The organism is Bacillus cereus group sp. BfR-BA-01316, from assembly GCF_022664195.1.
Lineage (GTDB): Bacteria > Bacillota > Bacilli > Bacillales > Bacillaceae_G > Bacillus_A.
The window spans coordinates 1-57,671 of the sequence record NZ_JAKUGX010000013.1; the positions used below are offsets into that span (position 1 = coordinate 1).

Genomic DNA, 57,671 nt, shown 5'->3' on the forward strand with positions numbered 1-57,671 from the left:
CTTGACCATCCTATATGTGATGGTCTTATTTTTTTGTTCTTTCTATCTTTTATTTGAAACTCCCTCTCTCTTTCACTCCATGTTCACATTTAGGTCACATCCACCTTTTATAGTATACGTATCGGAGCTATTCCTCCCTAATTTATAAGACATTCCCCAGTGTCTTTGAATAGCTTCCATCCCTAATTAAATTGACATAAATTGTCCCCTTCCCTAGGCCATCATGTGATGGTCTTATTTTTTTGTTCTTTCTATCTTTTATTTAAAACTCCCTCGCTCTTTCACTCTATGTTCACATCTATCTTTTATAGTATATGTATCGGAGCTATTCCTCCCTAATTTATAAGACATTCCCCAGTGTCTTTGAATAGCTTCCATCCCTAATTAAATTGACATAAATTGTCCCCTTCCCTAGGCCATCATGTGATGGTCTATTTTATTTTCCAAATACATAATTTAACTCTCTTCGCTTATTTCAGCAAAATCGGTCTATCTATATTCAAACAGATATTTTTATACAAAATATTCAGAAAATATTGTCAAAATAGGTATTTTTTCGGTACAATTAACTTAGAAAGTACTTTTACAAAAACAAGGGGGGCTTTTATTGAAACAAACAAAAGCAATCTTAATTGCATTATTTCTCGGCCTAGTAGTTGGACTCACTTTAAATTTAGCTGCTCCATCCATTTTCGAGCCACTAAATCAATATGTGTTCAATCCACTTGGTCAATTGTTTATTCGACTCATTAAAATGCTAGTTGTTCCTGTTGTATTCATTTCTATCGTACTTGGGGCTGCTGGTCTTGGAGATCCGAAACAGCTTGGAAGAATCGGCTTAAAATCAATTTCATTCTTTCTCGTAACAACAGCAGTTGCCATCTCCATTGCGGTTACATTCGCACTTATTATAAAACCAGGGGCTGGCGGTAATTTTAAAACAGAAGGGCTTAAGTATGAAGGTGCAAAAACTGAAACATCTTTCGTCGATACATTGCTGAATATTGTACCGGATAATCCAGCAAAAGCGATGGCTGACGGAAACATGTTACAAATTATTGCCTTTGCCGTATTGATCGGACTCGGTATAGCTGTTTTAGGAAAACGAGTTCAAGGTATCCATTCATTACTTGAACAGGGCAACGAATTAATGATGTATCTTGTTAATCTCGTTATGAAATTAGCTCCAATCGGAACATTTGGGTTGCTCGCTTCATCCGTTGGTAAAATGGGTCTTGCAGGTGTCGCTGCGATGTTCAAGTATATGATTGTCGTTATGTTGGTACTCATTATTCACGGTGTCTTCGTATACGGCGGCTTATTAAAGGTATTAGCCAAAGAAAGTATTATTCGTTTCTTTAAAAATTTCGGGCCGGTAATGGCAATTGGATTTAGTACATCTAGCTCTAATGCGTCCCTTCCATTTGCCATGAAAACCGCCCAAGAAAAACTCGGAGTTCCAAAAGCGATAAGCTCTTTTGTACAACCACTAGGTGCAACGATTAATATGGATGGTACTGCCATTATGCAAGGTGTAGCAACTGTATTTATCGCTCAAGTATACGGCGTTGAACTTACATTACCGCAATTAGCTATGGTCGTATTAACTGCTGTACTAGCTAGTATTGGCACTGCTGGTGTACCAGGTGTTGGACTTGTAATGCTTACGATGGTTTTAAATCAAGTAAATCTACCAGTAGAGGGTATTGCTTTAATTATTGGTATTGACCGCATTCTAGACATGTCTAGAACAGCTGTAAATATTTCTGGCGATGCAATTTGCGCAATGATTGTTTCAAAATCAGAAGAAAAATATAATACGGATCAATCTGCAGCATCCTAAATCAAAAAGGAGTGAAATGATTCACTCCTTTTTTGACTTGCTTCCTTTTTTCGAACGATATTCTTTTCCTTTGTTATCATTACCTGTTTCAAATTCAGCACTAAACTCCTGCTGAAATTGCCCTGATTTTGGTGAACCTTGATTTCCACTTCCTTGACTACCATTACGATTCGTCATATTTCTCCCTCCTTCCTTTATTAGTAGTATGGCGCTCTATCTTTTTTCATACACATTTTATTTTTCATCATCTATTACACACAGAAGAAGACCTTCCGTATATGAGGAAGGTCTTCTTTGTTATTAAGTAAGCGTTTTCTTATTTATAACTACTTAAATAAGTTTTTTAGAAATAGATATCATTACATTCATTTCGTCTTCTGAAAGTGCGGAGAATCTTTCTTGTAAATATTTCTTTTTCTCACCTTCCATTTTCGCAACTAAATCTTTCCCTTGTTCTGTAATCTCTAAATATACAACACGGCGATCTGATGTAGAACGTGAACGGGTTACAAAGCCTTTATTAATTAGTTTTTCTGTGACAGCTGTAATATGGCTATTCGATACATTTAACTCATTAGCTACACGTGATACCATTTCTTTATTCGTGCGATTCAATATTCTAAGGACAATGAACTCATTCCACGGTATGTAACCACCAAATATTTTTCCAATATCATTACGCAACGTGCGAAACATTGCAAAAACATTTGTCGATAGTTCTTCCATTAATTGTTCTCGATTTTGAGACAAATTTGACAGCCCCTTTTATTTAATTTAGTTAAATAAAAACCTTATTAATAATTCTACATGAAATCTTACTTTTTGTCACCTTATTTTCCCATAATTCGTAGTTTTTTAAAATATATTTCATGATACAATGAAATTGATTTCCCAGAAAAAGGAGTGCTTTTAATGAATGATGAGGACAAGTTCTCTAATTTCAGCCTAAAAGATAAAACAATTATCATTAGTATTATTGCTCTTTTTCTCATTATATTTTTTGCATTTATATTTTTTGTATATGTAGGAATCTTTCAAATTACAGGTATAGAATACTCATCACGAACTGCTTTACTACTCTTTTTTTTATTTATCCTCCTCTTAGATGGCATTACATACTTTATCTTAATCTTCTTTAAAGTACTGTTATATCCAATGACGACAAATATGCCAAATTGGCTCTCACTTGCACTTTTCTCACTCATTGAAATTACGCTAGATTGGTTCGTCATTCATACTGCCGATGATTGGATAGAAAGCGTGCAAATGTCCAACATAGCTGAATTATGTGTCGTACTATTCTTGTTCGTCTTAAATAAATTATTAAGCGATAAGAAAGAGTAAGAATACAAGCTTTTCTATATAAAAATTGGTACAATGAAAGCAAATCATACTAAAGAGGTGTTAATTATGAATTTAAAACAATGGGCTGATAAAGGCATGTCCTTTGATACATATGTAAATGAAATGCAAGTAAACCAATATGAGCTATTACACATCTACAATAACTTTTTAATTCCAAATGAATTACTTCCCGTTCTAGAAGAACGTCAAAATGATGGCTGGCGTGTTATCGTATTAACAGCTGACTGGTGCGGCGACGCTCTTTTATGTGTACCTGTTATGAAACGAATTTCTGAAGTTGCAAACATTGATATGAGATTATTAATTCGTGACGAAAACTTAGAATTAATGGATCAATACTTAACAAATGGAACAGCACGTGCAATTCCAATCTTTATTTTCATTGATAAAGACGGAAATGAACAAGCCGTCTTTGGACCACGCGCTCCAAAGGTACAAGAATTAGTAACTTCCATGCGCGCTACATTGCCTGAAAAAGAAGATCCAACATTCGAGGAAAAACAAAAAGAAATGTATGCTAATTTCCGTGCTACATTAGCTGATGATACTTCTCTTTGGGAACATGTAATGGAAAGCATGATTGAAAAAGTAGTAAAATAAAAAACCTGCCGAGTTCGGCAGGTTTTTTATTACATAATGAAGAAATAGAATACCGCAGCTAAAATGAAACGGTAATAAGCGAACGGTGTTAGTTTTACACGACCTAATAATTTTAAGAATGAAACAATTGCAAGCATCGCAACAACGAATGCTGTAATAAATCCAGTTGCAAATAACGGTATATCTGCTGCACTTAATATATCCCAGCTTTTAATTAAATCTAAACCACTTGCAGCTACCATCATTGGTACTGCTAAAATAAACGTATATTCAGCTGCCGCTGTATGCGAAACGCGAGCTAATAAACCACCACTTATTGTAGACCCAGAACGAGAAAATCCTGGCCAAAGTGCTAAACATTGGAACATTCCGATTGTAAATGCTTGCTTATATGTGATTTCATCTAACGTTCTTGCTGTACTTGGTTTTGAAAACTTCTCAGCAACAATCATTAAAATACCACCAGCTACTAAGCTAATAACAACCGGTCCTGGACCGAATAAAACTTCTTTAATTGCACTATGGAATAATACACCGAGTATGCCGGCAGGAATCATCCCGATAATAATATGTAATAAATTTAACGATGGTCCATCAGTTACTTTCCCTATTCCAACTAATGACCATAGACGTTTCCAAAATATAACAACAACTGCTAAAATCGATCCCAATTGGATTACAACTTCAAAAACTTTCGCTCTATCGTCTTCAAATCCAATTAAGTGTCCTGTTAAAATCATATGTCCTGTTGATGATACTGGTAAAAACTCTGTTAACCCTTCAACAGCACCCATGATTAAACCAATTAACCAATCAGCCACAAGTAGTGCCTCCTTAATAACGAATATGTAATTTTTTCACACCTTATCATAATACCTTATCCCTTTTCAAAGCGCATCCTTTTTTATTGATTTCATTTATTGTATACGCGTATTTCTTTTCTATTTTTTGATTAAATTGTATGATAGTAAGAGTTTGTTTTTTACGTTGAAAGGGGATTTTATGAAAGAAACTACTTCATTCTCACAAAAGTTAAAGCAATTTTTATTACTCTTTTTCCCGATTTTTGTAACGCAAATGTCATTATTTGCGATGAGTTTTTTTGATACGACAATGTCAGGGCACGCGAGTCCTATTGATTTAGCGGGTGTTGCTATCGGAACAAGTATATGGCTTCCCGTTAGTACCGGCTTAACCGGAATTTTAATGGCTACTACTCCTATTATTGCACAGCTCGTTGGATCAAAGAAAAAGGAGGACGTTCCCCACATTGTCATACAAGCAGTATATTTAGCAATTTGTGCTAGTTTTGTTGTTATCCTTATCGGATTCTTCGCTGTTTCACCTATTTTAAATGGCATGCAATTAGAAGAACCCGTGGAACATATTGCAGCACAATTTTTAAGTATTATCGCGATTGGAATTATCCCTTTATTTACTTACACCGTCTTACGTGGATTTATTGATGCATTAGGAAAAACTCGAACAACGATGATTATTACATTACTATCATTACCAATTAACGTAGTATTAAATTACTTATTAATTTTTGGTCACTTTGGCTTTCCAAAACTCGGTGGTGTTGGTGCGGCAATCGCTTCTGCAGCAACATATTGGTGTATTTTAATTATTACCGTCATTATTATTCGTACGAAAGAGCCCTTCGCTTCTTTCAATATCTTTAAACAGTTATACCGCCCTTCCTTTACGAGCTGGAAGGAATTCCTGAAACTTGGCGTCCCTATCGGATTTGCTATCTTTTTTGAGACGAGTATTTTCGCTGCGGTAACACTTATGATGAGTAATTTTAGTACGACAACAATAGCAGCACATCAAGCAGCTATGAACTTTGCTTCCTTGTTATATATGACTCCTTTAAGTTTAGCAATGGCAATGACGATAGCAGTTGGATTTGAAGTTGGAGCAAAACGATACAATAATGCGAAACAATATGGATTTATCGGAATTGGATTAGCTCTTGCTTTCGCTCTTTTATATTCAATCCTTCTTTATTTCTTTGATGACGAAATTGCTTCTATTTATACGACAAATGCAAATGTCCATCATTTAGCAAAAGAATTTCTTATATTCGCGATTTTATTTCAAATTTCAGATGCGATTGCAACTCCCGTTCAAGGAGCACTACGTGGCTATAAAGATGTAAATGTTGCCTTAATTATGACATTAATCGCTTATTGGGTAATAGGCCTACCTCTTGGATACATATTAGCAACTTATACTGACTGGGCAGCGAAAGGTTATTGGATCGGTCTTATTATCGGTCTAGCATTTGGAGCAATCTTCCTGCTTATCCGTCTCTTTCAAGTACAAAGAAAATATACAACGCAAAACAGCCGCTAATGATATAACGGCTGTTTTCTTCATGCATATTTTTTCTTGTAACGTGTAACATAATGAAAAAGAAAGGTGGATACATATGGACGAAAAACAAAAGAAACAATCATTCGATGAAGAATTCGCCCCTGAAATTTCACCTGGATATCGGCAAGATGTACATAAGCCACCTAAATATAAAAACACTTCTTTTTTAATGGGCATTACCATTTTCGCAGCCGTATTACTCGTACTCATCATTTTCGTTTATTTTTAATGGAAGGTGGTCTATTATATGAAGAAACAAGAATCTAATCGTTCAAAAAGAACTGTTAAAACAGAAAAAGGATATGCAGGAGATTCTGTTCATACACTGAAACAAGTTGAGCAAGGAAACTTATACATTGCTCAAAAAGAACTTGGGCAACAAAATGAAAATCTTTAAAGTCCCTCTTCTCCTTGAGGGATTTTTCATTGTACGTACTGTTTTTGATCTAACACCCTAAATATACTATTAACCTTTACAATTTTCATGTCATAATTTAATTTAATTTCACTCCTCTTACCATTTTCAGTACCAGCAACGTACACTACAGCATGATAGCGAAAACTCTCATCCGTCACTTCACGTATCTCCTCGTTTGTAAATTTATACTCTAAATCTCGAAAACGATTTAGATAATAATTTTTCATTAATTGTTCATACCCTTTATTTACAAATAGCTCTTCGCTTTTTTGCTTTACATCATTTTTATTATTAAACTCAAACACTGATAGCTGCGCTGTCACAAAACATTCTCCTACCTTTTTCATTTCTTTATGAGTTAAAGTTTCTATACTCTTGTTCTTTGTTTTCTGATTTAACTCGTACTGATCTATCGGTTTAAAGGTAGCAAAAGCCGTTTCTTTATATGACCCGAACAAATAAAAAACGATAAATAACGAAATGATTAATATTCTTTTCTTCGTAATACACACCACACCCACCACCTTCATAATGATAGTCATATCTTAACGTATAGAAAGAAAATTCTGATATCATAGAGTGGAATATCCTAACTTTAACTTAGAAACGAGGAACGACTATGGACTCTTACAAACAATATATAAAAGAAGCTCTACCAGATCTTTCTATACATTCATATATGCAAAATGAAGAAGGGTGGGATAATATAACGGTTATTATAAATGACGAACTACTATTTCGTTTCCCGCGAAAACTTGAATATGCACAGCGAATTCCGTTAGAAAAAGAATTGTGCATACTTCTCTCTCATTCGCTACTAGAAATCGAGATTCCAAAGTATCACCTATTATATAAAAATGATGCTATTCCGCTTTGTAGTTACTATACTCTCATTCATGGTGAACCATTAAAACCAGAAATAGTTACTACGCTAGAGAAAAAAGAAATAAAAGCACTTATTACACAATTAGCGACTTTCCTTGCGGCTCTACATAGTATTCCTCTACAACGTGTTACAACGTTAGGATTCCCTATCGAAAAAACTCTCACTTACTGGAAAGAGCTACAAACAAAATTAAATCAGTATGTTACTAGCAATCTTAATTCATCCGAGAAATCAGCGTTAAATCGTTTATTCAAAAATTTCTTTGCGTGTATAGCTACATCCACTTTTCAAAATACAATTATTCACGCTGACTTTACACATCATCACATTATATTTGACAACCAAAACAAAACCATTTCAGGGGTTATCGATTTTGGAGATGCCCAAATTGGCGATCCCGCTTTTGACTTTGCTGGGCTATATTATGATTTCGGACGTGAATTTACTACATCTGTATACGAACAATACAGTACACTTAGTTCTCATCATGATCCATTACTCATTCACCGCATCACTACCTTTTATCAATACAGCCCTTTACTACACAATATTATTTATAACTTTGAAACAAAGAATGCGCTTGAATTCATAGCTGGTACAAAACAGCTAAAGGTGATATTACAGGAATGAGATTACATTCTCTCCTTATATTCTCTCTCCTCATACATCATTAACTTTTTATCCATTTCAACAATAACTTTATACAATTGAAACGCCTGTAAAATTTGCAGTTGAATTCCAAAAGGAGCATTTTGTTCTTTTAACCATTGAAATACTTTCGTTTCATCTTTCATTGATTATTCCTCCCCTTATAAAGTGAAACTTTAATCAGCCCTCACCAATAGGGCGTTTACGGACAGCCCGACTCCCAAATAGCGGGATTAAAATCTGCTACAAATATACCGTAAATGATGAAAAGCTTTTCATGTCAATAATAAAAAGGATGCAACATTGCATCCTTTAATGTACGATATTTTTCTTCTGCAGCGTTTTCTCTTTTGCCTCTTCCACTTGGCATTCAGTACGAAAGGCACAGCTCATGCACTCAGAACGAAAATTACGCTCTGTGTAGTGCTCAGGTTGTTGCAGCATTTCTTTCATTCTAAATAAATCATCCATTCCAGTTATAATATCTTCCTGTTTTGGAATGTACTCATACTTAGTTCCTTCTATTAAATTAATCACTTCGATTTTTCCTGGAAGAATGCCGAAAGCTTTATAACTAAACACAGTCATTAACTTCTGACAAAGAGCTAGCATTTCTTCATTTGCATCAATAACATACTTTTTAATTGTAAATGATTCTGTACTCCACTCACCAACTTCAAATGTCAATGAAATATGAACACCTAACTCTTCCATATACGTTTGAAACTTCTCATATAAAAATAACGGCGGCGCCTGACTCTCATCTCTTTCAACAAACTGTAATAAGTGATCTGTTAGCTTCGCTAAAACAATATAACACTCCGCCTTTGAAGCAAACATATTAACCCTTACTTTTTTCCAATACTTTTCTAAAAGTATTAAAAGCAAAATTTTTGTTTGTTGCCCGGCAGGTACCGTGTAATATTCATTAATAATTTGATTTACAATCATTTGTGCTATTTGTTGCCATTCAAATGAAGATGGTTCTCTTCTTTTTATATGACGGAAATAAAATTTGTGTGGACAACGCATAAAATCATACAAATGGTAATCTGTCATCGTTTTGATTGCGATTTTTTCATGCAATTGCTCTTCATCTCCCTTCTGCCATTAAGAAAGGTGTTTTACGAATTCAGCTCCAAACTGTAAACATTTTTCTACATCTTCATCTTCTGGCGTTAATTCTACTTTCAATCCTTCTAACACAACTCCTGCCCCACGCTCTTGTAGCTTTTCTATTAAAATATCAACCGCTACCCCGTATTTCGGATAAGCAGAATCACAAGAGCCGAATGCTGCTGCTTTTTTATCCGTTAAATCAATAGAATCCATTGCATCATAAAAATCTAAGAAATCATCAGGAAGGTCACCATCTCCCCATGTGTAAGCGCCTAAAATAATACCATCATACTGTTCTAATATAGAAGCTTCTGGTGAATCCATAATATCAATGACTTCAATTTCATTTCCTGTTTCACGAATTGCACCTGCAATATGATCGGCCATTTCCTCTGTATTTCCACTCATACTTGCATAAATCATTACTAACTTACTCAACTGAATCTCTCCCTTTACTATGTATCGCTTTTTCTGTTTTAGTTGTGTTCTTCTCACCTACATATTCGGAACGAATTACATTTTGTTGCCATTCAATATGCTTATCTATATCTTTACTTTTATCTTTTAATCCCCTTCGTAGAAGGTGAAATGTTTTTCTCATTAATATTCCTCATTTATTTCATTGATAATAATAATCAATTTCAACTATACACTTAGATTAATTGAAATTGATTATCAAAGTCAATAACTATTTTTTAAAAAATAGTTAAAATGTACAAGCTTGTCCGTTAGCTATTCATATACTATAAATGAGCATAGTTCTTTCTCAGCCCTCTCTGACGGAAGAAATAGAAGCAACTGCGATAGAGCGCAGTTGCCTTTTTTTATTCCTTATGGATTTCTAGTAATCTTATAGTCGTCTCTAAAAACAATTCTACTCCATAAATTAGGGCTGATTCATCTACATCAAATTTGGGATGATGATGCGGATAACAAGTATTTTCCTTTTGATTCCCTGTTCCTAATTTAATGAAACAACCAGGTGCTTTTCTTAAATACGCTGAAAAATCTTCTCCTCCCATAGAAGGTTCAAGATGAACAATACGCTGATTTCCGAACAATTTTATCGCACTTTTTTCTACTATTTTCGTAATGTACTCATTATTAACAACTGGATCATATCCGTAACGATACGTATATGTATAATCCCCTCCATGCGCTTCTGTAATTCCTTTCACAATTTGCTCAATTTTCTCTTTTGCTTCCTCTCTTAATGTTTGATTAAAAGATCGAACAGTTCCCATTAAAGCTGCTTTGTTTGGAATGATATTATCGGCCATCCCCCCATGAAATTGTGTAACTGACACTACTCTATGCATAAAAGCACTTGTATTTCTTGATACGATATGTTGTAAATTTGTAATAATTTGTGCTCCGATAGCGATAGGATCTATCGTTTCTTCTGGTCGTGCTGCATGACCGCCCTTTCCTAAAATTTCAATTGTAAATACGTCTGGTGCTGCCATCATAGGGCCATATACAATCCCTACCTTCCCACTTTCTAATCCAGACATAACATGCAAACCTATTACATAATCGACGCCGTCCATAACACCGGCCTCCACCATTTCTTGTCCGCCACCGGGATACACTTCCTCTGCGTGTTGAAAGAACAGACGGATTTCGCCTGCAAAATCTTCCTTCATATTTGCTATCGTCTCTGCTGTACTTAATAAAATAGCTACATGTGCATCGTGCCCGCATGCGTGCATTACACCTTTATTAACCGATCCATATGGCTTTAGTGTCTCTTCTTGAATTGGTAATGCGTCTATATCCGCTCGAACAGCAACTACTTTTCCTTTTTTCACGCTCCTTTTAATTGCTAGTACACTATGCTTAGTCGGTCTTGTTACTTCAAAATAAGAAAATGAACATAATGTATCGTATATAAATTGCGAAGTTTCTTTTTCATGAAATGATAATTCTGGATATTTATGGAGATACCGTCTCCATTTAATGATATTTTCTTCTGAAATAAAACTCCTCCACTCTCTTTTCATAATAATTACCTCCTTTTAAAAGGCTCTATACCTTGACAATGTACTAAGTACCCAGTGATTATTAGCCCACTCCAATTCAGGAATAACAAAACAAATATTATATTTTTACGTCTTCTCACAATCCACTTTTATGTATTCACACAATCCACTTTCTATTTACATGTCAAACCCATTACAAATTCATGCTGAATGTAATATAATTGCTAAGTTAGGGATTTTCTTTTTTAGTATTTAGTGCTAATATCAGAAAAGAGCCTTCTGTCTTATTTTTACCTAAAATGTGGAATTTTGTTTTTTTCACAATAATGTAGGACATGATACCTACAAAGAGCTATTATTTCATTAAGAGAGGGAAAGACATGGAAAGATTAAAAGAGATATGGTCTCAACCACTCACACAATGGGTTGCAAAGACGGTTTATTACCTTGCAATTTTATTTGCATTGCTTTGGTTGTATGGATTCCATGATACAAACACAAGTACATTTATTTACAACGAATTTTAGGGTGGGAACGTTATGAAGTTATTAGAACAAATTGAAAAGTGGGCTGAAGAAACGCCTGATCAAACCGCTTTTGTTTGGCGAGATGCGAAAATTACGTACAAACAATTAAAGGAAGATTCTGATGCGTTAGCACATTGGATTTCTTCTGAGTATCCAGATGATCGTTCACCAATTATGGTTTATGGCCATATGCAGCCTGAAATGATTATTAACTTTTTAGGATGTGTGAAAGCTGGGCATGCTTACATTCCTGTAGATTTATCTATTCCAGCTGATCGTGTACAACGTATTGCTGAAAGTTCTGGTGCGAAATTACTTTTATCAGGGACAGAAGTAACTGTAACTGATTTACCAGTTCGCATCGTATGTGAAAACAACTTAAAAGATATTTTCTTTACTCATAAAGGGAAAACTCCAAATCCTGAACATGCGGTAAAAGATGATGAAAACTTTTACATTATTTACACGTCAGGGAGCACAGGTAATCCGAAAGGGGTTCAGATTACTTATAATTGCCTTGTTAGCTTTACAAAATGGGCTGTTGAAGATTTCAACTTGCAAACAGGACAAGTATTCTTAAATCAAGCACCTTTCTCATTCGATTTATCTGTGATGGATATTTACCCATCGTTAGTAACAGGCGGTACACTTTGGGCAATCGATAAAGATATGATTGCACGTCCAAAAGACTTGTTTGCTTCTTTAGAGCAATCGGATATTCAAGTATGGACTTCGACACCATCTTTCGCAGAAATGTGTTTAATGGAAGCCTCTTTCTCTGAAAGTATGCTACCAAACATGAAAACATTCTTATTCTGCGGTGAAGTGTTACCAAATGAAGTAGCTAGAAAATTAATTGAGCGATTCCCAAAAGCAACAATTATGAATACGTACGGTCCAACAGAAGCTACTGTTGCTGTAACAGGTATTCACGTTACAGAAGAAGTGCTTAATCAATACAAATCACTTCCAGTTGGCTACTGTAAATCAGACTGTCGCCTTCTTATTATGAAAGAAGATGGTACAATTGCACCCGATGGTGAAAAAGGTGAAATCGTAATTGTCGGTCCAAGCGTAAGCGTTGGATATTTAGGAAGCCCTGAATTAACAGAAAAAGCATTTACTATGATTGACGGTGAGCGCGCCTATAAAACAGGCGATGCTGGCTATGTAGAAAATGGTCTTCTATTCTATAATGGTCGTCTTGATTTCCAAATTAAGCTTCATGGTTATCGAATGGAATTAGAAGAAATTGAGCATCATCTTCGTGCATGTTCTTACGTAGAAGGAGCAGTTATTGTTCCAATTAAAAAAGGTGAGAAATACGATTATTTATTAGCGGTTGTTGTTCCTGGAGAGCATTCGTTTGAAAAAGAATTCAAATTAACATCTGCAATAAAAAAAGAACTCAATGAGCGATTACCAAACTACATGATTCCACGTAAATTCATGTATCAATCTTCTATTCCAATGACACCAAATGGAAAGGTAGATCGCAAAAAATTATTGAGTGAGGTTACAGCATGACCGCATATGGATCATTTTATTTTTTCGCTATAGTGGGCATTTTATTAATACCTACTATCATAGCTGGATTAAAAGGTAAAATGTTGCGTAAATATAATGCCGTTTTAACATTAGTAATGCTTGCTATTATCTTCTCTGATAAACCGAAGCAAGCAATGATGTTAGCTGTATTTATTATTTGGCAATATGTCCTTATTAAAGGCTATTTATTATTAAGAAAACAAAATAATAATACGTTCATGTTTTGCATGGCTGTTATTTTGTCTATTTTGCCACTTATTTTAGCAAAAATTGCACCGTTTGTACCTGAGCTAAAGTTTGTTGTATTTTTAGGAATGTCCTATGTAACATTTAGAGCAGTACAAATGGTATTTGAAGTTCGTGATAACTTAATTAAAGAACTTTCCTTCTTTAATTTCTGGGAATTCGTTTTATTCTTCCCAGCTATATCAACGGGACCTATCGATCGTTACCGCAGATTCCAAAAAGATATTCAAAAGTCACCTAGTGCAGAAGAATATCAAAATTTACTATATACAGGGATAAACCGTATTTTCCAAGGTTTCTTGTATAAATTTATTATTGCTTACTTAATAAAGCAATATTTTATGGATCCGGCATTCACTCAGCAAGATACAATCCTATCAAATATGATTTACATGTATAGCTATAGCTTATATTTATTCTTTGACTTTGCTGGTTATAGCTCATTTGTAATTGGTGTAAGTTATATGATGGGAATTAAAACTCCAGAAAACTTTAATAAACCATTCATTAGTCGTAACATTAAAGACTTCTGGAATCGCTGGCACATGAGTTTATCATTCTGGTTCCGTGACTTTATTTACATGCGTTTCGTCTTTTTCGCAACGAAGAAAAAGTTAATTAAAAACCGTTACACAATTTCGTATATCGGTGCATTTTTAAACTTTTTCATCATGGGAATATGGCATATTACTGGTGAGCATGTGTATCAATACATTATTTATGGTCTTTATCACGCTGCCTTGTTTATCTTGTTCGATATTTTCGAACGAAAAAACAAGAAGCATAAGTTTTGGCCAAACAATACATTTACACACGTCCTTGCTATTGTAATTACGTTCCACGTTGTATGTTTCGGTTTCCTAATTTTCTCTGGACACCTTAACAGATACTTTTAATGCACCCTTCTTATTCTATTAAGAAGTTGCACATATAATATATTCGGATATAAAGGAGATTTTAAAAATGGCAGAATTCAAAGAGCAAGTATTAGATATTTTAGAAGAAGTATGTGAAAACGATATTGTGAAAGAAAATTTAGATGTTCAATTATTTGAAGAAGGTATTCTTGATTCTTTCGCTGTAGTATCTTTATTAGTAGAATTCCAAGAGCGTTTAGAGATTGAAGTTTCTATTTCTGATTTTGACCGCGATGAGTGGGCTACACCAAATATGGTTATTAAAAAGTTGGAAGAAATCCGATGAACAAAGTAAAATTTGGTCCGATGCTTTTAGCATTGGCCCTTTTTGCTGTATTCTTACTTATTCCTACGCGCTTCCTACTCCCACTTTTAAGTGATGAGAAAGTAGAACAAGCTGCGACTTCTTTAAAAGAAGAAAAGATTCAAAGTATGATTTTACAGCAAAAGATGTTAGCAGACCCGAAATATCTTCCGATGTACGGTTCATCGGAATTCGCACGTATGGATGCTTTCCATCCATCGAATTATTTCAAAGTAAAGCCTGAAGGATTCACACCATTCCTACTTGGACGCGGCGGAACACAAGACCTTGTACATGTATTAAACTTCGCATCTACAATGGATCAATTGAAAGATAAGAAAATGATATTCGTTCTTTCTCCGCAATGGTTTGTACCACAAGGTATTGATGAGACACACTTTGCACCTAACTTTTCAAAACAACAAGGTTACCACTTCATTTTCAACGATGATTTAAAACCTGAAATGAAAAAACAAATTGCAAAACGCTTATTAAACTTTGAGATTGTTAAAAAAGAAACTTTATTAAAAATTTCGCTTGAAGGTATCGCCTACGATGATACAAAGTATAAAGTAAAAGCACTTGCTGCTAAACCTTTCGCTTATATTTATCGTAACATTCTAGATCGTAAAGATTTATTTACAGTTATGTTTGATATTAAGCCGCATAAAGAAAAGCTTGATCCATCATTGAAACAAATGGACTGGGAAGAAGCTCGTAAGCATGCTGATCAAACAGGTGCAATAGAATCAAGCTCTAACGAATATGGTATCGAAGATGATTACTTCAATAGCAAAATTAAGAAGAAATTAAAGCAACGTGAAGGTTACTTAAAAAATGATGCTTATGACCAATCACCAGAATATGAAGATTTGCAAATTGTACTTGATTTATTAAAACAATCAGGCGCAAAACCGCTCTTCATTTCTGTTCCTGTAAAAGGTCCTTGGTATGATTACGCTGGCTTCCCGAAAGAAAAACGCGAATTATACTACAATAAAGTTCATGAGCAAATTGAGAAAGCTGGTTATCCAATTGCTGATTTCTCAAATCATGAATATGATAAGTACTTCTTAAAAGATCATATGCACTTAGGTTGGAAAGGCTGGGTTTACATCGACGAAGCCATCCAACAATTTTATAAAGCAAACTAACGAAAAGACCGCTTGAATTATTCAAGTGGTCTTTTTCTATATACATCTTGTAAATTGTTCAATTACGTTCTCTGCTTCTTTCATGATACGTTTCACTACGTGCTGAGCTGATTCCGTTCGTGCTAATGATGATGCTTGTCCCGCCCAAAGCGACATATACTCTTCCTTATTTTGCTTCGCTGCTTCTTTACGTATTTTTGAAGTTAATACGTTTTGCACTGGATACATCGGTAAATTCTCTTCTCTTCCTTCATGTTTCTCTATAAATTCATTACGAATACCCCGTGCATATTTCCCGGAAAACGCACGAGTTACCGTTGTACTCGTATCTGTACTATGTAAAATCCCTTCTTTATACAGGTCATGCGTAATACTTTCTTCGCTCGTTAAAAAGGCTGATCCCATTTGAACAGCTTCTGCCCCTAACGCAAATGCCGCAACAAGCCCTTGCCCATTCATCACGCCACCTGCTGCGACAATCGGGATATGAGGTACTTCCGCTACTAATTGCGGGATTAATGCAAATGTACCAATCATCGCATCTTGTTCTTTCCCAATAAACGTTCCTCTATGCCCACCAGCTTCACTGCCTTGTCCAACAATAATATCCACTTCTAATTCTGCGAGTGCTTTCGCCTCTGCAACATGAGTAGCTGTTCCGATGACCTTTATTCCTTCCCTTTTTAAAGCATCTACTTCTTCTTTTTCTAACATTTGAAATGCAAAACTAACGACTGGTACTTTTTCTTCTAATAGTACTTGTAATTGCGCTTTATAGCTTTTCGGCAGCTTTAGCGCCTGCTCTTCTTCTATACCCAATTCCTTATTCACTGCCGCAAGTAATGCTTTCGCCTCTTTTATCTTTTCTTCTTCTATCTTCAACTCTTTTGTTAAAAGTAAATTAACACCAAATGGTTTATCAGTTAACTTCCTTATCCTATAAATAGCTTCACGAATTTGTTCTGGGCTCATATATCCAGCTCCAAGCGTACCTAATCCACCGCTATTACTTACAGCTGCAACGAGTTCTGGCGTCGTAATGGCACCTGCCATACCTGCCTGAATGATGGGATACTTAATTTGCAATATGTCTATTACTCGACTTGTAAACATCATTTCCCCTCCTATCCCCCTTATATCTTCTTTATTTGACAAGCTTTCCCCTTCTTTTACAAGGGTTGAACTTCATATGAAACGAATATATTGAAAGAGAAGGAGGCTGAGAACAATGATTTATCCAAATGCGTTAAAACAAGGTGATACAGTAATGATTATTGCACCGTCTGGTCCACCTACAATTGAAAATGTATTAAAAGGTGTGAATGTATTACAAGAGATGGGATTATCCGTAATAATTGGGAAGAGTATTTATGAAAAGTATGGCTATTTAGCTGGAAGTGATCAAGTTCGTCTTGATGATATACATGAAGCATTTACAAATAATGAAGTAAAGGCAATTTTCTGTGCACGAGGTGGTTACGGAAGCGCTCGTCTCCTCCCTTATATTCAATATGAAATCATTCAACAGAATCCAAAGATTTTTTGGGGATATAGCGATATTACGGCTTTACATACTGCCTTTTCACGTTATGCAGAGCTTGTTACGTTTCATGGTCCAATGATTGAAGAATTAGGAAAAGGTATAGATTCTCTCTCTTTATCTTCTTTCAATCAACTATTCCATCCGTATTCATCTATCTTATCTGCATCAGAATGTATTATACCTAGCTCCCCATGTACAGTTACAGGCACATTAGTTGGAGGGAATTTAGCTGTGTTAACGAGTATAATCGGCTCGCCCTATGAAATAAATACAACCAATAAACTTTTATTGCTTGAAGATGTCGGAGAAGAACCGTATCGCATTGACCGGATGTTAAATCAACTACTTTTATCTGGAAAGTTTAATGCATGTAATGGCGTTATTTTTTCAAGTTGTCATGACTGCACTCCTTCTAAACCATCCCAATCATTACAAACAATATTATATGAATATTTCACGCCATATAATATACCTGTGTTATTCGGTTTACCAATTGGACATATAAGTCCAAATATCGGTATTCCCCTCGGAGCTACAGCAACAATAAATACAAATAACAAAACTGTTTCTATTTCTTCTGGTATAGCCACTCCCTGTTCAAATTAAAAAGGAAAAGCTACTAAGCTTTTCCTTTTACTTATAATAATTAAAGATCCGTCCTGATGCTATATCTGTAATTTCTTCTGGAATAAATGTTTTACTCATATCTGTTCCAACATTTAATACAGCTGTTGCATCTTTATCGATACTTCCAAACAGTTCTTTTCCACGTATCGTAATAAGGGGCGTCCCTTCCGGCAACACATCTTTTACAAATTCCAATTGTGTAAAGAACGGAACGATCCATCTACCATCTCCTTGGAAATGGCGTAAACGAAGTGTCCCTTCTGTCGCCGCATCCTCTGCCTCTACCGAACCAGCAACATAAAACTCAGTTGATAAGAGCAATTCATAAAATTCCTTTTGCTTTTGTTCATCATCCCCTGCTAAAACGAGTACTTCTTCTATTTTCTTTACTGGAATTTGCTCCATATGATGACACCCCTATTTTCAAAATGATTATACTTAGATTATACGAAATATTCTTATTTTTTTCTACATAATTCTGCAATTATTTTATCAAAATAGTTTTTAATATTTCTTTCGTCGTCACGATAGCAGCAAATTCATCATGCAAGTTTACAAGCGTCATATTGTGAATATCCTCCTAGTTAATTGGGCTGTAATTGAAACAGAAAACCAAGTTGCTGTGACGCAGTAATAAAACAAATATAGGCACAAAGCTCTACAATTTCTTTTTCAGTCCAATATTGTTTTAATACATGAAACATATTATCATCTATCGCCTTTTGGTCATGAACAAATGCATGTGCAAAAGTAACTGCTACGCTTATCTCCTCTATTTTTTGCACGTCATCTGGTCTTCCCTTTGCCATACAGTACGGACATTCATTCCCAAACGCTAATGTTCTTCTTACTTGCTCCTTTAACTCTGCGGAAAGCGTCCCTGTACTATACAGTGTATTCTCTAACGTACTCCACGAATTTAATATATCCAGATTATGCCCTAATAATTTTTGAAACTTTGTATCTCCTATATTTGATAATGTAATTCTCTCCATCATTTTCCCTCCTATTCCCTTCTTTTTTATTGTAAAATAAATAAAGTTCACTTTACATTTCATATGAATCTTAATTTATATTTTTCCTTTACAAAAATCATCATTTTACTGGAGGTATATTTACAAATGCAATTAGACCGTGTTGATCGAAAAATTTTAAATGAATTATATAATGATAGTCGCCTTTCGATGCGAGAATTGGCAAAACGAGTAAACTTATCCGCTCCGTCTACTACAGAACGTGTTCGTAAACTTGAAAGTGAAGGAATTATTCAAAAATACACAATCGATATCAATTATAAAAAAGCTGGACTTGTTTTAGATTGTATTTTAGAAATCACTTTAAAAAATGGTGATACAACACGTATGCAACAGTTTATTCAGTCTTATCCATCTGCAAGTTTTTGTTACCGAGTAACAGGAAGCTTATGCTACATTGTAAAAATCTCTGTTCCTTCACTCGTTGAACTTGAAGAATTTATCAATAATGTTTCTTCATATGCAACGACAGTTTCTCATATCGTATTATCAGAAGTAGCTCTTACTCCGGATATTGAACATATCTTCCCAGAAGATTAATTCATCTTTATTCACAAAAAAGAGTTAAAACCTCTTACATTGAGAATAAAAATGATATATCATGTATTAAAATACACAAAGTTCGAGAAAGGGGCTTTACATTGAAAATCTGGTTTTATGAAAAAACGGCACAATTAGATGACTTGCTTGGTATTTGGGACAATGTTCCGACCATCCCTCGAATTGGTGAAAAAGTTGAACTTCTAAAAACCGTTCGGATCGTTACAGATATTAAATACGTGAAAAATGGAAATAACTTCCGTGTAGAAATTATTACAAATTAAAAAGCAGCTCTCCTTTTCATACTGGAGAGCTACTTTTTCACGGCCTATAATCCGCCTTTTTTATAATAATCTTATCTTCTTCTACAGCTATTGTTACATACTCATTTTCTTCTAACTTGAGCTGGTTGACAGCCTCATCTGGCAGTTCCACCGCCATCAATCTATTCGTTAGTATAACTTGGCTATACATTTCATTTTCACGTGATGAATTCATCACTTTTTCTTCATTTATTAAGCGAATCGGTGGTACACCTACTTCTTTTACAGTACGCCATTGTTTCCAGGTAAAAGGAATTAACCATAATAAACCGATAATCACAAGACCAATGCCGATCCATAAATTACTTTGTGCTTGTAATTCAGTACTCGAGATTGCGTCACTTCCATCTCCACCTACAAATTGCATACTCGTTGCAATCAAATTATTTAGAGCATGCACAGCAATATTCGTCCATATATTTTTTGTCTTTATGTATAGAAGGCACATAATAACACCGAACATGAAAGCACCGATAACATCAAAATGCCCTAGTCCAAAAATAAGAGAGGATATAATAACCGCTCGTTTAATCCCCCATTTGTAAGCCATTCGTTGTAAGAAAAAACCTCTAAAAATAACCTCTTCCATTATTGGGGCTAGTACACATGCTGAAATGAAAGTAAATATCGTCATGTATATGTTACTCGTATTAATTACATTTCCATCTTCTAACATGGTAACTAAGAAATTAGGTAAAGTATGTGCTAAAATATAAAATTGAATTTGGGATATACCGACTGCAAAAATCATTCCCATTATCGTTGCTAATACAATTAACCCCCAATGTAAACGTCCGGGCTTATCAAAAAAACTTTTAAAAACAACATTATTTTTACTTGTTTTTAAATGTAGCCACAATAGTGGAAATGCGAAAAATATTGATATTTGTGACAGGAACTCTATCGTATTGTCAGAAGCACCTGATAAACTTAATGGAATCATCGTCAGGAACATCCCTATAATCATCCATCCAAAAAAACTACGTAGCCTTATACGTGAAAATGCATATTGCATATTGAACACCTCCAGAGATGATATAAAGTGAAACTTTATTCAGTGTTTTATGGGTAGCCCTTCTCCCACAAATGGCCGAATAACTAAATTATAATATGAATATAGTTGAAAATCTTCCTATTTTTCTCAGATAATTCCAAACAACATATCTATTAAAATAATTTTATTGATATAATGTATCACTATAATTGACATGGTATTTTTAAGTTCAGTCACTACAATTCAAGTAGTATAGGATTTAACTGATCTATTTATCGGTGTTATAGCAGTCTTCAACTTAGTGACAGTTATATCCTTAAATAAATATGTGGTCGCTGCATTTTATAAACCAAAAAGAAGCTGAAAAAGACCCAATGTTTTATGCTGACAGCATGTTAGGAACGTGAAACGATTGAAGAAAGAACTGGTTAATAAAAATCCCCGTGTTAACGGGGATTTTTATATTATAATACGTCACGTTTTTGGAATAATACACTTGATGCTACAAGTAATACAGCAAAGTATGCAACTACAAGTAATAATGAAGTTGTAAACGTAAATTCTGTAAATGTTGGTTCCATTCCACCGCTAACCAATTTATTGCTGTCGTAAACACTTAAATTCAAATGGAAAAATACTACAAATTTCGCTACACCTTTTGCAAACATCATTAGCACCATATTAATTGCTCCTTGTAAGAAAAATAGGAACATCGTAATAATTAATGGTAATACAGAGTTTCTAAATACGTTTGCTAAGAAAAATGCAAGCGTTGCAAAGAAAAATGGTGATAAAAGCTGATATAAAATCGTTTTTAAAACAATTCCTAACGTTAATTCTGTTTTACTACCGTCCATTACAATCCCGCCAATGATCATGGCAATTAACGTACTAGCAAGTACAATAAATAACATCGTTAATAACACCGTAATATATTTAGAAAATAAAACGGTAATTCGTTTTCTTGGGCGAATTAATAATTGTTTAATCGTTCCTTTTTGAAATTCATCTGTAATTGTGCGAGAGGCTGTTGTGATTCCAAAAATCGTTGCGAATATCATAATTAAGCCGATATCTGAACTTACAAAATCTAAGTAAGATCCACTCAAACTACCAGCTTCACCCCATTTGGCCGTTACTACGGCCCCTAAAATCTCCAATAAGGCGATCACACCGATTAAAATATACATACCTTTTTTCGCATGTAACTTTAAAAATTCATTTTGAATTAATTTAAACATTACGCTTTCACTCCCCCAGTAATCGCTAAGAATTCATCCTCTAACGTTTTATTTTGTACAGTAACACCATATACAAGTACATCAGCATTCACTAACTGTTTTACAATTTGCGGAATCTCTTCTTTCATTACAGATGTCACAGCTACATTTCCTTGTACTTTACCTTTAATAATTTCGTTCGCTTTCTGAACTTGATCTACTTCAAATGCGACTACAACTGTTTCATCATGCTTCGTTTGTTCATGTAAGTTATACTCTTGTACGAACTCACCTTGCTTTATAATAACAACACGATCACACATTAATTCAATTTCACTTAGTAAGTGACTTGATACGATTACAGCAATATTTTCTTCTTTCGCTAATCGCTGCAAATAATCACGAATTTGACGAATACCAGCAGGATCTAATCCATTTGTCGGTTCATCTAAAATTAAGATTTTCGGCTGATGAAGTAACGCCTGTGCAATTCCTAGACGTTGTTTCATACCAAGTGAGTATGTTTTCACCTTTTTATGAATCGCATGCTCTAATTCAACAAGCTTTACAATTTCAGCGATGCGCTCTTTACTAATAGGTGTAATTGCCATGTTTGCAAAATGCTTCAAGTTTTGCATACCGGTCATATAATCATATAGTTCAGGATTCTCTACAATCGCTCCAATTTGTTCTAACGCCTTTTCACGCTCTGTACGAATACTATGACCACAAATTGTAATATCGCCTTCTGTCATCGAAATAAGACCTGTCATCATACGGATTGTCGTCGTCTTACCGCTACCGTTCGGTCCAAGGAACCCGTAAACTTCCCCTTCACGAACTTCAAATGATAAACCGCGAATAATTTCTGTTCCACCAATCCTTTTTCGAACATTTTCTAATTTCACTACTACATTTCCCAATTGTGATTCCTCCTTTAAACTTCTAGCTTTTTGTCGATGATGCGACCTGTAACTATTAATAATATAATTGTTAATAAACAATTAAAACATAGATTTAAAACTGTAATCTCTGTACCAGAATAGAATGATATATTTAAAAAGCCGTTTTGATCTATAAATCCAATATTATTTATAGCAAACACATACTTTTCTATTTGCTGAAAGATATACATTACTCCCAAATAAAATGCGCTAAAAGCGATGAATAAGACTACACAAATGACCTTACTCATTGATGATTTTATATTGAGTAATTTCACAATTACTATAATGAAATAAACAGAAACTAGCATATTAACAAAATCTAGTCCCCATAAGCAAATAGATATCATATGCTGTAATATTCCATAATCATATAAACTGTGGATTGCTTGCTGGACACCTAAGTCTGTTTTTTCTTTGTAAATATTTAAAGAAAAATAATATAGAAAAATGATTCCTATTCCTAGCAAAATCATAAAGAGTAGTACACAAAATAAAATATTTGCACATATATACTTTTGTGCTGAAATAGAAGTATAACGAAGCATAGAATTTTTTAGCATTTTCCGAAAAGACGATATACCTGTTAGAAGAATTGCAAATCCAGATATACATAGTACAATCAAAAATATAATAATTATTATATCTTGCCTCCCTGAAATTCTAACTCCTGAAACTCCCTTCATATTAAATAAAAGAATTAGTGAAATAGTTATAAAGCCAAAGTAAATAATTGCTATCTTCTTCTTATTACAATTAAACAAATATCGAAAAAGCTGACTCATTTCTCATAGGCCTCCTTAAACAGCTCATGTACCGCTTTACCTCTTTGAAATCGTAGTTCTTCTACATTTTCATACAAAATCATTTCTCCATCTTTCAAAAAAATCACTTCATCAAATATATTCTCGATTTCTTCTATTAAATGAGTTGAGATAAGCATTGTGCAATCTTCTCTGTAAAATTTAAGGATAAGTTCCAATACATGTTCTCTAGAAACAAGATCTATACCACCGAGTGGTTCGTCTAAAACATACAACTTAGCTTTTCGTGAAAATGTTAATATAATTTGCAGCTTCTCAATCATTCCTTTTGATAATACTATAATTCTTTCTTCTAGCGGTATTTTAAATTCAACTATCGTATCTACCGCTTTTTGAATATCAAATTCTTTATAAAAATCCCGATAGAAAAATAAAGCATCTTTTACAGTCATCCAATCATCAAATACCGGCTTATCAGACATAAAAGAAACGATTTCTTTCGTCTCTAACCCAACTTTTTTACCGCTAATTGTAATGCTGCCTTCAGAAGGATGCTGCAAGCCTGCAATCATTTTCAATAACGTCGTTTTCCCGCTCCCGTTATCTCCAACAAGCCCAACGATTTTTCCTTCTGTAATCTCTATGTTTAATTCCCGGATTACTGCTTTCAATCCGTATCGCTTCCATAGATTTTCTATTTTTAATAGCTCAGTCATTCATTCTCCTCCCTTTTCTCATGTAATGAAAAACGAAGAATTGAAAGAATTTCTTCTTCTGAAAAACCTAAATTGTCCATTCCATCTATAAAAGAATGAAGTAATTCTTTCGCCATATCTTTTCGCAGCTCCATAATTTTCTCCCCTTCATTCGTTACATATCGCCCCATTCCTCTACGTGTTACAACAACTCCATCCCGTTCTAGCTCTTGAAATGTACGTTGAATCGTATTTGGATTTACTTGCAATTCACTCGCTAATTCACGTACGGAGGGAATTTTATCACCTGACAATAAATGTCCTGTTACAATTTCCTTTTTTATGTATTCCATTACTTGAATGTAAATTGGTGTGTTTGGAGAAAACTCGATTTTCATTTCTCCCCTCCTGTCTTAGTGTTTTAGTTAAATAGTACACTAAGACAAATTATATGTAAATACTTACAACGTAAAATGTAATAAAAAGGCAGTGTAACTTTTCGTTACACTGCCTTCCTGTAATAAAATACAGGTAAATCTATTCTAATTATAGTTTCAATCGTTTGAATTCACATATAACCTTTTGCGAAATTTATTTTACTTTTACTTGAGTTAGCACAGATTTAAACGTATTAATAACTGTATCTACTTCTTCATAACTAATTGTAAGGGATGGTTCAATACGAATTGTTTTTGAGTTAATTAATGTTCCCGCAACAAGAATTCCTTGATCAAACATCGCCTTTGACACTTCATAACCAATCTCGTCTTTATGGAATTCAATCCCAATCATTAAACCTTGACCACGAATTTCAAAGATTTTATCTTCTTGTCCTTCTGCTACTTGTTTCAATCCCTTTAAGAAATACTCCCCAACTTCCATAGCTCGTTCCGGTAATTTCTCTTCCAATAATACATGGATTGTTGCAATTGCAGCAGCACATGCAAGAGGATTTCCTCCAAATGTTGTTGTATGCATAAATGGATTTTCAAACCAACTTTTGAATACTGTTTCTTTCGCAACAATAGCTCCCGCTGGCATTACCCCTCCACCAAACGCTTTCGCAAGACAAATAATATCCGGCACAACATCATATAATTCTGCAGCAAACATTTTTCCTGTACGTCCCATTCCAGTTTGTACTTCATCAAAAATAAGGAGTGATCCAAACTCATCACAAAGCTCTCGCACTTGTTTCAAATAATTTTCTGGAGGTAAAATAATACCGCCCTCTCCTTGAATTGGTTCTAAAATAACTGCTGCAACATCTTCTCCCACTAATGCACATGTCTCAAATGTTTTTCTCATCATATCAATATCGCCAAATGGAACATGACGGAAACCCGGAATTAATGGTAAGAATGGCTTACGGAACATTCCTTTTGCCGTCCCAGATAAAGAACCAAGGCTCTTACCATGGAAAGCACGAGTTGTAGCAATGAATGTTGTTCGTTCACTATACATTTTTGCTAGTTTTAATGCTGCCTCTACGCTTTCTGTTCCACTATTTGTAAAGAAGGAGTATTTCAAATCACCAGGTGTAATATCCGCTAAAATCTTTGCAAGAATCGCTCGAAGTGGATCAAGTAAATCCTGACTGTGCAATGCTTGACGCTTTAATTGATCTGTCACAGCTTTTACTACTTTCGGATTACGGTGACCAACATTGTAAATTCCAAATCCACCTAAACAGTCAATATATCTTTTACCATTAATATCCATGAAACAAGATCCTTCATCTGACCATTCTACTGCTGCAAATTGTCCATCTTTTGTTACTGTTTTTCTATAAGCAAGAAAACCAGGGTTTACATGCTCTCTAAATCCATCTACTGTTTCTTTTTGAATCCAGTTTGCCTCTTCTTCAGTAACCTTTTCTTTTTCAATTAACTGTAGTACTTTCGTAATATACTCATTTATATTTGAATCTTTTTTATCTTTCTCATTCAATTTATTTTTCACGTTCGTTTCCATCTAATTCACCCCTACGTTTTTTTTATTTGCAAACCAACCTATTGGTTCTACTTCTAGATTTATATTAATCTGCTTAATTTCTTGAAATTCTTCTAAACCAAACGTTCCTAGGCTACGTCCAATACCGCTTTGCTTATATCCGCCCCAAGGTGCCTCATTATATGTTGGATGATAACTATTAATCCACGTAATTCCTGCGCGAAGTTTACGAATCACACGCATTGCTTTTGCACCATCAACTGTAAATACCCCTCCAGCCAAGCCATAGTCCGTACCGTTTGCCAACTCAATTGCTTCCTGTTCGTCTTTAAACTTTTGAATTACTACAACAGGACCGAAGATTTCTTCCTGGACAATGCGCATATCAGGTTTTACATTGACAAAGACTGTTGGTTCAATAAAGAAACCATCACCTTTTCCATCCTCCATTATTCGTCTACCTCCGCAAGCAACGTTTGCACCTTCGTCTTTCCCAATTTCAATATAACGTAATACTTTTTCCATATGTTCTTGACTTACAAGTGGCCCCATTTCTGATTCTGGATTATCACCAGGCCCAACGTTAATTTGCTGTGCTCGCTCTACAAAACTATTAACAAATTTATCATAAATATTTTCTTCTACAAGGATTCTTGATCCTGCTGAACATACTTGTCCGCTACCTGCATAAATACCGAATAGGGCATAATCAATAGCGGTCTCAAAATCTGCATCTGCAAAAATAATATTTGGAGATTTCCCTCCAAGTTCTAACGAAATCTTTTTCATATTATCTGCCGCTGTTCTCATAATGTGCTTACCTGTTTTTGTTCCACCTGTAAAGGAAATCATATCCACTTTATGACTCGCTGCAATTTCATTTCCTACTATTGGACCGGCACCCATTACCATATTGGCAACACCTTTTGGTAGCCCTACTTTTTCAAGGATTTCGAATAGCTTTGTCACAGTGATTGGTGTCACTTCAGAAGGTTTAAACACAATTGTATTTCCAGCTGCTAAAGCAGGTGCAATTTTCCATACACTCATCAGTAACGGATAGTTCCATGGAACAATTAATCCACAAACACCAACTGGCTCTCTTACAACCATTGCTTGCATTGGATCGGCTACATGATATGTTTGACCATCTGGTTTTGTAATCAATCCGGCGTAATAGCGAAAACAAGCCGCTGCATCTCCAATATCTCCTTCTGCCTCACGGTATGTTTTTCCATTATCCATTGTTTCAAGATACACTAACTCTTCCATATTTTTATCAATTTCATCTGCTATTTTAAATAAATATGATGCCCTTTCAGCAGTGGATGTTTCTGACCAAATTCCACTATCGAAAGCCGCTCTTGCCACTTCGATCGCGTATTTTGCATCCTCAATTGTTCCCTCAGGTGCATATGCTATACCCTTTCCATTCGCAGGGTTAATAATCGTTCTTTTCTCTTGATTACTAGACTCTCTCCATTCACCGTTTACATACATTTTTAAATCTAGCACTATATTGAATCCCCCTTCATCGATCGTTTATATATTTATAAGCAATTTTCATGCCAATATTTAAAATGCAAAGGAATCATACATAAACTGACTATTTCCTTAAAAACAATAAACAATTTATGCACTCTCGCATACACTATTCCATTTTGCATAAAACGGAACGTTAATCATTTCCGCTCCCGCCTTCACCACTCGGGACTTGAATCCTAGAGAATATGTATATGCTGAGCGCACACAAAAAAGAGAAGTCTATGTGACTTTCTCCTTTTTTAGAAATAAGAGATTATATCAGTTGGTATTTCTTTTTCACTAACAATTCTTTGATATTTTCGACTCACTGAAGATTGGCTGATGCCAAGAGCTTTTGCTGCCTTAGTCGTTGTTTTATACTGCTTCATTGCAAGTAAAATCAATTGTTCTTCTACAGAATGTAGTGCTTCTTGTAACGGTAATACTCTCGTAATAACTGGTTTTGATTTTTTAAAGTCATAACCGGGGGTTAAAAACTTACTAACAAACTCAGCTTCAATTACTGGATCGTCTGCTGATACTACTAAACGTTCAATCATATTTTGTAATTCACGTACATTTCCTGGCCATGAATAAAACTCTAGTAAGTTAAGTGCATCCGGAGTTAGATGATAATTTTTATTATATTTTTCATTTAACTGTTGTAAAAAATGAAAGGCAAGTACTGGAACATCTTCCATTCTCTCTCGTAGAGGAGGAACTTCCAATGGAATTACATTTAAGCGATAAAATAAGTCTTCACGGAACGTTCCTGCCTCTACCATCTTTTCAAGACTCTTATTTGTAGCAGCAATGATTTGCACATTTATTTTCGTAGGTATTGTACTTCCGATAGGAATTACCTCTTGTTCTTGTAGGACTCTAAGTAATTTCACTTGCAAATGTAAAGGCATTTCTCCAATTTCATCTAAAAATAAAATACCTTGATCAGCCCGCTTAAAATAACCTTCTTTTCCATTTTTATCCGCCCCTGTAAAGGCACCTTTCGTATAACCAAATAGTTCACTTTCTAGCAAAGTTTCTGGAATTGCACCACAGTTTAATTTTAAAAATGGCTTTGAAGATCGATTTCCAAGTTGATGAATTGCTTGAGCGATTACTTCCTTCCCGACGCCCGATTCTCCAGAAATAAGAACGTTGGAAGAAAAATCTGCTATTTTTTTAGCTTGGTTAATAATTTGCTCCATTTTCGGACTACAATAAATAAGCTTCTTAAGAAAACGATCTTTATTTTTAAAGTCATCTAATTCCTTCTTATATTGCTCTGATATCTTCTTTATTTCATGTAATTCCGTCTTCAATCTCGTTGCTTCTGTAATATCTCTTGAGGCAATAATAATGCGATGAAGCTCTCCGTTTTCATTAAATACAGGATTTCCAACCGCTAATATTTTTCTTCCGCTTTTTGTTTCTTGTACAACTGATACCTTTTTTTGTTGTTCCAGCACTAATCGTGTAACAGATGGACTAAATAACCCTTTCTTTTCTAAGTCTAAAAGATTTTTTCCTAAAAGATCTTTCAAATTACTCCCCCAGAAATCATTGATAACGGTTTCACTGTAACGAATTAATTCCCCTTTATGATTAACAACTAATATTTCATCATAAATACTAGACAAGATTGCATGTAAATCTTTATTTAAATCCTTTATATATTCAATTTCCATCGCCATATCCTCAACCATCGGCAAATCTTGTACGATAATAACCATTCCTTCAATGCTTTGATCAAAGTTTGGAATAGGACTGTAGTCAACTAATACACCCATCTCATTTGTGATTTGTAATTGATTCAAAATTGTCTTTCCCGTTGCAAATACGCTATTAATATATTCTTCATTAAAAATTTGTTCTGCTGGTACATTCATCACTTTTTCAGGTGTAGATTTAATCATCTTCAAACCAGATTCATTGCAATTTACAATTTTCTTTTCACGGTCCACTACAAAAATCCCCATTGGAATAGACGTTAAAATAATTTTCAATATATCAACACTCTGATTTTCTTGTTTAAATAGTTCTGCAAAAATATCTTCTCTTCTTATATATCCTATTAACTCATCCATTTCATTTTTCACTATGGCAATCGGCGCTCCAATAATTTGAAAAAGAGCTGTTAAAGAAATATTTTTACTAAAATAACATATTGTATCTAGCGAAACTGCATTTGAAAGCAATGCCTTGGAATTTAATTCCTTACTGTTTGATAGCAGATCCTTGACATGAACGTATGCAAATAATTTCTCTCCTCTTTTTAAAAATAGAAAAGGTTCTTTTATATTTTCAACATCTATATTCCATTCCTTTTCGGATTGATCGATAGGTAGAGAAACAATGGGTCTAATTTTATTACGAGCAATGGAAAACATTCTGCTATTCCTCCTTTGGGATACTTAATTTGTATTGTATCATTAAATACAGAGTTTTTTAATTAATCTGATAATAATCTTTTTCCTTTATTTAATACAGCGAAACTTTAATCAGTGGGGGGTTTTGTCCAGCCCCCACTGATTATCATCCCTCACCAATCGGGCTTTTACGGGCAGTCGATCTCCCACCTAACCCCCTCGCATTCGCCGACTTTTGAGGTGGGAGTCTTACTGTCCACAAATAGCGGGATAAAAAAAAGGAAGATGAGCACCTCCATCTTCCTCATTGTTCTATCATTAATCACTACCACTAACGAAAAGGTCTTCTTGAATATAAGCTAATACCATACCTGGAATTACTTTATCTCCTGCCTCTACTTCTAAAGATTGAACTTCTCCGCTACATCCCATCTTAATTACTTCCAGTTTACCATTCATATCTTTAATCGAAAATAATGGCTCCCATTCATAAACTCGAGAATCCTTAACAATAGACACTTTTTCAATTATTCCATAGCATGGACTCGTAATAATATCATAGTACATAATCAATCATCCCCTTCTTTTTTTCTATTAATATTGTTCTTCTAACCTTTGTGACTGAAGAATCATATAGAAAAAGCTTTGAAACTCTTCTATGCCTTCTATCTCAATTCCTAACCTTGGTGCCCAATATTGTTCCTCTACAGTATCTTCTTGACTTAATAAAATCATTCTCCCATTTTGAATAGAGGTAACCATTGCTTTTCCAAGAAACTGTTGTGAATACGTAACAGCTATATCGTAACGATGACTTTTCGACAAAATACAATAATAACCGATTGGTTGTCTCTCCACTTCTTCTAATAAAATATCCAGTTTCATTTGAGCCCTCCTTTAGGTTAAAAATGCAACTAGCATATTAGACGTAATATTCCTACAATTGCGCAACCACCTTCAGTGAAATGATTTTCAAGTTCAACTGTATTTGTTTTCTGCTTGGATTACGACCATAACACCCCGCTTTTATATTTTTACTAATTGTACAAAGCAATAATTGTGCCAAATGAAAATACTATATTGATCATCTTTTATCAGCCATACTCCCTAGACTTGCCCCTCTTCCTTATGAATCTTTGAATAACTTATGCAATACTGCATGATTATCAAATAAAAAGAAAAAGACATCGTAATTTATCCGATGTCTTTTTCTTTTTACATTTCCTGTACTTCTTCAAAATGCATTTGCGGAGGGGCTGAACGAAACATATTTGTAATATATAAAAGGTATCCCATTCCAATAGCAGCCCAGCAAATACCGAGAATAAGTGAATGAATATTGAGGTTAAACCATAGTACTGCTACAGTACCAGCACCTAAAATAGGCATAACTAAGAAATTTAAACAGTCTTTTATCGTTTTATATCTTTTTTTCTTAATTACATAGTAGGAAATTACAGATAAATTAACAAATGTAAATGCAATAAGCGCTCCAAAATTAATAAGTGATGCTGCCGTTTCTAAATCAATGAATATAGCAGAGAGTGAAATAACCCCTACAATAACGATGTTATATACTGGAGTTCGCCAGCGAGGATGAATGTATCCGAATATTTTCTTCGGAATTACATTATCTCGCCCCATAACATACAATAATCTAGATACACTTGTATGGGAAGCTAAACCAGACGCAAGTGTCCCCATAAGCGTTCCTACTAAAAAGAAAGCTTGAAATAGTTTTCCGCCAACATATAGCGCAATTTCTGGAGACGCTGATTCTTTATCTTTAAATACAGATGTATCTGGAAAGAAAGATTGTGTAAAATACGTAGTTGTAATGAATAAAACTCCACCGATTAAAGCAGTAAGAAAAATAGCTCGAGGAATTGTCTTCTTCGCGTTTGGTGTCTCTTCCGAAAATGTAGTTACTGCATCAAAACCTAAAAATGAAAAACAAAGAATTGTCGCACCTGCAACTAACGGTGATATTTGTATATCTGATTGAAAAAACGGCTGAATGGAAAAAACTTCTCCTGTTCCCTCTCCCGCTAATAAACCTTTTATAACTAGAAAGACAAATATGGCCATTACTAGCACTTGAAATATTACTAAAAACGTATTGAAGTTAGCAGTAACATTTACGCTAATAATATTTATAAGTGTAATCAGTAGAATAAAACCAATTACCCATATCCAATTAGGAACACTTGGAAAAAATGCTGACAAATAAATTCTCGTTAATAGTGCGTTCACCATCGGTAGAAACAAATAATCCAATAACGCGGACCATCCAACAAGAAATCCAAGCCTTGCACTAATTGTTTTCTGTGTATACGTATAAGCTGATCCTGCGGTAGGAAAAACCTTTACCATTTTGCCGTAGCTTGCAGCGGTAAACAACATCCCTGCTAATGCAATCAGATAAGCTCCTGGAACATGCCCACCTGTTTTTTCCGAAACGATTCCAAAAGTATCAAATCCAACCATCGGTGTCATATACCCGACCCCTAGCATAACAATTGACCACAGCCCTAACGAACGTTTTAAACCAACTACTTTTCCCACCTATCATTCCCCCTACTTTCTCTATCTAATTTCCATTTAAAAATTGACAGTAAAAAGGAAACGCTTTCAAATAACTGTATACACCACACCAACTATTACAATCTCCTTTTATTTTTAAATATTCATGCAATTTCCGAGCCAAAACTTCTGTAATTAAAAAATTCAATCCGAAAAAGAACATATAGGTGGAATGAGGCCTCATTTCTTCTCATTTTTTATTCATTTTGACATAAGTTATTCAATCTCTCATACGACTAAATATGAAAAATAAAACTTTAATCCTTGTTTTTTATTCCCACTTCCTCAAAAATTGGGCTTTTACAAGATCAAAATATTTCCATGAAATAATAACATTATGTAAACTATTCATAGCAAAAAAGCTGTCTTTTCTATAAAGACAGCTTTTTCTATAACACTATATTAAAAATTGAATACGAAGTCATCGTCTGCTAACTTTTCAACATTCGTTGCTTTTACGTAACCATTTCCTTTTACAGAGAAGAAGTCATGGTTTTTCGTATCTGTACGTAAACCATTTAAAACGATTGGATTAATTTCTTCTTCTTCAAACTTCGGCTCAAGCCCTAAGTTCATAAGTCCTTTATTCGCATTGTAACGAACGAAACGATTTACATCCTCTACAAGACCTATAGAAGTGTAAATTTCTTCTGTATATGCCAATTCAATTTCATACAGTTCCATTAATAACTCTTGCGTTTTCGTTTGTACTTCTTGTTGCTCTTCTGCAGAAAGTTCCGCGAAGATTTGTTGTGCTAAAATACCGACGAATACGCCGTGAATGGACTCGTCACGAATTATTAAGTTAATAATCTCACCACTTGCCGTCAATTTACCTTGACCTGCTAAGTAAAGTGGATAGAAGAATCCACTATAGAATAAGTAACTTTCTAAGAACACACTTGCTACCATTGCCATGTATAACTCTTTTTTCGTTACTTCAGGCTTTAATAAACGACGATAGTAACTAGTAACAATACCAGCTTTTTTCTCAAGTAATGGATGGTTATCTACCCATTCAAAAATATCATCAATTTCTTCTTCAGTAGCTAACGTTGTGAAAATATGACTGTAACTCTTCGCATGTACTTCTTCCATAGCGCCCATGAAAGCTAATACACTTTTCGCTTGTAAATTTTCAAGATGAACAAGTACAAGAGGCATCCCTTCGCCGCCTTGTTTCGTATCTAAAAGTGTTAAACCACCTAATACACGCTTATACGCAATTTGCTCTTCTTTTGATAATTGTGCCCAAGTATTTTTGTCAGAAGACACTGCGATTTCTTCTTCTGTCCAAAACTGAGCGATGTTTTGCTTCCAAAACATTAAACTAAAATCATCTTCTTTTTTGTTCCAGTTTACCGCACGCATTAAATCGCCCCTTCTCTAAATAAACATAAAAAATTGATAACTAAGCATGAGCAGGGTTCAGAAAAACCCTGCTCATAATGTCTCACTTTTTATATTAAACGGTACAAGCCACGCACTCTTCCACGCTTAATTTACGTGTTCTCGTATAATAAAGACTCTTCAAGCCTTTTTTATGTGCATAAATGTAGTAACGTGCTAACTCACGTGTTGAAATATCACTATTAACATAAAGAATGGTACTAATTCCTTGGTCAATATGTTCTTGAACTTCTGCGATTAAATCAATTAATTTAAACTGATTCATATCGTAAGAAGATTTATAGTACCAGAACGTATCTTTTGATAAATATGGCATTGGATAATATGTTGTCGCATTTGCATACGTTCTTGATTCAATTTGACTTACGATTGGCATTACGCTTGAAGTTGCATTTTGAACGTAACTGATCGATTGTGTCGGAGCGATTGCAAGACGATATGAGTTGTATAAACCATTCTTCTGTACTTGCTCTTTTAAACCTGTCCAATCTTCTTTTGTTGGAATATGAATTCCTTCAAATAATTGCTGAACTTTTTCAGTTACTGGGCTGTAATCTGTCGTTTCATACTTTTCAAAGTACGTGCCGTTTGCATAATCAGACTTATCGAAGTCTTTAAATGTTTCGCCTTTTTCTTTAGCAATCTCCATACTTTTCTCGATTGAGTAGTAATTTAACATCATAAAGAATGTACGAGCGAATTCTTTCGCTTCAGCACTTTCATAAGCGATTTTATTTTTTGCTAAATATCCATGTAAGTTCATTGCTCCAAGTCCAACTGAATGAAGCTCATCATTTGCTTTTTTCACAGTTGGGGCATTCGGAATGATTGTCATATCAGAAACAGCTGTTAAAGCTTCCATTCCCGCATGAACTGCTTCACGAATTTCTTTATTTTCCATTACGTTTACGATATTTAACGATCCTAAGTTACAGTTAATATCACGACGGATAATGTCTTCTGTACCGTAATCATTTATTTCAGAAGTTTCTTGTAGCTGGAAGATTTCTGTCTCGAATGTTCAACCGAGTTCGCTACTCCTCAGTCCGTTGCTCATGCAACTGCTGTATGTCACCATACAGGACAGACTATATCATCACCTACAGCATTACCTGGTTAGGTGCTCCGCTTTTCGAGCGCCAATCGCTTGCGCTCTACTCCCAAATGGGATAGTCGTTAGGCTTTTACTTATCTTAATCTTTCAGAAAGTCTCTTATTACTTTATGTTGTTCAATAACTCTGCTATACAAAATAATAAGATACATTCTGAACTTTTATATTTTCATTCTAAGATAAGATTTAGCACGGTAGGTTACCTCAAACTTGAGGCTTTCCCCGTTTAACGGAGTTTTCGACTAGCATTTCTACTAGAAGGTGCTACATATTTAACACAAGTTCGACATCTTCACAGTTCCAATATCCTTCAGTGGATGTTGGTTATTTGCATTTGATTTAAACATTAAGTATGGGTAACCAGACTCAAGCTGAATCATAGCAATTTTAATAAGCATATCACGCGCACTAATATCTAGTGGCTTCTTCTTCACTTTCGGATTGCTCATTAATTCATCGTACATTTCGTCGATATCTATATCATCTAAATGTTTTCCGTACTCTTTAAATACTGTATAAGGTGCGAAAACATGGAAAGGTTCGTTTTTCTCAGCAAGCTCAAAGAACTTACTTGGAACGATAATTCCGATTGATAGAGACTGAATACGGCTCTTCTCATCGGCATTTATTTTTTTGGTATCAAGGAATTCAATAATATCCCAATGGAAAATGTTTAAGTATACAGCGCCGGCACCTTTTCGTTGGCCAAGTTGATTCGCATATGAAAACGAATCTTCAAGTAATTTCATAACAGGTACTACACCACTTGCGGCGTTATCAATACCTTTAATTTGCTCACCACGTGCGCGTAGCTTAGATAAGTTTAAAGCTACTCCACCACCGATTTTCGATAATTGCATTGCAGTATTAATGTTAAAGCCGATTGAATTTAAGCTATCATCCATCTCTAACAAGAAACAAGACACCATTTCTCCTCTTCTACTTCTTCCCGCATTTAAAAAGGTTGGTGTCGCTGGTTGGTAGTTTTGTTTTACAATCATGCTTGCGAAGTGTTTTGCCTTCGCAACATCACCGCGTCCTAAGTATAATGAAACAATTGCTACACGATCTTCATAGCTTTCTAAGTATTGTTTTTGATCATTCGTTTTTAACGCATAATCTTTATAGAACTTAGATGCTGCCATATAAGATTGGAACTCGAAGTTTTCACCATAAGCGATGTTATAAACTCCTTCTACTTCCTCCAAGCTATACTCGTCCAGAACGTTGTAATAGTAATCATGTTCTTTCATATACTCCATTCGCTCTGCCACGCTATTAAAATGAACGGTATTCTCTCTAGCTTCTTCCATAAAGACTTCTAATGCCTCTTTATCTTTATGAAGCTGATAAAAACCGTCCTGCATTTGCGTGATTTCATTATTCAGTTCAATGTGTCGCAATCTCCCGCACCCTTTCTTTAAAATATTCTACATCATTATTTGTTCCAGATAACTCAAATTTTGATACAATAGGCACTTCATATTTAGTAGAAATTTTGTCAGCACTTGCACCAAACATGTCTCCCCAATTACGATTGCCACTTGCAGATACGCCTTTTAATTTTTCATTATTGCGCTCTAAAAAGTCTAAAACACGTTCCGGTACATTGCCAAAACCTGTTGTATACGTAATAAGAATAAAGTCTTCATCTAATACTAGAGCTTCTTCAATTTGAACGGCCGGCATATTTAATTTGTGGATGAAACGCTTCACGTTTCCTGTCATAGAATCATATGCAACTAACATTTCCGACCCTCCCTCTCCAATCTATATTCTCTGTATGTCGTTTCTTGATTTCTCTATATATTGTATTACGTTTCAAAATAAGACACAAGATATATGTATAAATTCTTTCTTTTTTTAACTTTTACTTTTCGACATGACCGTCGATTTTTTTCAATACAAAGACTATGAAACAACATTCTAAAACTCATGTCAATAAAGTGCTTTTCAAAAAAGTTGTCAACGAATTTAACCTTATTTTAAAAAAAGTTAACAATATTTTTTGTCATAAAACAGTAAATGCTGGAGTAATATATTTCTCCAGCATCACGCAAAAAAGAACAGACCTTAAACGATAATCTGTTCCAAAAAACGATTACATTTATCAATTTTACTTTATTAAATATTATACATACTCTTTCGTTCCTCGTTACATACTAAAAGATAACTATTATAGAAAAAGATTATTATTATGGAACTTCAATTTATTTATGAAAAAAATTATTCAGGGTGCTCAATACGCAAAATGTCTTTTACAAATATATGATGTGGATTCTCATCTTTATCAATCATTGTACATACAGGTGCTTCTTCATCAAAGTATACGATCATTCCTTCTACGTACTGATATGTATGTTGAACTTGTACAGTTACTTTAATTTCTACTGCTTGCTCATATGCTCTTTTTATTTTCTGAAGCATTTTTGCTGAACATTTTCGTTTCTCTGGATACATAACCATTCCCATAAACCTATTCCCAGCTCTATCTTTCCACATATAATCCCAATGTGGCAATATGCCTTGTTTAAAATCTCCCATAATTCTCCTCTCCTTTATCTTCTATTTATGAACGTGGTGTTTCTGAATATGTATAAATTACCTGTCCACCGCGCTGTGCGTTCCCGATAATATGTTTAAAATCTTCTCGATTTACAACAACTTCCCTGAACGTATAAAATACATCTTTCGTCGCAACATACTCCTTTATTTCACCATTTTTCAGCTGATCCAAAATTGCATTTGCTAATTGTTTATCCATGTATTTCACCTCTCTGCAATAGTTTATTTTATCGCATCTTCTATAGGTCGACAACGGTAAAATTATCCCGTTACTATTATGTAATTCACTTTCATTATTTTTATAGCTATATCACTTTATTATATTCGCACTAAATATCATATACTAACATAGCTACTTCTCTATATCAAACTTTTTAACACTCTGTATAACAAAGTTCCAAGTCACTGTTTGTTATTTTATTTTATGCTACAATATACACATAGAACTAGGAGGGATACTATGATTCGGAAAGCAAAAAAGACAGATGCGGTAGGAGTAGCACCTTTACTGTATGACGCTCTGCACGAAATTGCTGAAAAAATCACAGGTAGCACAATTGAAGCAAAAGTAATACTAGGACTTGAAACATGGTTCGCAAAAGAAAATAATCGATTGAGCTATGAAAACTGTTTAGTGGCTGAACAAGATGGAAAGGTAGTTGGAGTTATTGTCGTTTATCACGGTAGTGACACTGAACAACTTGATGCACCAATCGTACACCACTTAAGAGAACTACATGAAGACGAATCCATTACGTTAGAAAAAGAAGCTGAATTTGATGAGTATTATATTGACACGTTGTCAGTTTCAAATATGTACAGTGGACGTGGCATTGGCTCTAATTTAATCGATGCAGCTGAACTTCATGCAACTGAAAAAGGGCATGAAAAAATTGCCTTACTTGTTAATTTAGAAAACAAACGCGCTTTTTCACTATATGAAAAACTTGGTTACAAAGAAGATAAAACCGTTATGCTCGTTGGTGAACCGTATGCCCATCTAATAAAACCATTACGGTCATTGGTTTCTATATCTTAACAGGACAATTCTTTTTTACTTGTTATGTAGAGAAAGAGGCTGCCAAAGGGACAGCCTCTTTTAAATTAATTTTGTATTTAATATATTTCCATCCATCGCCTCATGAAATGTATACGTTGTACATCCCCATGGCTTCCTATGGAAAATAGGCGAACCAGACCACCCCATTGCCCTCAGTTCAGTCCCAATCATCGCATTAAAATAACTATGACCTACAAGGGCAATACGTCCATGTACGAGCGCATAGCGGTGCAACATATTAGCAGCTTGCCTTGCTCTTTCTCGTACTTCCTTATAGGACTCCACCTCTTTACTATAACCAGCTATCCATCGTGTACGTCCAATAAACATCCATACATTTGGTTTACATTTCAACCATTTTGGAGCATAAAAACTCGTTGGAACTTCAGCTTCCCTAAAAAGAGGATTTTGCACAAAAGATAGGGAATCCAATAACTCAGCCGCTGACTGTACAGCGCGCCTTTGATCACTCGTTACAACCAGTTTCGCTGATTCAATCGCCTCAATTGTTTCAATTGGTATAGGAGTTTCTTTTACTGTAGTCCCTAAATCATATTTCTTCATCCATTCACGAAATGAAATAATTGTCATTGGCTCTATAGTACTGTCCAAACGACCATGATGAATAAAAGAAATTCGCATTCTTTCCACTCTCCATTCATCACTTACGAACTATATTACGTACTATTTCTTATTGCCATCATACCATGCATAAAAAGAAAGTTATATATCCCCACCACTATTATGTGTTATCGAAGTGTGCACACCATCCAGTCCATCACAATATGTAGTTGTTTCATGATGACGCACTTTCTTCAACTGTATATAAGAAAATAAAAATAATAAAATCGCTATAAAGCTCCCCACAATTTCAAACATCATTTTACCGCCCCTAATTTCCCCCACTTTAGTAGGTCATTTTATCTTTTATTATACTCCCATATAAAGATGTATGTATTTTCATCATTCCTCTCCTAAACAATATTTTTTACATATTTTCTTACAAAAAGTGAATATTTTTCGAATTTTTACTTTGGAAACATTTACAAAGTAGTAAATATAGTTCAAAATAAGAGGAAATAAAAAAGCCCAAATTATTCTTTTTTTGGGAAAACTGGAACAAGGAGAGTTGCTTATGCAGATCGCAGAAACTGGAGATATCATTGAATTTAAAGGTGGAATGCAAGGCCGTGTTCAAAAGGTAAATCAAAACTCCGTTATTGTTGATATAACAATTATGGAGAATTTTAGAGAACTAGATATGGAACCGCTTACAGTTGTAAGCCATAAAAACTATACTGTCATTAATCAACATGCATAATATAATAGAAAGAAAGGATCTGTATATCATACAGATCCTTTCTTTCTATTATATTAACGATTATCGATCGTTTCTGGATATAAATCGTGATTCATCATGCGGTAGTCTGCCATTTTCTCATACTTAGTTCCTGGGCGGCCGTAGTTACAGTAAGGATCGATTGAAATACCACCACGTGGTGTAAATTTCCCCCATACCTCAATATAGCGTGGATCCATTAATTTAATTAAATCATTCATAATAACGTTCATGCAATCTTCGTGGAAGTCACCATGATTTCGGAAGCTAAATAAATATAGCTTTAAAGATTTACTCTCTACCATTCTTTGTTCTGGAATGTAGCTAATATAAATTGTTGCAAAATCTGGTTGTCCTGTTTTCGGACATAAACTTGTAAATTCAGGACAATTGAATTTTACAAAGTAATCACGGTTTGGATGGTTATTATCAAATACCTCTAAAATTTCCGGGCTATATTCAAATAAATATTTTGTATTTTGATTTCCTAATAATGTTACATCTTTTAAATCTTCATCTAATCTTCCTGCCATTTTAAACATCCCTTCTCATTATACCCCTCGTTTATTTCCCCATACTAACGTATGAAGCTGAGGCAGTACTTTCGCATCATTCATTTCTTTACAATTCACAGCTTTTTCAATAAGCCACTCATATTTTTCTAATAGTTTTTTTATAAGCACCGCATCATCCACTGTTTTCGTATCATCATTCCCTACTTGTAAGAAAAATGGTACATTCGGATAACGCTCGTGCATCTTAACTGCATATTCAAAATCTTGATTATCGAATACTACTACTTTTAAACTAAAATCTTTCCCTGCTAGTTTATGAATAACAGAATCTAACATCTGAAAATCTGTTTTCATAGTTGAACTTGGTGGTTTTGGAGAAATCGTTACCTCATCAATTTGAAGCAACCAATCTTGCCATTTACTCCCTTGCGTTTCTACCGCTGTTCGCATTCCATTCTCCTTTAATATAGAAAGAAGAAATTGCATATTTTTCAGCAAAACAGGATTTCCACCCGAAATCGTAACATGAGAAAAATTTTCTCCACCAATTTCTACAAGCTCATTCCAAATGTCTTCCGGTGTCATTTGTTTAATTTGATCTTTGGCCGATCCATCCCATGTAAAAGCAGAATCACACCAAGCACAGCTATAATCACAGCCTGCTGTACGGATAAACATTGTCTTTTGTCCTACAACCATCCCTTCTCCTTGAATGGTCGGACCAAATATTTCTAAGACGGGGATTTTACTCATCGAGCATCCACTCCCGTCTTACTTCCGCATAACTAGTCGGCGTCTCAAAAAGACGAACAAATTCAACACGAGCTCCCTTGTATTCGTTCGCACGATTATCTTTCGTTAATGCTTCTGCCATCTTTTCATAAATCCAAACGACCATATTTTCAGCAGTCGTATTCATTTCTGGCAATGTTTCGTTTAAATAACGATGATCTAAATAAATTTCTATTTCATTTTTCCAAATCTCTTTTATATCTCCAAAGTCAATTGCAAGGCCTATTTCATTTACATATCCGCTAATTCCAAATACGACTTTATATGTGTGACCATGTAAATTTTTACATTTCCCTTCATAGCAGTGTAAATGGTGCGCTGCGTCAAATGTAAATTCCTTGCTGACCATTACTCTTTTATTATGATATTTGAGTTGTTCACGTTGAATATCCTTGTCCATTTTTTGTAAATTTTCTACGATGCGAAATCCAAAAAAGTTATCCATTAGTTGCTCGCTCCTTCGCGTTCTTGTAGATACGTATCTAATCCTGCTTTACGAAGTTGACATGCTGGACATTCACCGCAACCATCACCAATGATTCCGTTATAACATGTTAATGTTTTTTCTCTAACAAACTCAAATGCTCCAAGTTCATCAGATAATTTCCATGTCTCTGCTTTATCAATCCACATAAGTGGTGTATGAATAACAAACGGATAATCCATAGATAAATTTAATGTAACGTTTAATGATTTCACAAACACGTCACGACAATCTGGATAACCACTGAAATCAGTTTCACATACACCCGTTACAATATGACGTGCTCCAACTTGTTTTGCTAATACAGCCGCAAATGATAAAAATAGTAAATTTCGTCCATCTACAAATGTTGATGGCAATTCACCTTCTTCATGTGTAATCTCCATATCCGTTCTCGTTAACGCATTTGGAGCAAGTTGATTTAATAAACTCATATCTAGTACCGTATGTTTAATTCCTAACTCTTTCGCGATTTCCGTTGCACAATCAATTTCTAACTTATGACGTTGATTGTAATTAAACGTTACAGCTTCCACTTCTGCAAACTGTTGTATTGCCCAAAATAAACATGTTGTACTATCTTGTCCACCACTAAAAACAACAACTGCTTTTTCTTTTTTCATTTCACTCATTCTCCTTCTCTACTACGAATAAGAAGAAAGAACGTTCTTGAACTGTCACAATAAAAAAACAAAACAATACCTAAGGATATTGTTGTTTCCATAGTTTTTTATAGAGGGAGTTCGCGAACCTCTCCCATGCAGTGCACGGAATTTCTTCTTTCATTGACAAAGATTATTGTAACATATTGTATACTACCAGAAAAAATTTCTGATTTTTTCCGCTATTTCATATTTTATTTCTTTCATTTTATAGTATGATTAATTTAATGTGAGAAGAGAGGAGGCATCCCACTGAAACTCTTTATTATTTATCTCTTTTTAAATATATTATCCATCCTTGTTACAATGCTTGTATATCATTTATTTTGGAATCAAAAAGGGAAACGCTCTCCTAAATTAAATTCATCTATGTTTATTGTATTATGTTGCCTCGCTACCATACTATGTATCACTTTCGCGGCAAAAACAAATTATGGATTTCAATTTGATATGCGTCATATCGTATTAATTGTCGGCACATTAACAGGTGGTCCTATTGCCGGTGCTTCCATCTTAGCTGTATTAAACATATACCGCTTTTTATTAGGAGGAATAGGTGTTTTCCCATCCTTTATCGCTTCGGTTCTACTATTCATTGTTCTACTATTAACATACAAACTGTTTAACCGAAGTTCTAATCGTATAAAAATAGCACTCGCTATCTTTTACAGTCTTATATTCGGATTTGGCTGGATACCATTTTTCCTTTCAGAGGTTACAAATACGGCAGATTATATACCACATATTATCGTGTACGAACTATGTACGATACTTGGTACAATCCTTATTTTATATTTGCTACACATATTACAAACGCAAGTTCGTCTCCAAAATGAACTTATGAATGCTGAAAAATTTCATTTAATCGGTGAAATGGCAGCTTCTATCTCTCATGAAATTCGCAACCCTTTAACTTCAACGAAAGGATTTTTGCAACTTTTACAGTCAGATACATGTTCTGAGAAGGAACGAAAATTATATATCGACATAGCCATTAATGGTATCGAACAAGCAAATCATGTTCTTACAGACTACTTAACTTTTGCAAAACCGAGTATTGAAAAAGAACAACAATTACAAGTAGAGGAAGAATTACTTCATGCGTTATCTTTAATTACACCTCTCGCCAATTTAACAAATGTTCGTATACATTACATAAAACAAAGTACATCTTTCTTTATAGCTGGTGAAAAGCAAAAGCTGAACCAATGCTTATTAAATATTTTAAAAAACTGTATTGAGGCTATGCCTAACGGTGGTGACCTTATTCTTACATTAGTTCCAGACCATAAACATATACAATTATATATAAAAGATACAGGTATTGGTATGGATCAAGAACAAGTAAAACGCCTTGGGTCACCTTTCTACTCGACGAAAGAAAAAGGGACCGGACTCGGGATGATGGTCGTCTTCAGTGTTATTCAAGCAATGAATGGAAAGGTTGATATTATTAGTGAAAAAGGAACAGGTACAACATTTTTATTAACTTTCCCAATCATACAAAAAACGTGATGAAGTTCATCACGTTTTTTCTGTTCCTTCAACTAATTCTGCAAAAGCTTTCACCTTTCCATGCGGCTTTTGATTTTCTTTCCGAGCTTTCCAAGCGCGCTCTTCTTCTCTCTTTTTCTTTGACATACTTTTCAACTCCTTTTTCTCTTCCTCATGTAGTATTCCAAAATAAGAAATAAAACTATGCATGAGTAAAAAAGGAAAAGAAGCGGTTCGCCGCTTCTTTTCCTTTTTCTCGTTATTTGATAGCAGCCCGATTGTTGCGGACTAATAATCAGTGATATGCCCCCTACCGCTGTAAAATTGCATGTTTCGCTTCTTTTAGCTGTGTAAGATGTCTTTGTTCGTGTAAATCCAGAAATTGAACCCATTGATATAAATTCAAATCATTAAAAATAGGATGTTTTAATCCATTTTCAAATAATTCTTTTTCATCTATCACACTATGAAGTGCATGAAATAATTCTTGTCGTGAATGTTCTAGTAATTGAATTCCTTGCAGTTTTTTCATTAATGTTTCTGTTGGTTTCATTTGTTGAGGAGCTTCCCGTTTATGTGTGCGATCAAGCGTAAGTTGGAGGTCTTTAAATGGAGCAAGTTTTCTTTCTTTTTTTTGCAAAGCATATACAAGGGCAGATGTGACAGACTGTTCAACTAAATGCAAATGATGCAAAATTTGAATAATACTCCATTTATCACGGCGTGGCTTTACATTCACCTCCGTATCATTTAACATTTCAATTTCTGATAACAGCGTGCTTCGTGTAGACTGTAATGAGTGAACTAAAGTTTCTAAACTAACATCCATATTAGATTGAAGCATAGTGCTTTCCCCCCTTTTGTTGGTGAAAAGGGGTGCTCCCCATTAGAAACACCCCTAAAATGATTCTGAATTTTCTTTTATTATCTCATCATTTTTCCATTATGTCGATGTTAAACATGTGAAAAAAGTGCATGTTTTTTACAATTTTGTGTCGTCAACAGCACGTAACCACGCTTCAATTTCTGTAATTACACTTTTTACACACCCCTCAGCGAATGGTGATGTTAAATTTGCAACTTCTACTAATTCTAAGAATGATTTACTTCCACCTTGTTGACAAAGATTCACATAATCTTCCCAAGCCTCTTGTCTATTATCTCTTGCACGTTTCCAAAATTGCAGTGCACAAATTTGAGCTAACGTGTAGTCAATATAATAGAATGGTGAGCTATAAATATGGCCTTGACGTTGCCAGAAACCACCACGCTCTAAATAATCATTATCTTCATAATCACGATGTGGTAAATACTTCTTCTCTATGTTACGCCATGCTGACTTACGTTCTGCTGGCGATGCTTCTGGATTTTCATATACATAATGTTGATATTCATCTACAGATACACCGTACGGTAAAAATAGAAGTGCTGAACTTAAGTGTGAGAAGTAATATTTATCCGCATCTTCTTCAAAGAATAACTTCATCCATGGCCATGTAAAGAATTCCATACTCATTGAATGGATTTCACACGCTTCATATGTTGGCCAATTATATTCTGGAATTTCATACTTACGACTTTCATATACTTGGAAAGCATGACCAGCTTCATGCGTTAATACATCAATGTCACCAGACGTTCCATTAAAGTTTGAGAAGATGAATGGTGCTTTGTAATTCTCGATATATGTACAATATCCACCACCAGCTTTTCCTTTTTTCGCAACTAAATCTAATAAATCATTATCTAGCATGAAATTAAAAAATTCATCTGTTTCAGCTGATAATTCTTTATACATCGTTTTCCCGTGATTAATAATCCAATCGGCATCGCCTTTTGGATTTGGATTACCTGTAGCAAACTCAAAGTTTTCATCATAATAAGCGAGCTTTTCTACACCAATGCGTGCTTTTTGTCTATTTCTTAACTCGGTTGCAACCGGAACGATATAATCTAATACTTGCTGACGATAGTTCGCTACCATTTCAGCATTATAATCTGTACGATACATTCTTGCATATCCTAATTCAACAAAGTTTTTAAAACCAAGTGTTTTTGCGATTTTCGTTCTCACTTTAACAAGCTCATCATAAATACGATCTAACTCTTCCTCATTCCCAGCTAAAAATCCGTAGTATGCTTCACTTGCTGCCTTACGTTCGCTTCTTTCTTTTCCTTGCATAAACGGAATAAGTTGCGATAACGTTCTTTCTTCTCCTGCAAAGTCAATTTTTGCAGATGCTAATAACTGTGTATATTGTGAAGACAATTTATTCTCTAATTGTAAATCTTTCACTACTTCATCTGAATATGTTTTTAAATCACATTTAGCTAGAGCAAATAATTGCTTTCCATAATACGCTTCTAATTCTTCACGGAATGGCGAATTAATTAACGCCTTATAATATTTTGTTCCATAGCCTTGTACAACTGGTGAGTATTCATCAAAGAAATCTTGCTCTTCCTTATAAAAAGCATCTGTCGTATCAACAGAATGGCGAATGTAACAAAGATTCCCCATTGTACCAAAATCATTACGAATTTCATTAATTGAATTAATTAATTGTTTTTGTTCTTCAAGCGTTTTTGCCTTATCGAATTTTTCTAAAGCAACAATAAACTTCTCTTTTAATTCTTCAATATTTGGCCGTTTATATTCATAGTCTTTAAATGACATGAACGAGCCCCCTCTCCATTATATGCATCATTACTATAATTCAATTCTTACTTACAAATCTCCTCTTATTCTTCAGCAAAATGCGGTAGATGATGTCATAAATACATGCACACAAAAAAGCCTTGGATTTCTTTATCCAAAGCTCCTTTGGAACATATCATCATTTTTCATACTTTCCAATTTTTTTCAAGAGCTCGAGTAATTCATCCTTCTCATCCTTCGTTAACATTTCAAAAGACTGATGTATAACTTGCTCATGACCTGGAAAAATAGAAGCAATAAAGCTCTCTCCAGACTCCGTTAATTGTGCATAAATAACACGCCTGTCATTTGGACATGGAATTCGTTTTACAAGCCCTTTTTTCTCTAGCTTATCTACAACGTATGTAATGCTGCCACTAGCTATTAAAATACGTTCACCGATTTGCTGAAGTGGTTGGCCTCCTTTATGATATAGTAATTCTAATACAGCAAACTCAGTTGGATTTAATCCGTTACTTTGTATGGATTTATTTGTAGTATCCATAACAGAACGATGTACACGGGATAATGCAATAAATACTTTTAAAGATTGAGAAATGTCTTCTCGCTCATTATTTGATATCATACCATTTCAACCCTTCACTTAAATTCTCCGCAACAAAAAGAAAAGCAACGTAGCACTTCATTACAACTTCCGAATGAATATTCACTCATCCCTTTTCCTTTCCCTAATGTAATGCAAATGATTCTTGAATAAAAACATGACAATTTTAACATAGTTTATATATAATGATAATAAAAAAAGAAGGAGTACCAAATTTGAAAGTCAAATTACAAAGCATAGTTTTTTACATACTGCTTGTTATACTGCCAACGATAGGGATTGGTGCCACATTTTTTTCGTATCACACTTATCAAATGAAACAGGCAAACAAACTATCTGCTCACACTGTTCTCTTTTTATATAGAGACTATTTAGACCATCACCTTGGTGAAGCTATGTCTGCCTTAGAAATGCTCGCAAAAGTCGTAGGGACCGAAACTGGAAACATCAATGAGATTAAACAGATTGTACATGATACCGATGGAAATGATGAACGTTTTTCCGGTCTATATTACGCTACGACAGATGGGATGATTACAATCGCATCCCAAGGCGATTCGCCGCCTATTGACGTTTCTGACCGCCAATACATCCAAGATGCATTGCAATCTAAGGAAACAACTGTATCATCAGTTATTACAGATCGCGTTCTTGGACATCAAGCTATTATGATTGCCTCTCCAATATTTAATAAACAAAAGGAACTCTCGGGCTTACTATTAGCAAGTTTACGCTTTGACTACATTTCAGCCTCTTTAAATGCTATTAAACCACAATATCATTTCGAAGTGACTGATAAACATGATGTAGTTTTTCTAGCCGATGATAATAACGAAACAAGCGATGGGCATTCTAACATGCTTACTACCCCACTCCAAAGATTAAATTGGAAAGTCTCTGTTTCTCCGTTACCTATTCATCAACAAACTTTATACCAGTTAGTTTCAATAGAGTGTATAGCTACTTTATTTTTAATGTCTATTTTATTTTTACTTGTTCAATATATGTTATTAAAACGTCAAACAAAACTAGAAAGACAACAAAATGAACTACAAAAAATTGAATTGGTTGGAACTTTTGCAGCTAGTACAGCTCATGAAATCCGTAACCCTCTTACTGGAATTAAAGGACTCGTCGCTCTGTTAAAAGAGAAATATAAAGATGAACAGGATCAGTTCTACTTTTCCATAATCGAACAAGAAATAGAACGGATTAATGAAATTGTAAGCGAATTTCTTATTCTTGGAAAGCCAACTGCCATCATTGAACAAACATATGATGTAAGAACGATTCTTAATGAGGTAGCATTAATTATCCAATCTGAAGCGAATCTACATAACATTGTATTTCATTTACATTTGCCAGACCACCCTGTTCATATACGTTGCTCAAAAGACCATATGAAACAAGTGGTTTTAAACATTACAAAAAATGCAATTGAAGCTATGGCTTCTGGTGATACATTAACCATTGTAGTAACAAACAACGAAAAACACGCACAACTGCAAATTATTGATACTGGAAAAGGGATTCCAAAACATATTCAAAAACACCTCTTTCATCCGTTCTTTACTAATAAAGATACTGGAACAGGTCTTGGGCTTGTTATATGTAAACGAATTGTAGAGATGTACAATGGGCATATATTTATTGATAGTAAAGAAAACAAAGGAACGACAGTTCATATAGAGATTCCATTACACATAGTATAATTATCCTTATCCTAAAAGGGTAATTATACTTATTTCATAAAACCAGCCACAAACATTCTCCAAAAATTGCTCGATTTCCCTTCATACCCAATTTGAAAAATAGGAACCTTTATAATTGAAAACCATTTCGGTGTTTGTTTTTCTTTGTAACGCTGATACTGTACGATAAGCTTGTCCAATTCTTGACTAACTTGAATTGTCTCCATACTATTTAACCCACTTGTTAATCCTAAATGAATCATTTCTTCACGTTTCATATGAATATCATGCGAAAGCTTTTCTAATGTGTACTTCCTTTTTACAGTAAACATCCATATCCCCCTTATTTTTCTTCCATACTCTCAACGTCTCTTCTACTTTAGCCCTTTAAACACTTAATCTTATTTGAATTTGAAGAATCAGAAAATTTAACATTTTCCCCCTGTAATTTACAAATCTTTACCCTCACTTTGAGAATTATTACAAATTATTCTATCTTTGTAAATACATTCGCAATAATAGACATTTTTTTCATCTTCTTTTTTGTAAATACTCAGTAAACAGTGGGTTCTCTATTTTTAATGTACTTTTCTTCGACATTTTTTGTTTAATTTATATAAAAACGCAAAACATAATGATGATTGATAAAGTGAAACTTTAATCAGTGGGGGTTTTGTTCATCCCCCACTGATTATTAGCCTTCACCAATCGGGCGTTTACGGGCAGTGGATCTCCCACCTAACTTCTTTGCTCCAGCCGAATTTTGAGGTGGGAGTCTTACTGCCCGCAAATAGCGGGATAAAATAGAAAGGAAATATTTATATGCGCAAATATACCATTGCATTTCTCGTCTTCACCCTGTTCATACCCTTCTTCTTATTTCCTATTCAAGCAAACGCTCATACGAATAAGGTTGCTATTGTCATCGATGATTTCGGCAATAATATGAAAGGCACAGATAAGATGTTATCACTTCCAATTCCACTCACTGTTGCTGTTATGCCATTTCTTCCTTCTACTAAACAAGATGCAATAGCTGCCCATAAAAAAGGGCATGAAGTTATTATACATATGCCCATGGAACCAATTAAAGGAAAAAAAGAGTGGCTTGGACCAAAAGCGATTACAACAGATTTAAGCGATGAAGAAATAAACAACCGACTCGAACAAGCAATTCAAGAAATACCTCATGCAATAGGAATGAACAATCATATGGGATCAAAAGTAACCGCTGATGAAAGGATTGTACGTCTTATACTTTCTGCCTGTAAAAAACACGGTTTATTTTATTTAGATAGTAAAACAAACCCTAATAGTGTTGTCCCAAAAATCGGTAAAGAATTAGGCGTGCCTATTATTGAAAATCAATTATTTTTTGATGATGTATATACGGTAAGTCACATTTCAAAACAAGCACAATTACTCATAAAAAAAATCCAAGACAAACCCATTATGGTAGCTATCGGACACGTTGGGGCTCCAGGTGAAATTACATCACGTGTTATAGAAACTTCTATTCCTAAAATTCGTGAGCATGCAGACTTTATTTTTTTATCTGATTTAGCATTGTCTCCACCTTCTGTTTCAAAATAAGATTCATTTCTCGCACTAAAAAAGGTACCTATCTACACATAGCAGATAGGTACCTTTCCTTTTCAACTTAAATATAATCTACATGACTCACCCTGAATCCCTTTTTCTCTATCTTTTCAATTAATTGCTTTAATTTTTTTTCATTTAACTCATCCGATATATTTACGATAACACGGCGAATATATTGATCACCGTTATCAAGCGTAAACAGTCCACCGATATTATATGCTTTTAATAATGTCCCAAGCTCTTTAATTGTTCCCTTACAATCTTGTGTTGCAATTGTTAATATATAACCACCCGTCCGCATACCGAACGAATCCTCAATAACATCAAATACATTAGAATGTGTTAAAATGCCGACAAATTCATTATACTCATTTAAAACCGCTAAAAACGGGAGACGACGAATAACGTAAAAAGCTCTAAAAAAAGAATCCTTTTCAAAAATAAACGAATTTGGATTTTCCAGTACATCTTTTGTACTTACATCCTCTAATCTGCTATTACACTTCTTTTCTAAAAGATCTACTTTATAAATAATCCCCGTGAATTCCTTCTCATTTTCTGCTAATACAGGGATTGCGCGAAATCCCGTTTCATTCATAATTTGTAACGCCTTTTCACCAGAATCATTCGTTTTGCAAAATGTCACCTGCTGTTTTGGCAGAAAATGATATTTAACTCGCAAAATATGTTCCTCCTTACATGTCAACATGTAATCTATATATAATAAGGAGACCTATATTTTATGAGTGAAATTTACTTTTAAAACGCTTTCATTTTTATGGGATTTTAATCTCTGTGAATACATCTTTATATAACAGAACTTTTTGCCCCTTTTATCATTAAAAGCTTTACGTGATAGTTCATTAAATACTCTATACCTTCCAACCATTTTTTTGCTTCTTCTGGGGTTTTCCCCCACACGATCATTCCGTAATTATGAACAAGGACTACTCCTCCACCTTCAATAAAATTTGGAACATTATTTTCTAATAAATTAGCGAATTTTTTTTCATCTTCTACAATTGGAATTGTCATTTCTGTAATACCATCTTTACCAAAAACACGTTCCACACTGCGTTTTTCGAATGTTACTTCTCCTTCTTTCCCATATAGCTCTGACATTAAATGACTATCTACAGTCTGTACTTGTAAAATGCATTCTGCACTACTTTTTTTATAAATATCCGCATGCATAAATGACTCTGTAGCTGGTTTTTCTTCGTTTTCAAATACTGGCTCACACATGCAATTTACGACAATAAAATCTTCTTCAGAAAATACCCCTTTATCTCTTCCCTCTACATTCACTAAAAATGTTAATGGCTCTTTTGACGTACACATCGATAAACTAATTTTTGTACCATAAAACCAATCGCGAAGTGCCAATTCTGCTTTCACATCTTTTAATTCGTTCCATTTCTTCAGAAAAAATAACATTTCGTCACCCCCGGCGTAATATTAACATAATGTTCAAATCCTTTCTATATAAAAGGAATATTTTTTGATTATTCTAAAAATTTAATTGAATTATCACACGAGAATGCCTTTTTGTCAATATGGTTTCAGCACCTATCGGAAAAATAGGCCTATCACATGTAAGCACTCCTGTCTATTTAGTACTTGATTTTGTACATATAAAAAATACGTTATTCTTCTTATTAAAGAATAACGTATTTTTCTCATTTATTATTTTTTTATTGCCTTATACAGAAATTGCGCATATTGCTCACGTGTTACGAAATCATCCCCTAAAAAGTTCCCATTCCCGTCACCTTTTGATATATTATTATCCACTAAAGCTTTCACATATCCTTCTGCCCAATGACCTGTTGGTACGTCTGTAAAGTTCTCCAAATCATTTTCATTTTCATTTAACTGAAATACTTTTTGTAATACTACTGACATCTCGTACCTAGTTAATACTCCTTCTGGACGAAACTTCCCTGTACCATCTCCTTGCATAATTCCAGCTTGTGCAACTGTAGCAATATCTTGCTCAAACATATGCCCTTTCGTATCAGTAAACATCTCTTTCTGCTCTACTTTATTTTCTAATTTCAAGTACCTTTGTACTAAAGACGCAACTTGTCCACGAGTAATATTATCCCCAAATCCAAATTGTCCATTTCCATATCCTTTAAAAATATCTTCTTTCGCTAAATAGTTAATTGCTTTTTCTGACCAGTGACCCTTTGGCACATCTTTAAATTCTACTACTTCTATTTTCTCATCTTCTTTAGACGTATTGTCCTCTTTACTTTCTACTACATTTTGAATAACAGAACCTGTGAAAAAGATTCCTGTATCTGCAAATGGGTCTTTCACACCAAATTCATATACTTTCTCACCTGGTGTACTCCACTTAACTACATCGTTACTATACGTACCATCTTCACTCTTCAAACGAATTTTTGTAGAGATTTTACCATCTTTTTCGTAAACAGGTACTTTCACTTCTTTATTTACTTCTGTTTCCGCTAAAAATATTTTTTGATTTTGAACATTAATGTAAGCTGTCTTACTTAACTCCACAACTGGTCTAACATCGCGAATTTCATTTGCAACAAAACTTAGAAATACTAACTTTTTCAAATTGCTAACTGGTGTTAAGTCTGAAATATAATTTGCTTCTAAATCAAGTTTTTGTAAGTTTACTAGACTTGATAATGGAGTAATATCCTTTAACTCATTGTTAGGTAAGTTTAAAACTTTCAACTGTGTCATCTTACTTAGAGGAGTAACATCTTTTATTTCATTTTTCCCAATCCATAACTCTTGTAATTAATTCAATTGATCAATTCCTGATAAATCTTTAACTTTATTACGCGTTAATACTAAATCTTTTAACGGTAACGTATAAAGCGGTGTAATATCTTCAATTTGATTTCCTGCTAAAGATAAGTATGTTACATTTTTTAACTTACTTAACGGAGCAACGTTTGAAATTTTATTGTTTGCCACATTCAAGTAATCTAATTGTTCCATTTTCGCTAATGGTATTACATCCTCAATTTGATTTCCTGCTAAAAATAAACTTGTTACATTTTTCATTTCCGTTAGTGGTGCAACGTTCGTAATTTTATTATTACTTAAATCAAGAGAATCTAAATTATCCATCTTAACAAGTGGTGTTACATCTACAATTTCATTAGCGCGTAAAGCCAAATGTTTCAATTGCTTTAAGCTCGTAAAGAACGACGGATCTTTTATCTTCGCATTTGCAACTGTTAAAGATTTTAAATTTGGCATATATTTCAATGCACTATAATCAAGAATCTCATTCGTATTTAAAAACAAGTCATTTACTTGTAATAACTCTTCTTTCGTAATTGGTGTATTTAAATCTTTTCTATTAAATACTTTTTTATTAACAAGTTCTCTTAGTTTCTTATCTGTTATCATGTTTTGACTATCAACTGGAGTATCCGTTTCCGTATTGCCTGAATTAGAGTTATCATCTGGTTTCTCTGTTTCTTTGTCGCCTAAAGTTGGATCTTTAATTTCAAATTGAACTTGATATTTATGATCATATCCAATAGCCGGAATAAGTATATGCATTTGCATATTATGCTTCTTCTCAAATTCACCAATTTCAAATTGAACTACTTTCGTCCCATTTTTCCTCTTATCTTCTGACAAAACTTTCACATCATGAAATACACCTGGTTGGTTTCTATCTTCTATTCTAAGATATTGAAAATAATCACTATCTTGTACTGTTGCAGTAACAACCTTTTTATTGTTTTCAATCGTCACTTTAGGATCTTTTATGTATTGAGAAACCATAGATGGTTCATCTTTTTGATCTTTATATATTTTAATTTCAGCATCATATATACGATCACTTACTGTTACTCCTGATTTAGTTGCTTCCATTGTAACTGCTGCTAATGCTGGAGTAGAGTATGCAGCAAATGGAATAGCTAATGATGTGGCTACTAATAGAGCCCTAATATGACTTCTTTTCAAAATAATATCCCCTTATCTTATATATATTTTAATTGATAATCAATATCAATTACATACAAATAAATGACAATGAATATCATTTTCATTGTCAATGGTAATATTACAAATGCTTTTATTTTCTTTTAATACGCAATAAAAAAACCCTTTATTCAAAGGGCTTTTTTACCTATCGTATGAAGGATTTCACTTTTTTCTTTCTCATTAATAACACCGATCTTCTGCAAAATATTCGTGTAAACTACAAGCTTATTATATATTCGTTCCGACATTCCCGTCCCCTCTTTCCTTCAGCCAACTTTTTTGCTATTGGTAAATTATATGAAGGAAGCGAGAAAATGTGTCCACTTTTTTTGCACGAATACAAACCTTTATTACTCATTATTCATGAGCATCTCAACATTCACGTTAAACATTACTAATAATTAAAGAGAGATGGAATTTCCCACTGATTGTTAGCAAACTGTCCATTGAATATTATGCTTTTTGACTTCTTCTTCAAAACTATAGGGCATTTTCTTATCACAAATAACATGTTGAATACGAGAAAATCCTGCTATTCGGTAGTTCCCTTTTACGCCTACCTTTGTATGATCACATAAAATATACGTTTTCTCCGATAATTTAATCATCGCTTCTGACAGTTTCGCTTTTTCTAATTCAAAGCTGGAAACCCCAAAGCTAGGTAACAATCCATCAATCGAAACGAATGCTTTATGAAAATGGAATTGATGAATTACTTGCTGTGAAATAGACCCCGACACACGTGAATGTTTTGGAGATACTTTCCCGCCTATAAATAAAACTTCACCGTGAAACAACTTTTTATTAATAGAAGATATTAATTGTGTCGCTACTGGAAAAGAGCTCGTAACAATCGTTAAATTTTTACGATGAACAAGATATGGCACCATTTGAAGTGGTGTACTTCCATCATCAATCGCAATAACATCTCCATCTTCCACAAACGTTGCTGCTTTATACCCAATTCTTTTCTTCTCTTCTATATGCAGCATCTCTCGTTCTAACATCGGTGCCTCTATCCCAGCTCCCGGAAGTTGAACGGCTCCACCGTATACTTTCTTCAATTTTTTTTCACGATCTAATTCTTCTAAATACCGACGAATCGTCTCTGTTGATACTGCGAACTCTCTCGCTAATTCTGAAACTTTTACTTTCCCTTTAAACTCTACCTTTTCAAGAATTGTCCTCTTTCTTTCTTCACCTACTACAGACATAGACTCACCCCATTTATATCTAACTCATAAACTGCCTTACTTATACAAAGTTATAATTTTCTTTTTCAGTGAAAATCTCTTCATGAATATAAATACCGCGCTTTTCTAGTTCGTCAAAAATAATTTGTGGATTTTCGAAAGCTTCTTCAGGAGTAATAACACCGACTTTATTAACTACTCCTTTTGCAATTAACTCTGTAGCGATTCCAAATGGGATACCAACATTTCTTGTATAGGCTCTTAATTTCTCCCAACCTACTACAGAACCGTCAGATAGCGGATGTGTATGGTATAAGACATGTCGCTGTTTTTGATTATTTTTCATACCTACTACTTCTACATGAAGTGCATAACCATAAAGCTCTGTTGCTTGCCCTTCTTTCGATTTTAATAGATACTTCGAAATACAATCCATAATACCAATTTCTTTACCGTTTATTTCAATTTGATCATTACGCAATATACCATAATCATATAAAGCACGAACGAGCTGCATATTTTGCTCTGGCCAAGTACCTCTCGTTTCTATTAGCCCAACACCTTTATCCTCCAGTGCCTTCGCTAACGTAATCGTTTCTGAATGCGGGATTATATACTGCATTGTTTTTCCGTAAGGTGCTGGTAATTCAATTTCTCTCGGGCGCGCAAACGGAGGTACTTGCTGAAATTCACCTTCCTCATACACTGTACGCGTCGGCAAATGTGGATCATATTCATATGTCGTTGTCTCTGTAATTGATGCAGAAAAAGCAATTGGACGATACGAGCCATGACCTACTCGAACTGACTCTACAGTATCTAACTGATTTGCTGCATGCATGGCCATCATTTGCGTTACACCTGGTGTCATACCAAATCCAGGTAAACATGTTGTTCCATGTTGAACAAATTTAGAGTGGGATTCATTTTCTTCACCAAATCCATTTAAGTTCACACCGTGACAGCTGGCATCTGCGATACAGCGAGTAGACAATCCATTTAACTTTATCGTCGTACCATCCATTACAATGTCATACCCTTTCATTTTTGCGACCGTATCCTCATGATTTGTCACATCGACTTTCACAAAATCAACACGAGGATCATTTAACCACTCTACTACTTTTCGGCCTTCCTCTTCATTAAAATCGGCTACCGTAATCGTCTCAAAAGATGAAAATTGAACTAAATCTAAAATTGCTTCACGACAAATTTTACCTGCTCCACCTAAGCAAAATACTTTCACCCTATAACAACCCCTTTAGCAATACTATCAACTAAGCGAATAATATCTTCTTCATGTACATCACCGATATTTCCAATGCGGAACGTATCTACTTTCGAAATTTTACCTGGATAAATAACAAATCCATATCGCTTTAATTCATTATACAATTGTTGAAATTCAAATCCTTCACCTGGGTAAATGAAAGATGTAATAATAGG

At 34.4% G+C, this 57,671-nt stretch carries 64 protein-coding genes, 4 pseudogenes and 1 riboswitch (1 of these 69 running past the window's edge); of the genes and pseudogenes, 20 read left to right on the plus strand and 48 right to left on the minus strand.

The window, feature by feature from the left end; genetic code table 11:
- Positions 1–607: 607 nt before the first annotated feature.
- Positions 608–1,843 (plus strand): dicarboxylate/amino acid:cation symporter, encoded by a 1,236-nt coding sequence (locus tag MR071_RS12200; RefSeq protein ID WP_105584105.1) that lies wholly within the window; start codon positions 608–610, stop codon positions 1,841–1,843.
- Positions 1,844–1,864: 21 nt separating this feature from the next.
- On the opposite strand, the gene MR071_RS12205 is transcribed toward MR071_RS12200, so the two are convergent.
- Positions 1,865–2,020 carry a hypothetical protein gene (locus MR071_RS12205; protein ID WP_002149538.1) on the minus strand — a complete coding sequence of 52 codons (156 nt, stop codon included), beginning with the start codon at positions 2,018–2,020 and terminating at the stop codon, positions 1,865–1,867.
- 153 nt (positions 2,021–2,173) lie between these two features.
- The gene (locus MR071_RS12210) at positions 2,174–2,593 is read right to left on the minus strand and encodes a MarR family winged helix-turn-helix transcriptional regulator (protein WP_000081440.1); all 420 of its coding nucleotides are present in this window, start codon (positions 2,591–2,593) and stop codon (positions 2,174–2,176) included.
- 162 nt (positions 2,594–2,755) lie between these two features.
- On the opposite strand from MR071_RS12210, the gene MR071_RS12215 reads away from it, so the two are divergent.
- Entirely contained in the window at positions 2,756–3,187 is a 432-nt protein-coding gene (locus MR071_RS12215) for a regulatory YrvL family protein (protein WP_105584106.1), read from the plus strand.
- 33 nt (positions 3,188–3,220) lie between these two features.
- On the plus strand, positions 3,221–3,808 hold the full coding sequence (locus MR071_RS12220; protein ID WP_105584107.1) for a thioredoxin family protein: 588 nt from the start codon (positions 3,221–3,223) through the stop codon (positions 3,806–3,808).
- Between the two features lie 29 nt (positions 3,809–3,837).
- Here MR071_RS12220 and uppP read toward each other — a convergent pair whose 3' ends face one another.
- Positions 3,838–4,629: a bacitracin resistance undecaprenyl-diphosphatase gene (uppP, locus tag MR071_RS12225; RefSeq protein ID WP_070141441.1), complete on the minus strand. Its 792-nt coding sequence runs from the start codon at positions 4,627–4,629 to the stop codon at positions 3,838–3,840.
- A 181-nt stretch (positions 4,630–4,810) separates the two neighbouring features.
- On the opposite strand from uppP, the gene MR071_RS12230 reads away from it, so the two are divergent.
- The 3 genes from MR071_RS12230 (at position 4,811) to MR071_RS12240 (ending at position 6,587) form a co-directional block, all read left to right on the plus strand.
- Entirely contained in the window at positions 4,811–6,169 is a 1,359-nt protein-coding gene (locus tag MR071_RS12230) for an MATE family efflux transporter (protein ID WP_242236201.1), read from the plus strand.
- A gap of 76 nt (positions 6,170–6,245) precedes the next feature.
- The gene (locus MR071_RS12235) at positions 6,246–6,419 is read left to right on the plus strand and encodes a hypothetical protein (RefSeq protein ID WP_000343684.1); all 174 of its coding nucleotides are present in this window, start codon (positions 6,246–6,248) and stop codon (positions 6,417–6,419) included.
- An 18-nt stretch (positions 6,420–6,437) separates the two neighbouring features.
- Entirely contained in the window at positions 6,438–6,587 is a 150-nt protein-coding gene (locus tag MR071_RS12240; protein ID WP_002149552.1) for a hypothetical protein, read from the plus strand.
- A 26-nt stretch (positions 6,588–6,613) separates the two neighbouring features.
- Here the strand turns inward: MR071_RS12240 and MR071_RS12245 are convergent, their stop codons facing one another.
- On the minus strand, positions 6,614–7,138 hold the full coding sequence (locus MR071_RS12245; protein ID WP_105584110.1) for a biotin transporter BioY: 525 nt from the start codon (positions 7,136–7,138) through the stop codon (positions 6,614–6,616).
- A gap of 89 nt (positions 7,139–7,227) precedes the next feature.
- Between MR071_RS12245 and MR071_RS12250 the strand changes: the two genes are divergently transcribed.
- Positions 7,228–8,124, plus strand: coding sequence for an aminoglycoside phosphotransferase family protein (locus MR071_RS12250; RefSeq protein WP_242236203.1), 897 nt, complete (start codon positions 7,228–7,230; stop codon positions 8,122–8,124).
- A 2-nt stretch (positions 8,125–8,126) separates the two neighbouring features.
- On the opposite strand, the gene MR071_RS12255 is transcribed toward MR071_RS12250, so the two are convergent.
- The 5 genes from MR071_RS12255 to MR071_RS12275 all read right to left on the minus strand — a co-directional run bounded on the left by MR071_RS12255 (position 8,127) and on the right by MR071_RS12275 (position 11,264).
- Complete coding sequence (locus tag MR071_RS12255; protein ID WP_105584111.1) at positions 8,127–8,288, minus strand: hypothetical protein; 162 nt, start codon at positions 8,286–8,288, stop codon at positions 8,127–8,129.
- Between the two features lie 166 nt (positions 8,289–8,454).
- Positions 8,455–9,228, minus strand: coding sequence for a hypothetical protein (locus MR071_RS12260; protein ID WP_242236205.1), 774 nt, complete (start codon positions 9,226–9,228; stop codon positions 8,455–8,457).
- A gap of 24 nt (positions 9,229–9,252) precedes the next feature.
- The gene (locus MR071_RS12265) at positions 9,253–9,699 is read right to left on the minus strand and encodes a flavodoxin (protein ID WP_105584113.1); all 447 of its coding nucleotides are present in this window, start codon (positions 9,697–9,699) and stop codon (positions 9,253–9,255) included.
- Entirely contained in the window at positions 9,692–9,862 is a 171-nt protein-coding gene (locus MR071_RS12270; RefSeq protein ID WP_181149418.1) for a hypothetical protein, read from the minus strand. The genes MR071_RS12265 and MR071_RS12270 overlap by 8 nt, the downstream gene beginning before the upstream one ends.
- Before the next feature lie 223 nt (positions 9,863–10,085).
- A complete protein-coding gene (locus tag MR071_RS12275; RefSeq protein WP_105584115.1) occupies positions 10,086–11,264 on the minus strand; it encodes an amidohydrolase in 1,179 nt (392 codons plus the stop codon).
- Positions 11,265–11,623: 359 nt separating this feature from the next.
- Here MR071_RS12275 and MR071_RS12280 point away from each other — a divergent pair, with 359 nt between their 5' ends.
- The 5 genes from MR071_RS12280 (at position 11,624) to dltD (ending at position 15,939) form a co-directional block, all read left to right on the plus strand.
- Positions 11,624–11,770, plus strand: a complete 147-nt coding sequence (locus MR071_RS12280) for a teichoic acid D-Ala incorporation-associated protein DltX (protein ID WP_002011626.1) — start codon at positions 11,624–11,626, stop codon at positions 11,768–11,770.
- Positions 11,771–11,782: 12 nt separating this feature from the next.
- Positions 11,783–13,297, plus strand: a complete 1,515-nt coding sequence (gene dltA / locus MR071_RS12285; protein WP_105584116.1) for a D-alanine--poly(phosphoribitol) ligase subunit DltA — start codon at positions 11,783–11,785, stop codon at positions 13,295–13,297.
- Entirely contained in the window at positions 13,294–14,460 is a 1,167-nt protein-coding gene (gene dltB / locus MR071_RS12290) for a D-alanyl-lipoteichoic acid biosynthesis protein DltB (RefSeq protein WP_105584117.1), read from the plus strand. Before dltA ends, dltB begins: the two co-directional genes overlap by 4 nt.
- Before the next feature lie 67 nt (positions 14,461–14,527).
- Complete coding sequence (gene dltC / locus MR071_RS12295; RefSeq protein ID WP_002011622.1) at positions 14,528–14,767, plus strand: D-alanine--poly(phosphoribitol) ligase subunit DltC; 240 nt, start codon at positions 14,528–14,530, stop codon at positions 14,765–14,767.
- Positions 14,764–15,939, plus strand: coding sequence for a D-alanyl-lipoteichoic acid biosynthesis protein DltD (gene dltD, locus MR071_RS12300; RefSeq protein ID WP_105584118.1), 1,176 nt, complete (start codon positions 14,764–14,766; stop codon positions 15,937–15,939). The genes dltC and dltD overlap by 4 nt, the downstream gene beginning before the upstream one ends.
- A gap of 17 nt (positions 15,940–15,956) precedes the next feature.
- Here the strand turns inward: dltD and MR071_RS12305 are convergent.
- A pseudogene (locus tag MR071_RS12305) lies at positions 15,957–17,052 on the minus strand (NAD(P)H-dependent flavin oxidoreductase).
- Between the two features lie 115 nt (positions 17,053–17,167).
- On the opposite strand from MR071_RS12305, the gene MR071_RS12310 reads away from it, so the two are divergent.
- Positions 17,168–18,088, plus strand: a complete 921-nt coding sequence (locus tag MR071_RS12310) for a S66 peptidase family protein (RefSeq protein ID WP_105584120.1) — start codon at positions 17,168–17,170, stop codon at positions 18,086–18,088.
- A gap of 27 nt (positions 18,089–18,115) precedes the next feature.
- On the opposite strand, the gene MR071_RS12315 is transcribed toward MR071_RS12310, so the two are convergent.
- The 3 genes and pseudogenes from MR071_RS12315 to MR071_RS12325 all read right to left on the minus strand — a co-directional run bounded on the left by MR071_RS12315 (position 18,116) and on the right by MR071_RS12325 (position 19,107).
- Complete coding sequence (locus MR071_RS12315; protein WP_105584121.1) at positions 18,116–18,514, minus strand: SseB family protein; 399 nt, start codon at positions 18,512–18,514, stop codon at positions 18,116–18,118.
- Positions 18,515–18,593: 79 nt separating this feature from the next.
- Positions 18,594–18,689, minus strand: a pseudogene (locus MR071_RS12320) (cysteine hydrolase family protein); the annotation flags it as partial.
- Between the two features lie 4 nt (positions 18,690–18,693).
- Positions 18,694–19,107 carry a carboxymuconolactone decarboxylase family protein gene (locus tag MR071_RS12325; protein WP_105584122.1) on the minus strand — a complete coding sequence of 138 codons (414 nt, stop codon included), beginning with the start codon at positions 19,105–19,107 and terminating at the stop codon, positions 18,694–18,696.
- Positions 19,108–19,230: 123 nt separating this feature from the next.
- Between MR071_RS12325 and MR071_RS12330 the strand changes: the two genes are divergently transcribed.
- Positions 19,231–19,683, plus strand: coding sequence for an Lrp/AsnC family transcriptional regulator (locus MR071_RS12330; RefSeq protein ID WP_105584123.1), 453 nt, complete (start codon positions 19,231–19,233; stop codon positions 19,681–19,683).
- Positions 19,684–19,784: 101 nt separating this feature from the next.
- Positions 19,785–19,967, plus strand: a complete 183-nt coding sequence (locus MR071_RS12335; protein WP_000707108.1) for a DUF3913 family protein — start codon at positions 19,785–19,787, stop codon at positions 19,965–19,967.
- A gap of 37 nt (positions 19,968–20,004) precedes the next feature.
- Here MR071_RS12335 and MR071_RS12340 read toward each other — a convergent pair whose 3' ends face one another.
- The 18 genes and pseudogenes from MR071_RS12340 to MR071_RS12425 all read right to left on the minus strand — a co-directional run bounded on the left by MR071_RS12340 (position 20,005) and on the right by MR071_RS12425 (position 38,339).
- A complete protein-coding gene (locus MR071_RS12340) occupies positions 20,005–21,021 on the minus strand; it encodes a CPBP family intramembrane glutamic endopeptidase (protein ID WP_242236208.1) in 1,017 nt (338 codons plus the stop codon).
- A gap of 443 nt (positions 21,022–21,464) precedes the next feature.
- On the minus strand, positions 21,465–22,241 hold the full coding sequence (locus MR071_RS12345) for an ABC transporter permease (protein WP_105584125.1): 777 nt from the start codon (positions 22,239–22,241) through the stop codon (positions 21,465–21,467).
- On the minus strand, positions 22,241–23,143 hold the full coding sequence (locus MR071_RS12350; protein ID WP_105584126.1) for an ABC transporter ATP-binding protein: 903 nt from the start codon (positions 23,141–23,143) through the stop codon (positions 22,241–22,243). The genes MR071_RS12345 and MR071_RS12350 overlap by 1 nt, the downstream gene beginning before the upstream one ends.
- Before the next feature lie 14 nt (positions 23,144–23,157).
- Entirely contained in the window at positions 23,158–23,949 is a 792-nt protein-coding gene (locus MR071_RS12355) for an ABC transporter permease (protein WP_242236210.1), read from the minus strand.
- Positions 23,946–24,644, minus strand: a complete 699-nt coding sequence (locus tag MR071_RS12360; RefSeq protein ID WP_242236212.1) for an ABC transporter ATP-binding protein — start codon at positions 24,642–24,644, stop codon at positions 23,946–23,948. The genes MR071_RS12355 and MR071_RS12360 overlap by 4 nt, the downstream gene beginning before the upstream one ends.
- Entirely contained in the window at positions 24,641–25,021 is a 381-nt protein-coding gene (locus tag MR071_RS12365; RefSeq protein WP_242236214.1) for a GntR family transcriptional regulator, read from the minus strand. Before MR071_RS12365 ends, MR071_RS12360 begins: the two co-directional genes overlap by 4 nt.
- Positions 25,022–25,214: 193 nt before the next feature.
- Positions 25,215–26,597, minus strand: coding sequence for a putrescine aminotransferase (locus MR071_RS12370; protein WP_105584130.1), 1,383 nt, complete (start codon positions 26,595–26,597; stop codon positions 25,215–25,217).
- Positions 26,598–28,091: an aldehyde dehydrogenase family protein gene (locus tag MR071_RS12375; RefSeq protein WP_242236216.1), complete on the minus strand. Its 1,494-nt coding sequence runs from the start codon at positions 28,089–28,091 to the stop codon at positions 26,598–26,600.
- Positions 28,092–28,360: 269 nt separating this feature from the next.
- Positions 28,361–30,490, minus strand: a complete 2,130-nt coding sequence (locus MR071_RS12380) for a sigma 54-interacting transcriptional regulator (RefSeq protein ID WP_105584132.1) — start codon at positions 30,488–30,490, stop codon at positions 28,361–28,363.
- Positions 30,491–30,787: 297 nt separating this feature from the next.
- Complete coding sequence (locus MR071_RS12385) at positions 30,788–31,036, minus strand: biotin/lipoyl attachment domain-containing protein (protein WP_105584133.1); 249 nt, start codon at positions 31,034–31,036, stop codon at positions 30,788–30,790.
- Between the two features lie 27 nt (positions 31,037–31,063).
- Complete coding sequence (locus tag MR071_RS12390; protein WP_242236218.1) at positions 31,064–31,354, minus strand: SAV0927 family protein; 291 nt, start codon at positions 31,352–31,354, stop codon at positions 31,064–31,066.
- Between the two features lie 330 nt (positions 31,355–31,684).
- Entirely contained in the window at positions 31,685–33,034 is a 1,350-nt protein-coding gene (locus MR071_RS12395; protein WP_242236220.1) for an APC family permease, read from the minus strand.
- Positions 33,035–33,454: 420 nt separating this feature from the next.
- Complete coding sequence (nrdF, locus tag MR071_RS12400) at positions 33,455–34,423, minus strand: class 1b ribonucleoside-diphosphate reductase subunit beta (RefSeq protein WP_070141409.1); 969 nt, start codon at positions 34,421–34,423, stop codon at positions 33,455–33,457.
- A gap of 94 nt (positions 34,424–34,517) precedes the next feature.
- Positions 34,518–35,468, minus strand: a complete 951-nt coding sequence (locus MR071_RS12405) for a ribonucleotide reductase large subunit (RefSeq protein WP_308727541.1) — start codon at positions 35,466–35,468, stop codon at positions 34,518–34,520.
- A 382-nt stretch (positions 35,469–35,850) separates the two neighbouring features.
- Positions 35,851–36,978, minus strand: a pseudogene (locus tag MR071_RS12410) (ribonucleotide reductase N-terminal alpha domain-containing protein); the annotation flags it as partial.
- Complete coding sequence (nrdI, locus tag MR071_RS12415) at positions 36,965–37,324, minus strand: class Ib ribonucleoside-diphosphate reductase assembly flavoprotein NrdI (RefSeq protein ID WP_105584136.1); 360 nt, start codon at positions 37,322–37,324, stop codon at positions 36,965–36,967. The pseudogene MR071_RS12410 and the gene nrdI, both read right to left, overlap by 14 nt.
- A gap of 477 nt (positions 37,325–37,801) precedes the next feature.
- Positions 37,802–38,119: a hypothetical protein gene (locus MR071_RS12420; protein WP_105584137.1), complete on the minus strand. Its 318-nt coding sequence runs from the start codon at positions 38,117–38,119 to the stop codon at positions 37,802–37,804.
- 25 nt (positions 38,120–38,144) lie between these two features.
- Entirely contained in the window at positions 38,145–38,339 is a 195-nt protein-coding gene (locus MR071_RS12425; RefSeq protein ID WP_002149609.1) for a hypothetical protein, read from the minus strand.
- 261 nt (positions 38,340–38,600) lie between these two features.
- On the opposite strand from MR071_RS12425, the gene MR071_RS12430 reads away from it, so the two are divergent.
- Positions 38,601–39,179: a GNAT family N-acetyltransferase gene (locus MR071_RS12430; protein WP_242236222.1), complete on the plus strand. Its 579-nt coding sequence runs from the start codon at positions 38,601–38,603 to the stop codon at positions 39,177–39,179.
- Between the two features lie 60 nt (positions 39,180–39,239).
- Here the strand turns inward: MR071_RS12430 and MR071_RS12435 are convergent, their stop codons facing one another.
- Positions 39,240–39,842, minus strand: a complete 603-nt coding sequence (locus MR071_RS12435) for a histidine phosphatase family protein (RefSeq protein WP_242236224.1) — start codon at positions 39,840–39,842, stop codon at positions 39,240–39,242.
- Between the two features lie 81 nt (positions 39,843–39,923).
- Positions 39,924–40,082, minus strand: a complete 159-nt coding sequence (locus tag MR071_RS12440) for a hypothetical protein (RefSeq protein WP_242236226.1) — start codon at positions 40,080–40,082, stop codon at positions 39,924–39,926.
- 253 nt (positions 40,083–40,335) lie between these two features.
- Here MR071_RS12440 and MR071_RS12445 point away from each other — a divergent pair, with 253 nt between their 5' ends.
- Positions 40,336–40,521 carry a YkvS family protein gene (locus tag MR071_RS12445; protein WP_002064385.1) on the plus strand — a complete coding sequence of 62 codons (186 nt, stop codon included), beginning with the start codon at positions 40,336–40,338 and terminating at the stop codon, positions 40,519–40,521.
- A gap of 53 nt (positions 40,522–40,574) precedes the next feature.
- On the opposite strand, the gene queF is transcribed toward MR071_RS12445, so the two are convergent.
- From queF to queC, 4 genes are read right to left on the minus strand one after another with little or no spacing between them, the layout of a single operon-like run.
- On the minus strand, positions 40,575–41,072 hold the full coding sequence (gene queF, locus MR071_RS12450) for a preQ(1) synthase (protein ID WP_064476718.1): 498 nt from the start codon (positions 41,070–41,072) through the stop codon (positions 40,575–40,577).
- Positions 41,073–41,090: 18 nt separating this feature from the next.
- A complete protein-coding gene (gene queE, locus MR071_RS12455) occupies positions 41,091–41,807 on the minus strand; it encodes a 7-carboxy-7-deazaguanine synthase QueE (protein ID WP_242236228.1) in 717 nt (238 codons plus the stop codon).
- Positions 41,800–42,291 carry a 6-carboxytetrahydropterin synthase QueD gene (gene queD / locus MR071_RS12460; RefSeq protein WP_002011526.1) on the minus strand — a complete coding sequence of 164 codons (492 nt, stop codon included), beginning with the start codon at positions 42,289–42,291 and terminating at the stop codon, positions 41,800–41,802. Before queD ends, queE begins: the two co-directional genes overlap by 8 nt.
- Positions 42,291–42,953: a 7-cyano-7-deazaguanine synthase QueC gene (gene queC, locus MR071_RS12465; RefSeq protein ID WP_242236230.1), complete on the minus strand. Its 663-nt coding sequence runs from the start codon at positions 42,951–42,953 to the stop codon at positions 42,291–42,293. The genes queD and queC overlap by 1 nt, the downstream gene beginning before the upstream one ends.
- A gap of 93 nt (positions 42,954–43,046) precedes the next feature.
- Positions 43,047–43,090: riboswitch (PreQ1 riboswitch) on the minus strand.
- A 208-nt stretch (positions 43,091–43,298) separates the two neighbouring features.
- On the opposite strand from queC, the gene MR071_RS12470 reads away from it, so the two are divergent.
- Positions 43,299–44,507, plus strand: coding sequence for an ATP-binding protein (locus tag MR071_RS12470; protein ID WP_242236232.1), 1,209 nt, complete (start codon positions 43,299–43,301; stop codon positions 44,505–44,507).
- A 9-nt stretch (positions 44,508–44,516) separates the two neighbouring features.
- On the opposite strand, the gene MR071_RS12475 is transcribed toward MR071_RS12470, so the two are convergent.
- The 4 genes from MR071_RS12475 to MR071_RS12490 form a co-directional block, all read right to left on the minus strand.
- Entirely contained in the window at positions 44,517–44,633 is a 117-nt protein-coding gene (locus tag MR071_RS12475; protein WP_000038354.1) for a DUF6254 family protein, read from the minus strand.
- 163 nt (positions 44,634–44,796) lie between these two features.
- Positions 44,797–45,330, minus strand: a complete 534-nt coding sequence (locus MR071_RS12480; RefSeq protein ID WP_002149622.1) for a DinB family protein — start codon at positions 45,328–45,330, stop codon at positions 44,797–44,799.
- A gap of 138 nt (positions 45,331–45,468) precedes the next feature.
- A complete protein-coding gene (locus tag MR071_RS12485; protein ID WP_242236234.1) occupies positions 45,469–47,163 on the minus strand; it encodes a M3 family oligoendopeptidase in 1,695 nt (564 codons plus the stop codon).
- A gap of 160 nt (positions 47,164–47,323) precedes the next feature.
- Positions 47,324–47,770: a MarR family winged helix-turn-helix transcriptional regulator gene (locus MR071_RS12490; protein ID WP_105584145.1), complete on the minus strand. Its 447-nt coding sequence runs from the start codon at positions 47,768–47,770 to the stop codon at positions 47,324–47,326.
- A gap of 194 nt (positions 47,771–47,964) precedes the next feature.
- Here MR071_RS12490 and MR071_RS12495 point away from each other — a divergent pair, with 194 nt between their 5' ends.
- Positions 47,965–49,461, plus strand: a complete 1,497-nt coding sequence (locus MR071_RS12495) for a DUF3149 domain-containing protein (RefSeq protein WP_242236236.1) — start codon at positions 47,965–47,967, stop codon at positions 49,459–49,461.
- A gap of 29 nt (positions 49,462–49,490) precedes the next feature.
- On the opposite strand, the gene MR071_RS12500 is transcribed toward MR071_RS12495, so the two are convergent.
- The gene (locus MR071_RS12500) at positions 49,491–49,772 is read right to left on the minus strand and encodes an aspartyl-phosphate phosphatase Spo0E family protein (RefSeq protein WP_002149628.1); all 282 of its coding nucleotides are present in this window, start codon (positions 49,770–49,772) and stop codon (positions 49,491–49,493) included.
- A gap of 490 nt (positions 49,773–50,262) precedes the next feature.
- On the opposite strand from MR071_RS12500, the gene MR071_RS12505 reads away from it, so the two are divergent.
- Positions 50,263–51,033, plus strand: coding sequence for a divergent polysaccharide deacetylase family protein (locus tag MR071_RS12505; protein ID WP_242236239.1), 771 nt, complete (start codon positions 50,263–50,265; stop codon positions 51,031–51,033).
- A gap of 67 nt (positions 51,034–51,100) precedes the next feature.
- Here MR071_RS12505 and cbpA read toward each other — a convergent pair whose 3' ends face one another.
- From cbpA to phnW, 6 genes and pseudogenes are all read right to left on the minus strand, one after another.
- The gene (gene cbpA / locus MR071_RS12510) at positions 51,101–51,724 is read right to left on the minus strand and encodes a cyclic di-AMP binding protein CbpA (protein WP_242236241.1); all 624 of its coding nucleotides are present in this window, start codon (positions 51,722–51,724) and stop codon (positions 51,101–51,103) included.
- Between the two features lie 125 nt (positions 51,725–51,849).
- Entirely contained in the window at positions 51,850–52,479 is a 630-nt protein-coding gene (locus MR071_RS12515; RefSeq protein ID WP_098778423.1) for a class II aldolase/adducin family protein, read from the minus strand.
- Between the two features lie 249 nt (positions 52,480–52,728).
- Positions 52,729–55,011 (minus strand): annotated as a pseudogene (locus MR071_RS12520) (NEAT domain-containing leucine-rich repeat protein).
- A gap of 452 nt (positions 55,012–55,463) precedes the next feature.
- A complete protein-coding gene (locus tag MR071_RS12525; protein WP_105584151.1) occupies positions 55,464–56,246 on the minus strand; it encodes a DeoR/GlpR family DNA-binding transcription regulator in 783 nt (260 codons plus the stop codon).
- A 40-nt stretch (positions 56,247–56,286) separates the two neighbouring features.
- Positions 56,287–57,471: a saccharopine dehydrogenase family protein gene (locus MR071_RS12530; RefSeq protein ID WP_242236243.1), complete on the minus strand. Its 1,185-nt coding sequence runs from the start codon at positions 57,469–57,471 to the stop codon at positions 56,287–56,289.
- Positions 57,468–57,671 carry the 3' end of a 2-aminoethylphosphonate--pyruvate transaminase gene (phnW, locus tag MR071_RS12535; protein ID WP_242236246.1) on the minus strand. It continues 894 nt past the right edge of the window, so the window shows 204 of its 1,098 coding nt (coding positions 895–1,098); its start codon lies beyond the right edge, outside the window — the gene reads right to left on this strand; it ends in the stop codon at positions 57,468–57,470. Before phnW ends, MR071_RS12530 begins: the two co-directional genes overlap by 4 nt.

Coding starts and splice junctions, on each gene's coding strand:
- MR071_RS12205 (WP_002149538.1), bottom strand. CDS start 2,020: ATGACGAATCGTAATGGTAGTCAAGGAAGTGGAAATCAAGGTTCACCA.
- MR071_RS12215 (WP_105584106.1), top strand. CDS start 2,756: ATGAATGATGAGGACAAGTTCTCTAATTTCAGCCTAAAAGATAAAACA.
- MR071_RS12220 (WP_105584107.1), top strand. CDS start 3,221: ATGAAAGCAAATCATACTAAAGAGGTGTTAATTATGAATTTAAAACAA.
- MR071_RS12230 (WP_242236201.1), top strand. CDS start 4,811: ATGAAAGAAACTACTTCATTCTCACAAAAGTTAAAGCAATTTTTATTA.
- MR071_RS12235 (WP_000343684.1), top strand. CDS start 6,246: ATGGACGAAAAACAAAAGAAACAATCATTCGATGAAGAATTCGCCCCT.
- MR071_RS12240 (WP_002149552.1), top strand. CDS start 6,438: ATGAAGAAACAAGAATCTAATCGTTCAAAAAGAACTGTTAAAACAGAA.
- MR071_RS12245 (WP_105584110.1), bottom strand. CDS start 7,138: ATGAAGGTGGTGGGTGTGGTGTGTATTACGAAGAAAAGAATATTAATC.
- MR071_RS12250 (WP_242236203.1), top strand. CDS start 7,228: ATGGACTCTTACAAACAATATATAAAAGAAGCTCTACCAGATCTTTCT.
- MR071_RS12255 (WP_105584111.1), bottom strand. CDS start 8,288: ATGAAAGATGAAACGAAAGTATTTCAATGGTTAAAAGAACAAAATGCT.
- MR071_RS12270 (WP_181149418.1), bottom strand. CDS start 9,862: ATGAGAAAAACATTTCACCTTCTACGAAGGGGATTAAAAGATAAAAGT.
- MR071_RS12275 (WP_105584115.1), bottom strand. CDS start 11,264: ATGAAAAGAGAGTGGAGGAGTTTTATTTCAGAAGAAAATATCATTAAA.
- MR071_RS12280 (WP_002011626.1), top strand. CDS start 11,624: ATGGAAAGATTAAAAGAGATATGGTCTCAACCACTCACACAATGGGTT.
- dltA (WP_105584116.1), top strand. CDS start 11,783: ATGAAGTTATTAGAACAAATTGAAAAGTGGGCTGAAGAAACGCCTGAT.
- dltB (WP_105584117.1), top strand. CDS start 13,294: ATGACCGCATATGGATCATTTTATTTTTTCGCTATAGTGGGCATTTTA.
- dltC (WP_002011622.1), top strand. CDS start 14,528: ATGGCAGAATTCAAAGAGCAAGTATTAGATATTTTAGAAGAAGTATGT.
- dltD (WP_105584118.1), top strand. CDS start 14,764: ATGAACAAAGTAAAATTTGGTCCGATGCTTTTAGCATTGGCCCTTTTT.
- MR071_RS12310 (WP_105584120.1), top strand. CDS start 17,168: ATGATTTATCCAAATGCGTTAAAACAAGGTGATACAGTAATGATTATT.
- MR071_RS12315 (WP_105584121.1), bottom strand. CDS start 18,514: ATGGAGCAAATTCCAGTAAAGAAAATAGAAGAAGTACTCGTTTTAGCA.
- MR071_RS12325 (WP_105584122.1), bottom strand. CDS start 19,107: ATGATGGAGAGAATTACATTATCAAATATAGGAGATACAAAGTTTCAA.
- MR071_RS12330 (WP_105584123.1), top strand. CDS start 19,231: ATGCAATTAGACCGTGTTGATCGAAAAATTTTAAATGAATTATATAAT.
- MR071_RS12340 (WP_242236208.1), bottom strand. CDS start 21,021: ATGCAATATGCATTTTCACGTATAAGGCTACGTAGTTTTTTTGGATGG.
- MR071_RS12345 (WP_105584125.1), bottom strand. CDS start 22,241: ATGTTTAAATTAATTCAAAATGAATTTTTAAAGTTACATGCGAAAAAA.
- MR071_RS12355 (WP_242236210.1), bottom strand. CDS start 23,949: ATGAGTCAGCTTTTTCGATATTTGTTTAATTGTAATAAGAAGAAGATA.
- MR071_RS12360 (WP_242236212.1), bottom strand. CDS start 24,644: ATGACTGAGCTATTAAAAATAGAAAATCTATGGAAGCGATACGGATTG.
- MR071_RS12365 (WP_242236214.1), bottom strand. CDS start 25,021: ATGAAAATCGAGTTTTCTCCAAACACACCAATTTACATTCAAGTAATG.
- MR071_RS12370 (WP_105584130.1), bottom strand. CDS start 26,597: ATGGAAACGAACGTGAAAAATAAATTGAATGAGAAAGATAAAAAAGAT.
- MR071_RS12380 (WP_105584132.1), bottom strand. CDS start 30,490: ATGTTTTCCATTGCTCGTAATAAAATTAGACCCATTGTTTCTCTACCT.
- MR071_RS12385 (WP_105584133.1), bottom strand. CDS start 31,036: ATGTACTATGATATTATTACGAGTCCATGCTATGGAATAATTGAAAAA.
- MR071_RS12390 (WP_242236218.1), bottom strand. CDS start 31,354: ATGAAACTGGATATTTTATTAGAAGAAGTGGAGAGACAACCAATCGGT.
- nrdF (WP_070141409.1), bottom strand. CDS start 34,423: ATGCGTGCGGTAAACTGGAACAAAAAAGAAGATGATTTTAGTTTAATG.
- nrdI (WP_105584136.1), bottom strand. CDS start 37,324: ATGTTAGTTGCATATGATTCTATGACAGGAAACGTGAAGCGTTTCATC.
- MR071_RS12420 (WP_105584137.1), bottom strand. CDS start 38,119: ATGGGAGATTTTAAACAAGGCATATTGCCACATTGGGATTATATGTGG.
- MR071_RS12425 (WP_002149609.1), bottom strand. CDS start 38,339: ATGGATAAACAATTAGCAAATGCAATTTTGGATCAGCTGAAAAATGGT.
- MR071_RS12430 (WP_242236222.1), top strand. CDS start 38,601: ATGATTCGGAAAGCAAAAAAGACAGATGCGGTAGGAGTAGCACCTTTA.
- MR071_RS12435 (WP_242236224.1), bottom strand. CDS start 39,842: ATGCGAATTTCTTTTATTCATCATGGTCGTTTGGACAGTACTATAGAG.
- MR071_RS12440 (WP_242236226.1), bottom strand. CDS start 40,082: ATGATGTTTGAAATTGTGGGGAGCTTTATAGCGATTTTATTATTTTTA.
- MR071_RS12445 (WP_002064385.1), top strand. CDS start 40,336: ATGCAGATCGCAGAAACTGGAGATATCATTGAATTTAAAGGTGGAATG.
- queF (WP_064476718.1), bottom strand. CDS start 41,072: ATGGCAGGAAGATTAGATGAAGATTTAAAAGATGTAACATTATTAGGA.
- queE (WP_242236228.1), bottom strand. CDS start 41,807: ATGAGTAAAATCCCCGTCTTAGAAATATTTGGTCCGACCATTCAAGGA.
- queD (WP_002011526.1), bottom strand. CDS start 42,291: ATGGATAACTTTTTTGGATTTCGCATCGTAGAAAATTTACAAAAAATG.
- queC (WP_242236230.1), bottom strand. CDS start 42,953: ATGAAAAAAGAAAAAGCAGTTGTTGTTTTTAGTGGTGGACAAGATAGT.
- MR071_RS12470 (WP_242236232.1), top strand. CDS start 43,299: ATGCTTGTATATCATTTATTTTGGAATCAAAAAGGGAAACGCTCTCCT.
- MR071_RS12475 (WP_000038354.1), bottom strand. CDS start 44,633: ATGTCAAAGAAAAAGAGAGAAGAAGAGCGCGCTTGGAAAGCTCGGAAA.
- MR071_RS12480 (WP_002149622.1), bottom strand. CDS start 45,330: ATGCTTCAATCTAATATGGATGTTAGTTTAGAAACTTTAGTTCACTCA.
- MR071_RS12485 (WP_242236234.1), bottom strand. CDS start 47,163: ATGTCATTTAAAGACTATGAATATAAACGGCCAAATATTGAAGAATTA.
- MR071_RS12490 (WP_105584145.1), bottom strand. CDS start 47,770: ATGATATCAAATAATGAGCGAGAAGACATTTCTCAATCTTTAAAAGTA.
- MR071_RS12500 (WP_002149628.1), bottom strand. CDS start 49,772: ATGTTTACTGTAAAAAGGAAGTACACATTAGAAAAGCTTTCGCATGAT.
- MR071_RS12505 (WP_242236239.1), top strand. CDS start 50,263: ATGCGCAAATATACCATTGCATTTCTCGTCTTCACCCTGTTCATACCC.
- MR071_RS12515 (WP_098778423.1), bottom strand. CDS start 52,479: ATGTTATTTTTTCTGAAGAAATGGAACGAATTAAAAGATGTGAAAGCA.
- MR071_RS12525 (WP_105584151.1), bottom strand. CDS start 56,246: ATGTCTGTAGTAGGTGAAGAAAGAAAGAGGACAATTCTTGAAAAGGTA.